Below are 55,578 nucleotides of genomic sequence, written 5' to 3' on the forward strand. Positions count from 1 at the left end.
ACTTTTGGAGGCAATTGTGGCTACGGTCGATGCCGCTCCGCGCCGCGCCGCGGTGCTGGGCGATCTGCTCCCCGGCGCGCTCGCCCGCGACACCGCGCTGGTCGCGGGCGCCGCGCTGATGGTCGGGCTCGCCGCACAGGTGAGCGTGCCGCTGCCGGGCACCCCCGTGCCGGTCAGCGGGCAGACCTTCGCGGTGCTGCTGGCCGGCGCCGCGCTCGGCTGGCACCGCTCGGCCCTGGCGATGGTGCTGTACCTGCTGGCCGGCATGGCCGGCGTGCCCTGGTTCGCCGAGGGCGCCTCGGGCACCGCGATGCCCACGCTGGGCTACGTGATCGGGTTCGTGGCGGCGGCCGCGCTGGTCGGGCGCCTGGCCGGGCGCGGCGGCGACCGCACCCCGCTGCGCACCGTGGCCACCATGACGCTGGGCACCACGGTGATCTACCTGGCCGGGGTGCCCTACCTGATGGCCTCGCTCGGCGTCGACCTCGGCCGCGCGCTGGAACTGGGCGTCACGCCCTTCCTGATCGGCGACGCGCTGAAGGTGGCGCTGGCGGCGGGCCTGCTCCCGGCCGCCTGGAAGCTGGCCGGCCGCACCCGCTGACCCCGCCCGGGCCCCGTCCGGGCCGGCGCCGCCGCGCCCGCCCGGACCCCGCCGGACCCCTGCTCCAGGGGCCGGCGGGGCCCCAGGGTGTGGCGCACACCTCACGCGCGCACCGCGTCCCGCCCGTTTGAACGGGTTCAACTCTGTCGTACAGTGGCGGGGTGAGTGTCGCCGTCACCGCCTCGGACAGCCTGGTCGTCCGCACCGTCCCGATCGCCGATCCCGGCGACCTCATCGCCCGGCTGCCCCACCCGGCCGCCCTGGCCTGGATCCGCCACGGCCAGGGCGTCGTCGGCTGGGGCGAGGCCGCCCGCATCACCCTGCCCGGCGGCCCCGGCCGCTTCGCCGACGCCGGCCACCGGCTGCGCGAGCTGTTCGGCGCCGCCCACGTCGAGGACCCGCTGCAGATCCCCGGCTCGGGCCCGGTCGCCTTCGGCAGCTTCGGCTTCGACCCCAAATCCCCCGACTCGGTACTGATCGTCCCGCGCCAGATCATCGGCCGCCGCGACGGCCAGGCCTGGCTCACCACCATCGGCACCGGCCCCCACCCCCACCCCCTGGCGCACCCGCCCGCCCCGCCGACCCAGCTGGCCTGGAGCGACGGCGCCCTGTCCGCACCGGCCTGGGAACAGCGCGTCGCCGCCGCCGTCGAACGCATCCGCGCCGGCCACCTGGGCAAGGTCGTCCTGGCCCGCGATCTGTACGCCCAGGCCGGCGAGCCCATCGACGCCCGCGTCCTGCTGCAGCGCCTGGCCGCCCGCTTCCCCGGCTGCTACACCTTCTCGGTCGCCGGCCTGGTCGGTGCCACCCCCGAACTGCTCATCCGCCGCTCCGGCGGCCGCATCGACTCCCTGGTCCTGGCCGGCACCACCGCCCGCGGCGCCGACACCGCCGACGACGCCGCCCGCGCCGCCCGCCTGATGGCCTCGGCCAAGGACCGCCAGGAACACGCCTACGCCGCCGAGATGGTCCGCGACGCCCTGGCCCCGCTGTGCGCCGAGCTCACCGTCCCCGCCGAACCCCGGCTGCTCGCCCTGTCCAACGTCATGCACCTGGCCTCGGCCGTGCACGGCCGCCTGGACGGCGACCGCTCGGTCCTGGACGTGCTGGCCGCCCTGCACCCCACCCCCGCCGTCTGCGGCACCCCCACCGCCACCGCCATGGACCTCATCCGCGAACTGGAGGGCATGGACCGCGGCCGCTACGCCGGCCCCGTCGGCTGGGTCGACGCCCGCGGCGACGGCGAATGGGGCATCGCGCTGCGCTGCGCCCAGATCAGCGGCACCCGCGCCCGCCTGTTCGCCGGCTGCGGCATCGTCGCCGACTCGGTCCCCGCCGACGAGCTCACCGAGGCCCAGAACAAGTTCCGCGCCATGCAGTACGCCCTGGAAGGCTGACCCCTCCCCCGGAACCGCTACCCTGAAGACGTGATCTTGGCGTTGCTGGGGGCGTTCGCCGCCGCGGTCTGCTTCGGGCTCGGCTCGGTACTGCAGGCCCTGGCCGCGCGCCGCGCCCCCGCCGGCGCCGCCGGCGACCCGCGGCTGCTGGTCCGCCTGGCCCGCCAGGTGCCCTTCCTGGCCGGGCTCGGCCTGGACGTGCTCGGCTTCGCCGCCGAACTGGCCGCCCTGCGCTCCCTGCCGCTGTTCGTCGTCCAGGCCGTCATCTCCGCGCAGCTGGCCGTCGCCGCCGTCGCCGCCGGCCCCCTGCTGGGCGTGCGCCTGGCCCGCCGCGAATGGACCGCGATCGCGGTGGTCTGCCTCGGCCTGTGCCTGCTCGGCCTGTCCGCCGGCCACGAAGGACCCGCCCACACCGGCACCGCCCTGCACTGGTGGCTGCTGGCCGCCGTCGCCGCCCTGGCCGTCGCCGGCCTCATCGCCGCCCGCACCCTGCCCGGCCCCGCCATGACCGTGACCCTCGGCCTGATCGCCGGCCTCGGCTTCGGCATCGTGGCGATCGCCGCCCGCGTCCTGACCAGCCTGGACATCCCCGCCCTGATACGCGACCCCGCCACCTACGCCCTGGCCGCCGGCGGCCTGGTCGCGTTCCTGTACTACGCCACCGCCCTGCAGCGCGGCACCGTCACCTCCACCGTCGCCGCCCTGGTCGTCGCCCAGACCGCCGCCCCCGCCGCCATCGGCATCTGGCTGCTGGGCGACCACAGCCGCCCCGGCTACGCCCCCGTCGCCATCACCGGATTCGTTCTCGCGCTCGCCGCCACGCTCACCCTGGCCCGCTTCGGCGAACCCGGCCACGACTGACCGGCCCGACCGGCCCGGCCGGCCCGGCCGGCCCGGCCGGCTAGGGCGCCGGCTGGCACCCCGGGCACCAGAACAGGTTGCGGCCCGCCAGCACCCGCGCCCGCACCTCGCTCCCGCACACCAGGCACGGCGCCCCCGCCCGCCGGTACACATACACCTCACCACCGTGATCGTCCTGGCGCGGCGGCCGCCCCATCGCCTCAGGGGTGTGCTCGGGCCGCACCGTGTCGATCCGCCCGTCACGCACCCCCGCCGCCATCAACACCACCAGATCCCCCCAGATCGCCTCCCACCGCTCCCGCCCCAGCCCGCGACCGGGCACATCAGGGTGGACGCCCTGACGGAACAGCACCTCGGCCCGGTAGATGTTGCCCGGACCCGCCACCACCGACTGGTCCATCAGCAACGCCGCCACCGGCATCCGGCTCGCCCCGACCCGCCGCCACGCCCGCTCGGGATCGGCATCGGCCCGCAGCGGATCAGGCCCCAGCCGCCCCTGCAGCGCCGCCACCCCGCCCGGCTCCAGCAGCTCGCACGCGTTCGGCCCCCGCAGATCCGCGTAATGCTCCTCGGAACGCAGCCTCAGCCGCACCGCCCCCACCGGCGCCGGAGCAGGCCCCGCCCCGAACCCGAACCTGCCGTAAATCCCCAGATGAACGTGCAGATGCTCCTCGCCCGCGAACCGCAGCAGCAGATGCTTGCCGTACGCCGACGCCTCCACCAGCCGCCGCCCGTCCAGACGCGCCGCACCCGCCGCGAACCGCCCCTGCGGACTCACCGCACCCAGCACAAGACCGCCGAACACCCGCTGGTGCTCGGCGGCCAGACGATGAACAACATGACCTTCAGGCATGACGCCCGCCAGCATAAAGCCGGCGCCGCCCCACCCGATCCCGCTCAGCCCCGCAGCGGAGCCCCGACCTCGTGCATATGGGCGAGGGCCTGCCGGTAGGACTCCACCATCCCGGTCTCCACATACGGCAGCCCCACCAGCGCACAGTGCTCACGCACCAGCGGCTGCACCTTCCGCAGATTGCACCGCGCCACGCTCGGGAACAGATGGTGCTCGATCTGGTAGTTCAGGCCGCCCAGCAGCCAGTCCACCACCGGCCCGCCGCGCACGTTGCGCGACGTCAGCACCTGGCGCCGCAGATGATCCCACCGGTCGCCCGGACCCGGCATCGCCATCCCCTTGTGGTTGTGCGCGAACGCGCTCCCCAGATGCAGGCCGAACAACCCCTGCTGCACCGCGACCAGCACCAGCGCCTGCGCCGGCGGCAGCAGCGCGAACGCCAGCGCCAGATACCCGACGGTGTGCACCGCCAGCAGCGTCCCCTCCAGCACCTGCACGCGCCGCGCCCGGCCCCGCAGGAACAGCACACTGTTCACCCGCAGGTTCAGGCCCTCCAGCAACAGCAGCGGGAAGAACAACCCCGCCTGATGCGCGATCACCCACCCGCCCAGGCCCCGGCGCCGCTCGGCCTGCCCGCGCGTCCACGCCAGCACGCCCTCCCCCACATCCGGATCCTTGTCCACGTGATTGGGGTTGGCGTGATGACGGCTGTGCTTGTCGTTCCACCACCCGTAGCCCATCCCCAGCAGCAGGTTCCCGAACAGCAACCCCAGCCACCGGTTCACCCGATGCGACTCCGCGATCTGCCGATGCCCCGCGTCATGCCCCAGAAAAGCCGTCCGCGCCGCCACCATCGCCAACGGCACCCCCAGCAACACCACCCACCACGACGGCGCCGCCCACGCCACCGCACCCCACAACCCCACCGTCGCCGCCAGATTGATCCCGATCGCCCGCGCGTAGTACCCCCGCCGCCGCTCCAGCAGCCCCGCCGCCCGCACCCGCCGCGCCAGCGGCCCGAAATCACTCGCCACACCGCGGCGCGGCACACTCTCCACGACAACCGTCACGACTCGACACCCTCCAGGCAGCCACCGGCACCAACAACTGCCCGCAACGCTAGGGACCGCCGCCCCGAACCCTCGCCCGGCACCAGAGCCATCTACCGCCTGGCTCCCAGGTCCCGCCACCACCCGCCCAAGATCCCCCCACAGAGTGATCCGGATCCCACCACCCTCGGTCAAAGAACCGCCACACCCCCCATATAGGGTCATAAGCCATGAGCGACAGCACCCGGTGGATCCAGCTCGACGGCGCCGTCAACATCCGCGACCTCGGCGGACTCCCCACCCACGACGGCACCACCACACGACGCGGACGCCTCCTGCGCTCGGACAACCTCCAGGACCTCACCGTCACCGACATCCGCCACCTGCTCGACGACTACCACCTCAAAAACGTCATCGACCTGCGCAGCGACGCCGAAGTCCACCTCGAAGGCCCCGGCCCCCTCACCCGCACCCCCTCCATCACCATCCACCACCTGTCCCTGTTCTCCGAAGGCGGCCGCCACACCGACGTCGCCGCCGACCAGCCCGACATCGACATCGACCGCGTCCTGCCCTGGCAGAACCGCCCCGACCACGGCCCCCTGCACGAACGCCCCATCGGCCACTACACCGGCTACCTGCGCGACCGCGCCGACTCCATCGTCTCCGCCCTGCGCGTCATGGCCCGCACCGACGGCTCCGCCCTCGTCCACTGCGCCGCCGGAAAAGACCGCACCGGCGTCGTCTGCGCCCTCGCCCTCGAGGTCGCCGGCGTCACCCGCGAAGCGATCGTCGCCGACTACGCCCAGACCGGCGAACGCCTGGACGCCGTCCTGGCCCGCCTGCGCGCCAGCACCACCTACGCCGCCGACCTGGACTCACGCCCCGCCGACAGTCACATCCCCCACGCCGCCATCATGGAGAAGTTCCTGGCCCGCGTGGACGAGGAGCACGGCGGCACCCTGGCCTGGCTCGCCGGCCACGGCTGGACCGACGAGGACTCCACCGCCCTGCGCGACCGCCTTCTCACCTGACCAGAGCCCTTCATCGACAAGGAAAAGCCCCTCACCCAGGTGAGGGGCCTTTTTCTTTTTTAGTTATGGGAGTTTTCTTTCAGCCGACTACCTTTACAAAGTAAGTTCAGCGGTGGCGGGCGATGCGCCGGCGGCGGAATCCCTCGTGCGACCGAGGTGAACCCGTCCGTGTCGCCCGATACTGAGGGGATGTCAGATCGATTTCGCGACTTAGGCCTCCCCGTGTGGGCGCGTGCGGGTGACGGCCTCCTCGTGGACGTGCTGGTCGCCGCGGCGGTCGCCGTCCCGGTGTTCGTGCCGTTCGCCACTGCCCCGCAGGTGACGCCGCTCGGCGTGGTGGTCAACCTCGGCACGGTCGTGCCGCTGGTGTGGCGGCGGCGGGCACCGTTCGCGGTGGCGGTGGTGGTGGCGTGCTTCGCCATGGGGGTGTCGCTGCATCACCGGCCCGGGCAGATGCTGCAGTACGGCGCGCTCGTGGCCATCTACACCCTGGCCGACCTGGGGCGGTACCGCTGGCAGCGGTGGGGGTTCATCGGCGTGCTGGTGGCCTCGATCCCGCCCGGCGCGCTGCTAGTGAAGGGCAACGACGCGGGCGAGTTCATGTTCACGCTGCTGCTGCCCATGACGGCGTTCCTGCTCGGCACGCTGGCGCGGACCGGGCGGGAGCGGTCGGAGGCGCTGGTGGAGCGTTCCACCCAGCTGGAACGCGAACGCAAGGCCCTCGAGCGCGAAGGCGCGGCCGAGGCGGCGCGGGCGGCGGCCGAGGAACGGGCCCGCATCGCCCGCGACATGCACGACGTGCTCGCGCACGCCGTCAGCATCATGGTCGTGCAGGCCGAGGCCGGCCCGGTGGTGGTCCGCTCCGACCCCGACCGGGCCGAGCAGGCCTTCGAGGCGATCGCCGGCGCGGGCCGGGACGCGATGGCCCAGCTGCGCCGCATGCTGGGCGTCCTGAAGGAGGAGCGGCAGGACAGCGATGGCCACCGGCACGGGGCGCGGGCGCCGCAGCCGACGATCGGCGCGCTGCCGGGCCTGGTCGAGGACGTCGGCCGCACCCGGGTCCGGGTGCGGCTCACGACCGAGGGCGAGCGCCGCGACCTGCCGTCCGACACCGACCTGGCGGCGTACCGCATCGTGCAGGAGGCGCTCACCAACACCGTCAAGCACGCCGGCGCGCGGACCGCGGAGGTCCGGCTGCACTGGCACGACCACGAACTGGAGATCACGGTGACCGACGACGGGCGGGGCCAGGGCGCGGCGGACGCGGGCTGGCGGCGGGGCGGCGACGGCCTCATCGGCATCGGCGAGCGCGCCGCCGCCTGCGGCGGCACGGCCGAGGCCGGTCCCCTGCCCGGCGGCGGGTTCCGCGTCCTGGCGCGGCTGCCCTACGCCGCGGCGGTGACCGCGTGATCCGGGTGGTGCTCGCCGACGACCAGGAGCTGGTCCGCAGCGGCTTCGCGATGATCCTGGACGCCCAGCCCGATATCGAGGTGGCCGCCGAGGCGGGCGACGGCGCCGCCGCGGTCGCCGCCGTGGCCGAGCACGATCCCGACGTGGTGCTGCTGGACATCCGCATGCCGGGCATGGACGGCATCGAGGCCGCCAAGGCCGTGTGCGCGACGACCCGGACCCGCGCGATCATGCTCACCACGTTCGACCAGGACGACTACGTCTACGACGCCCTCTACGCCGGCGCCAGCGGGTTCCTGCTCAAGGACGTGCGCCGCGACGACCTGGTGCACGCGGTCCGGGTGGTGGCGGCGGGCGAGTCGCTGCTGGCGCCCGCCGTCACCCGCCGCCTCATCTCCGACATCACCCGTGACCGGCCGCGCGCCGCCGCGGCCGTCTCCGATCGCCTGGCGGTGCTGACCGGGCGCGAGCGCGAGACCCTGCGGCTGCTCGGCCGCGGTCTGTCCAACGCCGAGATCGCCGCGGCCATGGTCGTCAGCGAGCACACCGTGAAGACCCATGTCAGCAACGTCCTGGCCAAGCTCGGCATCCGCGACCGCGTCCAGGCCGTGATCGCCGCCTACGAGACCCGGCTCATCGAACCCTCCTGACGAAGGGGCGCCTCCGTCGCGCGGGGGAGGAAGGCCCGCCCTCTCCCCCGCGCCACCGAGGCCCCAAGACCGCTCGCGGCGGCGATCCGCCCGGCCCTCCTCTCCCACCAGGATCGAGAACGCAGGAACGCAGCACTCGAACCCCGGGAGAACCGCTCATGGCCAGGATCGCCTTCCACCTCGCCCCCGCCCTCATGCTCGCCTACGGCATCGTGCGGCTGATCGACGGCCGCGACGGGCAGCACGGGCCGGGCCCCGCCTGGACCACGGGCCACCTGATCTTCCTCGGCTCGCTCCTGCTGTACGGCGGGGTGATCGCGGGTCTGTACGGCCGCCTGCGGGCCGCGGCGGGCGGCACCGCGCGCCGGGTCACGGCCGCCGCCGCGACCGCGGTCGCGGCCTTCGGGCTGGTGCTGTTCGTGCGCGTCGCGGTCATCGACATCGTCGTCGGCCTGCAGGCCGCGGACCCGGCGGACAAGAGCGCGCTCGCCGACAAGTACGCGGGCGTCCCCGCGGTGCTCCCCCAGGCGCTCTATGAGATCGGCCCGGTGTTCTTCATGCTCGGGCTGCTCGCGCTGCTGGTCCTGTCCGCGGTCGCCGCCCCGGGGCGCACGGCGGTGGCCGCCCTGAGCCCGGTCCTGGTCGCCCTCGGCTTCGTCGCCATCATGGCCGACCTGGACCTGCTGCCGGCGGGCGCGGCGCTGATCTGGATCGCGCTCGCCCTGATCACCCGCGGGCGGCGCCCGTCCGCCGCCGCGCCCGCCGGCGCCCCGGCCCAGCCGGGCACGCCGGTCACAGGGCGGCGCTGACGCGGGGGTCGGTGGAGGGGACGGGGGTCTCATGCCCGACCCAGGGGTCCCCGCCGAAGTGCCGCGCGAAGATCTTCTCGGCGGTGCGGGTGGCCAGGGCCTGGGTGGTGAGGGTCGGGTTGGGGCCGCCCAGGCTGTTGGCGAGGGCGGAGTTGTCGGCGATGTAGAGGTGGTCGATCCAGCGGCTGCGGGCGTCGGCGTCCAGGACCGAGTCGTCGGCGGACAGGCCCATGCGCATGGTGGAGTGCACGTGCAGCAGCAGCGGCGCCCAGTCGAACCGGTACACCCGCCGGGCGCCGGCGCGGCGCAGCAGCTCGGTGGCCTTGCGGGCGAGGAACTCGCGGTTGGCCTGGGTGCGGCGGGTGCGTTCGCGGGAGCGGAACACCACCTTGGGGACGGGGCCGTGGGAGTCGGGCGGCAGGACCGACTGCGTGACGCGGTTGTGGGCCTCGACGTCGTCGCCGGTGAGGATCAGCACGTTCAGCAGCCGGTCGATGCCGTGGGCGAGGACCTCTTTGAGCTCGGGGCCGATGACGCGGCCGGTGGGGCCGTCCCAGGGGCCGGTGAAGCCGCGGCCGTTGCGGTAGCGGCCGCGGATGCCGCTGTCCGACAGCGCCATGGAGTAGGCCTGCATGGCGGGGGGCAGGCCGATGTTCTCCAGGGCGCCGTGGCCGGGGAAGTCGCAGCGCGCGGCCGAGTTGGGGCCGCGCGAGTTGCCGGTGTCGTGGTCGAACAGGCCGGTGACGCCGTCCAGGAAGTGGTCGGTGTAGCCGCGGCCGACCCAGCCGTTGGGATTGGGCAGCCCGCTGTTGAGCCACAGGCGCGGGGTCTCGGTGGCGCCGCCGGCCAGGACGACGACGCGGGCGTCCTCGCGGTGCGTCTCGCCGGTCGCGCCGGTGCGCCAGGTGACGCCGGTGGCGGTGAGGCGGCCGTCGCGGTGCCCGGTGTGCACGCGGGTGACGTAGGCGTCGGCGAGCAGGGTGACGTCCCGGCCGTGCGGGGACCAGGCGGCGGCGGTCAGCGCCATCGGCACGTAGCTGTTGTCGGTGGAGCGCTTGGCGTACAGGTTGCGCGGCGCGCCGGGCGGTTCCATGCAGCCTTGCAGGCAGTAGCCGCAGAAGGTGCAGCCGGTGGCGCGGGGGTGCTGGAGCTCGGCGGGGTCGCCGGTGCGGCCGGCGGTGCCGCCTGGTTGCAGGATGGCGTTCTCCTGCGGGCGGTAGGACCAGCCGGTGGTGTCCTTGGCGGTCTGCACCGGGATGCCGAGCTTCTCGGCGCCCGACAGGAACACCGTCTCCTTGACGCCCATCGCGGCGGTCTGCACCGGCAGCGTCGCCTCGACCCACCGGTAGTAGGGGACCAGGTCGCGGTAGGCGAAGGGGAAGGCGTGCGCGGTGTCGTACATGGCCCGGTCGGCTCCGTCGTAGCCGTGGAAGACGCCGGGGTAGGCGCGCGGGGAGTTGCCGAAGTAGTGCAGGGTGGTGCCGCCGACGCCGGCGGCCTGCAGCAGGAAGGAGTTCTGGGGTTCCTCGCGCAGCCAGGCCGGTTCGCGGCGGTCGGGCGGGCCGAAGCGCAGGAACCCGGTGAGGGGGTTGTTGGCGTCGTTCTCCAGGTGGGTCCATTCGCGGCGGGGGTCGCCGTGGCGGGCGCCGCCCTCCAGCAGCAGGACGTCCAGGCCGCGGGCGGCCAGTTCCTTGGCCACCACGGGCCCGCCGCCGCCGGCGCCGACCACGATCACGTCCCGGGTCATCCGGTGACCTCCCTGCGTCCCTGGTAGTAGCCGCGGAATTCGGGGCGTCCCTCGGCGGCGGGGACGTATCCCGACAGGCGCCAGCCGACGGGCCGGCCGGTGAGCCGCCGGGTGGTGGGGTCGAACACCCCCCATTCGGACAGTCCGCCGAGGGCGGCCAGTTCCAGCAGCGCGCCGCCGAGGAAGCGCAGCAGCCCCGAGGCGGTGCGTTTGAGGGGTTCGGGCAGGTGGGCGTCCAGGGCTTCGACCAGGGCGGGGTCGGGGCCCTCCAGCAGCCGGAACACCGCGGCCTTGCCGGCGTAGGACAGGCGGCTGAAGGGGGTGGGCAGCGGTCCGGCGACGGTGCGCGGGTCGACGCGCAGGGCCTGGATGTTCAGCAGCAGCGCCACCAGCGGCGCGAGCGGCACCGCGTCCTTGGCCAGGGAGGCGGGGGCGCCGGGCGGGGCGGGCAGGGCGGTGAGGGCGGCGCGGCGGTAGGCGGTGACGACCGGGACGGGCAGGTAGCGGTTCAGGGCGTCGACCAGGAACCGCGGCAGCCCGGCCTCGACGCCGCCGGGGTCGGGGCGGGGCGTGCCCTGCGCGCGCGAGTGGGCGTCGGGGCCGGGCAGGACGAAGACCGCGAGGCCGGTCATGGTGTCCAGGGTCCAGGCGGTGAGCGGGTCGGGCGCCGCCCGCGCGGGCCGGGCCCCGGCGGCGGTGACGGTGGCGGCGGTGGCGAGGCCGGCGGCGCCGAGCAGGGCGCGGCGGTCGCGGCGCGGGGGGTCGGGCGGGGGCGGGGGTTCGGTCGGGGGCGGCGGGTTCAGCGGGAGCGGCGGGTTCAGCGGGAGCGGGTCTGGCATGACACCTCCAGCGCGGGGAGCCCACTCAACGTATTGGACGCATAGTCCAATTTCTTGTACCTGAGTGACAGTTCCCGCGCCGCCGGTACGCACGACCGCACAAGCCCCGGCCGGGCCGCCCCGGCCGGGGCGGTCAGCCGGCGAGCAGGTCGCGCACCGCGCGGTGCGCGGCCTGGCGCATCTCGGCGTGCAGGACGGCGTTGACCTCGCGGTCGGTGCGGACCTCGATCATCCGCAGCCCCTCCCCCGCGATCGCCTTGGGCACCTGCGCCGCCTCCTGCACCCGCCGGTAGGGCAGCCGGTGCGCCGCCGCGACCGCCTCCAGGTCCACCTGCTGCGGCGTGCCGAAGACCCGCTCGAACGGATCGCGCAGCGCCGCCTGCGGCAGCAGCGAGAAGATCCCGCCTCCCTGGTTGTTCACCACCACCAGCGCCAGGTCCGGGCGGTGCTCCTGCGGCCCCAGGATCAGCCCGTTCTGGTCGTGCAGGAACGCCAGGTCCCCCAGCAGCGCGTACGAGCGGCCGCTGTGCGCCAGCGCCGCGCCCATCGCCGTCGACACCAGCCCGTCGATGCCGCTGGCGCCCCGGTTGGCCATGATCCGGATGCCGCGGCGCGGCCGCATCACCTGGTCCAGATCGCGGATCGGCATGCTCGCCGCACAGAACAGCAGCGACCCGCCCGGCAGCGACGCCGCCAGGTCGCGGGCCAGCCGCGGCTCGGTCACCTCCGGACGCGCGTCCAGCACCCGGTCCACCGCCGCCGCCGCGGCCGCGTCCGCGGCGCGCCAGGACTTCAGCCACGCGTCGTCGCCCGACACCACCGGGATCTCCACGTCCTGCGCCACCTGCGTCGCCGACCGCACCGGGTCGGGCCAGTGCGCCAGGTCCGGCGACAGCACGATGTGCTCCTCGGCCAGCCGCAGCAGCGACAAAAGCGGCCGCGACAACCCCGGCTTGCCCAGCGTCACCACCACCTCCGGGCGGTGCCGCTCCACGAACTCCGGCACCCCCAGCAGGAAGTGGTGCGCCGACAGCGCGTGGTCGCCGTAGCGGGCGTTGCCGTTCGGCTCGGCCAGCACCGGCCAGCCCGCCATCGACGCCGCCGCCACGTACCGCTTGACGTTGACCGCGCCGTCCCCGACCACCAAGAGCCCGCGCCGCGTCGGCGGCACGTGCAGCACCGACCCCGGCGTCGCCGCCCGCACCCGCGTCCACGCCCCCGACGCGTCACCGCCGAGCGGCTCGCACCACGACTCGTCCCCGTCGGGGATCAGCGGCTCGCGGAACGCCGCGTTTAGGTGCACCGGCCCGGCCACCGGGAACTGCGCCAGCCCCCACGCCCGGCTGACCAGCGACCGCCAGTAGGCCACCATCCCCGGCCGGTCCTCCGGGACGCCGATCTCGGCGCTCCAGCGCGCCGCGGTCCCGTACAGCTTCACCTGGTCGATCGTCTGGTTGGCGCCGGTGCCGCGCAGCTCGGGCGGCCGGTCGGCGGTCAGCACCACCAGCGGCACCCGCGACTCGTGCGCCTCGATCACCGCCGGATGGAAGTTCGCCGCCGCCGTCCCCGAGGTGCACACCAGCGCCACCGGCCGCGCCGACCGCTTGGCCAGCCCGAGCGCCAGGAACGACGCCGACCGCTCGTCGATCCGCACGTGCAGCCGCACCCGGCCCGCCTGCTCGGCCGCGTGCAGCGCCAGCGCCAGCGGCGCCGACCGCGACCCCGGCGCCAGCACCACCTCGGTCATCCCGCAGCGCAGCAGCTCGTCCACCAGCACCGTGGCGAGCGCGGTCGCCGGATTCATCGCCCCACCCTGTCCAAAACCGCCGCGGCGCCGTCCATCCGGCGCCGCCAGCCCTCGTCGTCGATCTCGTACCGGGCCAGCGCCGCCTCGTCCACCGCCGGCCGGCGGACCGGCAGCACGCCGCCCTCGGCCCGCAGCGGCTCGGCGGCCACATCGCCCTCCAGCAGCGACAGCGTCGCCAACCCGCACGCGTACGGCAGCTCCGGCAGCGCCGCCGCCAGCGCCACCCCGGCGGCCAGCCCGACCGAGGTCTCCACCGCGCTCGACACCACCACCGGCAGCCCCGTCGCCTCGGCGACCTTCAGCGCCGCCCGCACCCCGCCGAGCGGCTGCACCTTCAGCACCGCGATGTCGGCGGCGCCGGCCGCCCGCACCCGCAGCGGGTCCTCCGCGCGCCGGATCGACTCGTCCGCCGCGACCGGCACGTCCACGCGCCGCCGCACCGCCGCCAGCTCCTCCAGCGTCGCGCACGGCTGCTCGACGTACTCCAGCCCGAACCGGTCCAGCTCCCGCACCATCCGCACCGCGTGCTCGACGTCCCAGCCGCCGTTGACGTCCACGCGCACCTTCCCCGCGGGGCCGATCGCCGCGCGCACCGCCTCCACCCGGGCCAGGTCGTCGACGTCGCCCTGCCCGCGCTCGGCGACCTTGACCTTCGCCGTCGCGCACCCCGACGCCCGCACCATCGCAAAAGCCTGCTCCGGGCCGACGGCCGGGACCGTCACGTTCACCGGGATCCGGTCGCGGACCGGCTCGGGCCACCCCTGGAACGCCGCCTCGCGCGCCGCCGCCAGCCAGCGCGCGGACTCGGCGGGCCCGTACTCGGCGAACGGCGAGAACTCGCCCCAGCCCGCCGGCCCCCGCACGAGCACGCCCTCCCGCCGCGTGACGCCGCGGAACCGCGTCCGCATCGGGATGGAGAACACCCGCACCCGCCGAACCCCCTGCTCTGCCCGATTTCCGACGTCGTTAGTAGTACCACGGGTAGGGCGACCAGTCCGGGTCGCGCTTCTCCAGGAACGCGTCCCGCCCCTCGGCCGCCTCGGCCGTCCCGTACGCCAGCCGCGTGGTCTCCCCCGCGAACACCTGCTGCCCCACCAGACCGTCGTCGATCATGTTGAAGGCGAACTTGAGCATCCGCTGCGCGGTCGGGCTCTTGCCGTTGATCTTGCGGGCCCATTCCAGCGCCGTGGCCTCCAGCTCGGCGTGCGGCACCACCGCGTTCACCATGCCCATCCGGTGCGCGTCCTCGGCCGAGTAGGTCTCGCCCAGGAAGAAGATCTCCCGCGCGAACTTCTGCCCCACCTGCCGCGCCAGGTACGCCGACCCGAACCCGCCGTCGAAACTGGCCACGTCCGCGTCGGTCTGCTTGAACCGCGCATGCTCACGGCTCGCCAGCGTCAGATCCGCCACCACATGCAGGCTGTGCCCGCCGCCGGCCGCCCATCCGGGCACCACGCAGATCACGACCTTGCCCATGAACCGGATCAGCCGCTGCACCTCCAGGATGTGCAGCCGCCCCGCCCGCGCCGGGTCGACGCCCTCGGACGTCTCGCTGTCGGAGTACTTGTACCCGTCCTTGCCCCGGATGCGCTGGTCACCGCCCGAGCAGAACGCCCACCCGCCGTCCCTCGGCGAAGGCCCGTTGCCCGTCAGCAGCACACACCCCACATCACTGGACATCCGCGCATGGTCCAGCGCCCGGTACAGCTCGTCCACGGTGTGCGGCCGGAACGCGTTGCGCACCTCCGGCCGGTCGAACGCGATCCGCACCGTGCCCTGGTCCACCGCACGGTGATAGGTGATGTCGGTGAAGCCGAACCCCTCGACTTCCTTCCAGGCCGACGCGTCGAACAGCTCCGAGACCATGTGTTCCTCTCCTAGACCGGCGGACGCCCCATTCAACCGCCTCCGCGATTCGAACATGTTCAGCGGGGTCGTCTACGCTGAACAGATCATGGAACGCCGCCTGCACGCCGTCGTGCTCCCACCCGGCCCGCGCCTGCTCACGGCCCTGGCCGCCGCCCTCGACGGCACCGGCCCGGCCATCTGCCCCCTGCCCGCCGACCTGCCGCCCGCCGCGCTGCGCACCCTCATCGACACCCTCGCCCCCCACGCCGTGCAGACCGAGGACGGCCTCACCCCCCACCACCCCCGCACCCCCGAGGCCGGCGTCCCCGCCGGACCCGGCACCGCCGTGCTCATCGCCACCTCCGGCTCCACCGGCACCCCCAAGTTCGTCGAACTGTCCGCCGAGGCCCTGCGCCGCTCCGCCGCCGCCACCGTGCGCCGCCTGGACGCCGGCCCCGGCGACCGCTGGCTGTGCTGCCTGCCCACCAGCCACATCGCCGGCCTGCAGGTCCTGGTCCGCTCCCTGCTCACCGGCACCGACCCGATCATCCACCCCCGCTTCGACACCGCCGCCGTCGCGGCCGCCGGCGCCGACCTGCTCGCCCTCGTCCCCACCCAGCTGCGCCGCCTCCTGGACGCCGGCGCCGACCTGGCACGCCACCGCGCCATCCTGCTCGGCGGCGCCGCGGCGCCCCCCGGCCTGCTGGAGACCGCCCGCGCCCGCGGCGCCCGCGTCCACACCACCTACGGCATGAGCGAGACCTGCGGCGGCTGCGTCTACGACGGCCGGCCCCTGGACGGCGTCCGCCTCGCCATCGCCCCCGACGGCCGCATCCGCATCGCCGGACCCGTCCTGTTCACCGGCTACCGCCTGCGCCCCGACCTCACCCGCCAGGCCCTCGCCGACGGCTGGTTCACCACCCAGGACCTCGGCTCCCTCGGCGACGACGGCCGCCTGCACGTCCGCGGCCGCGCCGACGACGTCATCAACACCGGCGGCGAGAAGGTCGTCGCCGCCGAGGTCGCCGCCACCCTCGCCCACCACCCCCGCGTCCGCGACGTCGTCGTCGTCGGCCGCCCCGACCCCGAATGGGGCGAACGCGTCACCGCCGTCGTCGTCCCCGACGGCGACGCCCCCGACCTGACCGACCTGCGCGCCTTCGTCCGCCGCACCATGCCCGCCCACGCCGCCCCCCGCGAACTGCGCCTGGTCCCGGCCATCCCCCTGCTGCCCTCCGGCAAGCCCGACCGCGAACTCCTGCGCCGCGGCTGACCCGTCCCGCCACCCCCTCCTGGCCTCGCCGCCCCGCCCGTGACACCCTGTGATCATGGCAGAGCAGGCAGCAGAGCAGGACGAACAGCACGAGAGCGCCCTCACCGTCGCACTGGCGTTCGCCGCCAACCTGGGCATCGCCATCGCCAAGATCGTCGCCGCGGTCGTCACCGGCTCGGCCTCCCTGGCCGCCGAGGCCGCGCACTCGGTCGCCGACACCTTCAACGAGGTCCTGCTGATGGTCGGGATGCGGCGCAGCGTCCGCCCCGCCGACCGCCGCCACCCCTTCGGCTACGGCAAGGAACGCTACATCTGGACCCTGCTCGTCGCCGTCGCCATCTTCGGCATGGGCGCCCTGTTCGCCTTCTACCAGGGCGTCCAGACGATCTTCGGCCACCACGGCGAGGAGGCCAGCCCCACCGTCGGCTACATCGTGCTCGCCGTCTCCTTCGTCCTGGAGGGCATCTCCTGGCAGCAGGCGCTGCGCCAGATCCGCGCCGCCGCCCGCGAGGAGGAGCTGCCCTTCATCACCTACATCCGCCGCACCGACGAGCCGACCTCGATCAGCGTCCTGCTGGAGGACAGCGCCGCCCTGCTCGGCCTGCTGCTGGCCTTCGCCGGCCTCGGCCTGCACCAGCTCACCGGCTCCCCCGTCTGGGACGGCGTCGGCTCGATCTGCATCGGGGTCCTGCTCACCGTGGTCGCGGTCGTGCTCGGCCGCATCAACCTCAACCTGCTGATCGGCACCCAGGCCGACCCCCGCATCGTCCGCGACGTGCGCACCCGGCTCGGCGCCGCCCCCGAGGTCGAGTGGCTCGTCGACATCGTCACCATGACCGTCGGCGCCGACCGGGTGCTGGTCTGCGCCCGGCTGGACTTCCGCGACGGCCTCACCTCCGGCGACGTCGAGCACGCCTGCGTGCGCCTGGCCGACGAGCTGCGCGAGGCGCACGAGGAGATCGACGAGGTCTTCCTGGAGCCGGTCCCCCGCGACGATCCCGGCCTGCGCGAGCGCGTCGTCGCCCGTTACGGGATGCAGCTGAAGCAGGACCCGCCGCCGGAGATCGGGCGCTCGTGAAAACCCACCGCCTTTACACAGTAAGGTTCAGCCGGTCGCCGGGGTCCGCCGCGCGGCCGGCATGTGAACCGCCTCACCGCCGCGGCCGCGCCGCCGCGCCTTCCCCGGGGCAGGCCGCGAACCCGCGGCAGCCCCTTGCGGGCCGCTGATCTGGGCTTTCACCGGCTCCCCCGGGCCGGCCCCGCCGCGTGCCCCGCGGCGCCTGTGAGACGCTGGAACCAGAAAATCCGGGAACAAGCGGGCGGGTGTGCGGCGTTCCCGTTTATGCGCGCGTGAATAGAGAACAGCATCATCTCCGCGTCGCACACACACCACGGAAGGGAGGGGGGCGTCCTCATGCCGCGAACCGCCGTTGAGACCCCGCTGACGGAGTCGACGAGCCCGGCCCTCGGCGATCTGCTGGAGCGGGGCCGCACCCAGGGCCGTCTCTCGCTCGACGAGGTGCGCACGGCCTTCGAGTCGGCCGGGATCAGCCCGTCCCAGGGGCGCTCCATCCTGCGCGAGCTGTCGGAGTCGGGCATCAGCCTGGCCACCGAGGACGAGCCCGCCAAGCGCAAGCCCGCCGCCAAGGCCGCGGGCCGGACCACGCGCGCCCGCGCGGCCGACAAGGCCGAGCCCGCCGCCGCCCCGGTCAAGAAGCGCGCCACCCGCAAGACCGCCGTCAAAGCCGCGCCCGACGCCGCCGAGTCCCCCGCCTCCCCCGCCCCCGCGGCGGGCGGCGACGACGAGCCCGGCGACGAGGCCTTCGAGCTGACCCAGGTCGAGACGGCCGAGGCCGAGATCGCCGACCTGGACGACACCTCCACCGCCATGGGCGACTCGGTGCACACCTACCTGAAGGCGATCGGGCGGCGCCAGCTGCTCACCGCCGAGCAGGAGGTCGACCTGGCCAAGCGCATCGAGGCCGGCCTGTACGCCGAGTACAAGCTGGAGAACGACAAGCTCGGCCCCCGCGAGCGCGCCGACCTGGAATGGGTCGCCGCCGACGGCCAGCGCGCCAAGTCGCACATGCTGGAGGCCAACCTGCGCCTGGTGGTCTCGGTCGCCAAGAAGTACTCCGACCGCGGCCTGTCGCTGCTGGACGTGGTCCAGGAGGGCAACCTCGGGCTGATCCGTGCGGTGGAGAAGTTCGACTACTCCAAGGGCTACAAGTTCTCCACCTACGCGATGTGGTGGATCCGCCAGGCCATCCAGCGCGGCTTCGCCGACTCGGCCCGCACCATCCGGCTGCCGGTGCACGTGCTGGAGATGCTGAGCAAGCTCAGCCGGGTGGAACGCGACATGCACCAGCGCCTCGGCCGCGAACCCACCCCCGAGGAGCTGGCGGTGGAGCTGGACAAGAGCCCCGAGCAGATCCGCGAGCTGCTGCGCACCAGCCGCCAGCCGATCAGCCTGGACTCCACCATCGGCGAGGACGGCGAGACCCGCATCGGCGACCTCATCGAGGACACCGACAGCCCCGAGGCCTCCGACCTGGTGGACCGCCAGCTGATGGCCGACCAGCTGCGCCGCACGCTGGACATCCTGTCCCCGCGCGAGGCCAAGATCATGGCGATGCGGTTCGGGCTCTACGACGGCACGCCGCGCACCCTGGACGAGATCGGCAAGGCCCTCGGGCTGACCCGGGAGCGGATCCGCCAGCTGGAGAAGGAGTCGCTGTCCAAGCTGCGGCACCCCAGCAACGCCCAGCCGCTGCTGGACTTCGCGGTCTGACGACCGCCGCACGCCGAGGGCCCCGGACGGACCGTCCGGGGCCCTCGGCGCACGTCCGGGGCTCAGTCGCCGCGGCGGAACTCCCAGATCGCCACGCCCATCAGGCCGAACGCCATCGCGGCCACGATGGCGATCTCCAGCCAGACCGGGACGGGCCAGCCGTTCCAGGTGACGCCGGGGTTGAAGGTGCGGGCGAGGGCGGGCGAGACGTCCAGGTGCGCGAACACCGCCTGGCGCAGCGGGTCCACCGCGTAGGTGAGCGGGTTGACCCGGGTGAGCACGCTCAGCCAGACCGGCAGCCCGTTCAGCGGGTACAGCGCGCCCGACAGGAACATCATCGGCATCATCGCCATCTGCATGATGGCGAAGAACGACTGCATCGTCGTGATCCGGGCGGCGATCATGACGCCGAAGCCGGTCAGCGCGAACGCGCCGAGGAACATCAGCCCGAGCATCTCCAGCAGCAGCAGCGGGTCGTAGGGGACGCCCGCCAGCCCCGCCAGCGCGAGGATGATCACGCCCTGCAGCGTCGCGACGACGGCGCCGCCGACGCACTTGCCGACCACGATCGCGGCCCGGCTGACCGGGGCGACCAGCATCTCGCGCAGGAACCCGAACTCGCGGTCCCACACGATCGACCCGGCCGAGAACATCGCGGTGAACATCACCGACATGGCGCACACGCCGGGGAAGATGAAGGTCTTGAGATTGACCGGGCCGTGCGCGCCGCCGGCCGCGGCCGTCAGGTTGGACAGGCCGGTGCCCATGACCAGCAGCCACAGCACCGGCTGGACCAGGCCCGACACCATGCGCATCCGCTCCCGGGAGAAGCGGATCAGCTCCCGGTGCATGACGATCCGCACGGCGCGCAGGTCGTGGCGGACGCTGCGCTCGGGCACGCGGACCCGGGCGACGCCGGTCTCGGCGCGGGTGGGTGCCGCCATCGTCATCGCCTCCCGCGCATCGCCATGCGCATCCAGTCGTTCGAGGACCCCTCGGCGTCGCGGATGGTGCTGCCGGTGTACTTCATGAACACGTCGTCGAGCGAGGGGCGCGACACGCTGACCGAGCGGATCGGCACGCCGAGCTCGCCGAACAGCCGGGGCACGAACGCCTCCCCCGCCGGCACGGCGAAGGTGACCGCGCCCTCGGCGACGGCGGCGTCCAGCCCGAAGTGCTCCTTCAGCGCGGCGATCGCGGCGTCGTCGTCGGCGGTGCGGATCTGCACCCGGTCCTTGCCGACGCCGGCCTTCAGCTCCTCGGGGGTGTCCAGCGCCACGATGCCGCCCGAGTCCATGATGGCGATCCGGTCGCAGAACTCCGCTTCGTCCATGTAGTGGGTCGTCATGAAGATGGTGATCTCCTCGGTGTGCCGCAGCCGCCGGATGTACTCCCAGATCGAGGACCGGGTCTGGGGGTCCAGGCCGACGGTCGGCTCGTCCAGGAACAGCACCCGCGGCGAGTGCAGCAGCCCGCGCGCGATCTCCAGCCGGCGCTTCATGCCGCCCGAGTAGGCCGACACCAGGTCGCCGCGCCGGTCCCACAGGCCGACCATCTCCAGCACCTGGCGCATCCGGCCCGCCGCCGCCGCGCGCGGCACCCCGTACAGCTCGGCGTGGAAGCGCAGGTTCTGCTCCCCCGTCAGATAGCCGTCCAGCGTGGGGTCCTGGAAGACCAGGCCGATGTTGCGGCGCACGTCGTCGCGCTCGGTGACCACGTCGTGCCCGGCGACGCGCGCGGTGCCGGCGGTCGGCCGCAGCAGCGTGCACAGCATGTTGATCGTGGTGGACTTGCCCGCGCCGTTGGGCCCGAGGAACCCGAAGATCTCACCGGGCGCGACGCTGAACCCGATCCCGCGCACCGCCTCCACGTCACCGAACCGCTTGACCAGCCCGTCGACGGCGACGGCCGGTTCCCCCTGCGGCATGAGGCCTCCTCGCCGGGCCGCGCCCGGCACGGCCACCCCTAGAACAAGCCTCTCATATACCACCAAGCACGGCAGGCCGCCGCCGGGGACGCGGCCTCAGGCCACCGGCACCACCGGCGCCATCCGCAGCCGCGCCTGGTCGTAGCGGCGCAGCACCAGCCGCGCCAGCGCGTCGTGCGCGCCGAGCGGCCGCGTCACATGATCGGCGCCCGCCCCCTCCAGCCGGTCCTGGAAGTGCCCGGGCGCCAGCAGGTACGACGCGACCACCACCCGCGCCGCCCCCGCCGCCCGCCGCTCCGCCACCACCTCGGCCAGCGGCGGACCGCCCGCCGCGACGAACCCGAACGGCACCGGCCGCCGCAGCCGCCGCGACAGCAGCCGCGCCGCCACCCGCACGTCGGCCAGGCCCGCCGGATCCGACGAGCCCGCCGCGCCGAGCACCACCGCGTCACCGCGGCCGAGCGCGGGGATCTCGGCCAGCCGGTCGGCCAGCGCCTCGGCCAGCAGCGCGTGCGGCCCGAGCGGCCGGCCCGCCGCCGCGTCCGGCCGCAGCCGCTCCACCCGCCCCGGAATGTCGATCAGCGCGTGGTAACCGCGCGCCAGCAGCAGCGGCACGCTCACCAGCGGCCCGTCCACCGCCCGCACCGCCTCCTCCAGCGACGGCTCGGCCAGCTCGGCGTAGGCCTCGGCCACCGTGACCCACGGACGCAGCGCCCGCACCCGCCGCAGCAGCTCGCGCGTGCTCGCCGCCGCCCGCGGGTCCCGGGAGCCGTGCGCGACCGCCACCAGCGCCGGCGCCTGCCCCGCCCCCCGCTCAGCCACCGGACTCCACCCTCACCGTCTCCACCAGCCGGGGGTCGCAGGCCAGCCGGTACCCCCGCTTCACCACCGTCTCCACGATCCCGGTACGGCCGAGACCCCGGCGCAGCCGCGCCACCGCCATCTCCACCGCGTGCTCGTCGGCCTGCGGCCGCGCCTCGCGCGACCACGCCGTCGTGCCGCCGGCCGCCATCAGCCGGCTCGGCAGCACCCCGCACAGCTCGGCCCGCGACACCACGTGCCCCGGCCGCCGCGCCAGCGCCCGCAAGATCGCCATCGGCGCCGGCGCGATCGGCCGCAGCTGCCCGTCCAGCACCACCGCGTGCCCGCGCAGCTCCAGCTCGGTGCCGCGCACCTCCAGCCGCCGCGACCGCCGCCGCGGCAGGTTCTCCGCCAGCGCCCGCACCAGCGCGCCGATCCGGGCCCGCTCGGGCTGCACCGTCGGCACCGACCGCTCGGTCAGCGCCTGCGCCGTCACCGGCCCGACGCACGCCGCCACCACATGCGTGCGCAGCGCCTCCAGCAGCAGCTCCTCCAGCCCGTCCTCGGCCGCGACCGCCAGCGTCGAGGCCACCGCCGGGGCACTGGTGAAGGTGACCGCGTCCAGCGTCCCGGCCACCGCCTGCCCCACCAGCCGCCGCAGCGGCGTGGAGTCCTCGGTGCGCGACCACCGGTACACCGGCACCTCCACCACCTCGGCGCCCGCGTCGCGCAGCGCCCCGGTGAACTCCGGCAGCTGCTCGCCGTACAGCTGCACCGCGATCCGCGTCCCGGCCAGGTCCTTGGACAGCAGGTGCTTCAGCACCTCCGCGCAGCTCTCGGCGGCCGGCGACCACGCCTCGGTCAGCCCGGCCGAACGGATCGCGCCGCGCGCCTTCGGACCGCGCGCCAGGATGTCCACCGACCCCAGGCGCGCGATCAGCTCGTCGCGCAGACCCCACCCGTCGGCCGCCTCCAGCCACGCCCGGAACCCGATCCCGGTGGTGACCACCGCGTGGTCCAGCGGCCGCGCCACGCACTCCTTGGTCGCCTGCAGCAGCTCCACGTCGTCGGCCAGCGGGATCAGCCGGATCGCCGGCGCGTGCACCACCCGCGCGCCGCGCCGCTCCAGCAGCGTGGCCAGCTCCTCGTGCCGGCGGGCGGCGGTCACCCCGACCGCGAACCCGGCGAGCGGCTCATCGCCGGTGCTCATCGGAGACAGCCACCTCCACCCGGTCGCCCGGCGCGCGGCGGACCGCGAACACCGGCAGCGCGACCCGCGGGTCGTCCAGGCACGCCCCGGTGCGCAGGTCGAACACCTGCTTGAACATCGGCGAGGCCACCGTCGGCGCCCCGCCCCGGGTGCCCAGGATCCCGCGTGAGATCACCTGCGCGCCGCTGAAGGGGTCCAGGTTCGCCAGTGCGTGCAGCCCGCCCTCGTGGGTGAGGAAGATCGCCACCTGCACGCCGTCCACCAGCGCGGCCACCCCGCGCTCGGGCATCAGGTCGGCCAGGGCGCACACGTCGTGCCAGCGGGCATCGGCGGCCCGTCCCGGCGCGGCGGCGCGGGTCGTCAGGTCAGGGGTGATGGTCATCGGACGGCAACCTCCAGGCGGGAGCCGGCCACCAGGACCGGCTTGATCTGGTCGCGTTCGGACGCGAACACGATGCTCGGGTCCGGGGTGTCGGGAGCGTTGACGAAGGACACGAACCGCCCGAGCTTGGCCGGGTCCTCCAGGGTGTCGCGCCACTCGTCGGAGTAGGCGCCCACGTGCCGGTCCATGGCGGCGTCCAGCTCGGCGCAGATGCCCAGGCTGTCCTCCACGATCACCTCGCGGAGGTAGTCCAGGCCGCCCTCCAGCGCCTCCAGCCAGCTCGCGGTGCGCTGCAGCCGGTCGGCGGTGCGGATGTAGAACATCAGGAACCGGTCGATGTAGCGGACGAGCGTCGCGTCGTCCAGGTCGGAGGCGAACAGGTCGGCGTGCCGGGGCCGCATCCCGCCGTTGCCGGCGATGTACAGGTTCCAGCCCTGCTCGGTCGCGATGACGCCGAAGTCCTTGCTCTGCGCCTCGGCGCACTCGCGCGCGCACCCCGACACCGCCGACTTCAGCTTGTGCGGCGCGCGCAGCCCCCGGTACCGCAGCTCCAGCAGGATCGCCATCGCCACCGAGTCCTGCACCCCGAACCGGCACCAGGTCGACCCCACGCACGACTTCACCGTGCGCAGCGACTTGCCGTAGGCGTGCCCGGACTCGAACCCGGCGTCCACCAGCCGCTTCCAGATCCGCGGCAGCTGCTCCACCCGGGCCCCGAACAGGTCGATGCGCTGCCCGCCGGTGATCTTGGTGTAGAGCCCGAAGTCCCGGGCCACCTCGCCGATCACGATCAGCTTGTCCGGCGTGATCTCCCCGCCGGGGATCCGCGGCACCACCGAGTAGGTGCCGTTCTTCTGCAGGTTCGCCAGGAAGTGGTCGTTGGTGTCCTGCAGCGCCGCCTGCTCGCCCTCCAGGATGTGCCCGTTGCCGAGGCTGGCCAGGATCGAGGCCACCACCGGCTTGCAGATGTCGCAGCCCCGTCCCTGGCCGTGCTCGGCGATCAGCTGCGTGAACGTGGTGATCCCGCGCACCCGCACGATGTCGAACAGCTCGGCGCGGCTGTGCTCGAAGTGCTCGCACAGGGCCTTGCTCACCTCGATGCCGGCCGCCGTCAGCTCGGCGTCCAGCAGCTTCTTCACCAGCGGGACGCAGCTGCCGCACGTGCTGCCCGCCCGGGTGCAGGACTTGACCTCGCCCATGTCGGTCAGGCCGTCGTCGCGGATCGCGCACCGGATCGTCTCGGCGCTGACGTTGTTGCACGAGCAGATCACCGTCGAGCCCGGCAGGTCGCCGCCCGCCGCCTCGGTCCCGCCGAACAGCACCTGCTCGGGGCTGCCCGGCAGCTCGGCGCCGATGTAGGCGCGCAGCGTCGGGTAGGCCGCGGCGTCGCCGACCAGCACCCCGCCGATCAGCGTCCGGGCGTCGTCGCTGACGATCAGCCGCTTGTACACCCCCGCCAGCGGGTCGGTGTAGGTGACGTCCAGCGCGCCCTGCTCGGGGCCGGCGAACGGGTCGCCGAAGCTGGCCACGTCCACGCCCATCAGCTTCAGCTTCGTCGACAGGTCCGCGCCCTCGAACCGGGCCGGGCTGTCGGTCCCGGCGGCCTGCGCCAGCAGCTGCCCCGCGACCACCTCGGCCATGCTGAAACACGGCGCGACCAGGCCGTACACCTGGCCGCCCACCAGCGCGCACTCCCCCACCGCGTAGATCGCGGGGTCGGCGGTGCGGCAGTGCTCGTCCACCACGATGCCGCCGCGCTCGCCGACCGGCAGGCCGCAGCCGCGGGCCAGCTCGTCGCGCGGCCGCACGCCGGCCGAGAAGACGACCACCCCGGCCTCGATCGCCGAGCCGTCCGACAGGGCGACCCGCGCGACCGCGCCGTCCTCCCCCGCCTCCAGGCCCGCCATCGGGGTGCCCGCGTGCACGTGCATGTCCAGCGCCTCGATGTGGCGGCGCAGCATCGCGCCGCCGCCCTCGTCGAGCTGGCGCGGCATCAGCCACGGCGCCACCTCCACGACGTGGGTCTCGACGCCGAGGCCCTGCAGCGCGCGGGCGGCCTCCAGGCCGAGCAGGCCGCCGCCGACGACCACGCCACCGGTCCCCGGCCTTGACGAAGTAAGGTCGGCGCAGTGCGCGCGGAGCGCGTCCAGGTCGTCGATGGTGCGGTAGACGAACACGCCCGGCAGGTCCTTGCCCGGCACCGGCGGCACGAACGGCGCCGACCCGGTCGCCAGCACCAGCGCGTCGTAGCCGACCTCCCGGCCCGACGCGGTGCGCACCACCCGCGCCTCCCGGTCGACCGCCACCGCGGCGTCGCCGGTCACCATCTCCACGCCGTCGTCGTGCGCCGGGTAGGCCAGGTCGGCGTCCTCGGTGAGGTAGGAGGTCAGCGCCACCCGGTCGTAGGCGGTGCGGTCCTCCTCGCCGATCACGGTGACCCGCCACGCGCCGGCGCCCTCGCCGTCGCGCAGCGCCTCCACCAGCCGGTGGCCGGTGGGGCCGTGCCCGACGACCACCACGCTCTTCGTTGCGTCCCCTCCAACGTTCATGGGGTGAATCCTGCGAAGAGGCGGTTTCGGCGTTGCGTCCCGTCTGTCACCGGCGTGTTAAAAGCAGCTCACCGCGACACCGTTTCGTGGTCGCCTCGCAACCGGACCGCCATGAATTTCGGGTGTTCTTTCCGGAAAGGCAATTCCCGCCACGCTCTTCTCGCGCCGCGGGTAGCGCTCCGCGCCTTCTTGACGATCACGTGTCAAGCGTTGTGGGGCGGCGTCAAGGGCCATTCGGCACCGCCGGATCGGTTGCCGAACGGATCGGCGGCGCCGCGGCGACCTCCGGCGGGAAAGCGGCCACGAACCGCGCCGGCACCGGGTGAGGGCCCGGCCGGCACGCCTAATCTCGGTACATGCCCGACCTTGCCTATTACGCTTCGCTGCCCCGTACGCGCGGTGCCGCGGCGGCCCTGCTCCTGGACGACCTCGGCCGCGTGCTGCTGGTCAAGCCCACCTACAAGCAGGGCTGGTTCCTGCCCGGCGGGGTCATCGAGGCGGGCGAGTCCCCCCTCACCGCGTGCGTGCGCGAGTGCCAGGAGGAGCTCGGCCTGACGCCCCGGCTCACCGGGCTGGTCTGCGTGGACTGGGCGCCGCCGCGCGACGGGGTGGACGCCGTCAACGTGTTCGTGTTCGGCGGCTCGATCACCGCCGCCGAGATCGCCGCGGTCCGGCTGCCGCCCGAGGAGCTGTCCGACCACGTCATGGCCGCCCCCGAGAAGGTCCCCGAGCTCGCGCCCGCGCACATCGCGCGGCGGATGGGGCCGAGCCTGCGCGGGCTCGCCGAAGGCCGCGCGCTCTACCTGGAGGACGGCCGGGAGACCCCGTTCGGCTGAACGGGGCCCCGCCGCACCGGACCGTCCTACACCGGCACGCTGTCGCGGGCCTCCCGGCCGCGCCGCGGATCGCCCGTGCGCGCGCAGTGCGCCGAGCAGTACCAGTGCCGGTCCACCTCGACGCCGTGGCCGACGATCCGGCACTCGCAGTGCTCGCAGATCGGCGCCATCCGGGTGATCGCGCACTCGAACGAGTCGAAGGTGTGCACCGCCCCCTGCGCGTGCACCTCGAACGAGAGCGCGTAGTCGTTGCCGCAGACCTCACAGGTCGCCATGGTCGTGTCTTCCCCTCCCCCGCCGCGTCGCGCTCACGATCTACCCGCGCCGGGCGCCGCTCACTCGGCGGCGCGGGTACCCGGGACGGGAAACGGCTCCGCGCGACCCTTGGGCAAGGGCCGCGCGGAGCCGCGGGCGCGCAGAGCGGGCAGGGATCAGACCCGGACCCCGGCGAGGTCCGGTGCGCCCGCCTCCTCCTGCGCACGGGACTTGCGCAGGTAGCACGCCCAGGTCAAAGCGACGCAGACCGCGTAGAACCCGGCCAGCACCAGCAGCGCCGGGCCGATGCTCTTGGTCTGCTCGATCGAGATCCGGAAGGTCTGCTGGATCAGCACGCCGCCCGCCGCACCGATCGCGGAGATGATGCCGATGGCCGCGGCGGCCTGGCGGCGGCCCCGGGCGACCGCCTCGTCCACCGCGCCCGCCCGGGTGGCGTCCACCCCGGCCAGCGCCCGGTTGCGGAAGATCGCCGGGATCATCTTGTAGGTGGAGCCGTTGCCGAGCCCGGTGGTGAGGAACACCAGCAGGAACGCGGTGAGGAACAGCGGCCAGCTCTTGGCCTGCACCGCGTAGGCGACGACGGCGACGCCGAGGCCCATCGCGAAGAAGTTCACCATCGTCACCCGGGCGCCGCCGAGCCGGTCGGCCAGCCAGCCGCCGAACGGGCGGGCCAGCGAGCCGACGCACGCGCCGAGCCAGATGACGTTCGCGCCCTTGACGTCGGGGAACTGGTTCTTGATCAGCACGCCGAAGCTGAACGAGTAGCCGATGAACGACCCGAACGTGCCGATGTACAGCACCGACATCACGATCGTCTGCCGGTCGCGGGCGCTCGCGGCCATCTCCCGCAGCGTGTACGAGGAGGTCGCCGTGGACAGGTTGTTCATGAACAGGTAGGCCAGCAGCGCCGCCAGCAGGATGAACGGCATCCACACCCAGCCGACCGCGACCAGGCCGAACGCCACGATCAGCGGCGGCATCGCCAGCTGCGTCACGCTCGTGCCGAGGTTGCCGCCGGCGGCGTTCAGCCCGAGCGGCAGGCCCTGCCGCGACGCCGGGTAGAAGTGGGTGATGTTGGCCATCGAGGAGGCGAAGTTCCCGCCGCCGAGCCCCGTCGTCGCCGCGATCAGCAGCAGCGCCCAGAACGGGATGCCCGGATTGTTGATCGCGTAGACGAACGATCCGCACGGGATCAGCAGCAGCAGCGCGCTCACGATCGTGAAGTTGCGCCCGCCGAACCGCGCCGGCGCGAAAGTGTAGGGCACCCGCAGCGCCGCGCCGACCAGGTTGGGGGTCGTGGTCAGCCACAGCGTCTCGCCGACCGTCAGCTTGATCCCGGCGGCCGGCAGGTTGAGCACCGCGATGCTCCACAGCAGCCAGACCGAGAAGCCGAGGTGCTCGGTGATGATGGAGAAGACCAGGTTGCGGGTCGCGACCCGGCGGCCCGTCGCCGCCCAGAACCCCTCGTCGTCGGGCCTCCAGTCGTCGATCCAGCGCCGCCCCCGGGCCGGTGCGGGCGGGGCGGTCTTCTCGGTCAGCGCGGTCATGCCCTACCTCCGATGTCGGTGACAGTCCAGAAGGTAGGAACGCTGAGTTACGACCGGCGGCGCAGGGTGTGCACGGCTTGCTACATCCTGCGCACATCGGAAACATCGGCGTGTGAAAGGGCGGGCCGCACGCGCGGAACGGCGTCAGCGCGCGGCGGGGCCCTCCGGCCGCCGCGGCGACCGCCCCGACGAGCGCAGCACCGCCTCCCAGGGCTCGCCCCGCACCAGCGGCAGGTGCGGCACGCCCCAGTGCCAGGCGGGCACCAGCACCTCCGCGTCGCGCGGCCGGTAGTCCTCGCCGATCGTGCGCGCCAGGTCCCAGGCGTGCAGGTGCCACTCCACGCAGGCGGCCCCCGCGTGGTCGCCGACGGTGTACTTGGTGCCCCGGTAGACCAGGTGGGTGCGGTCCCACTGGTCGGGGATCAGGTCGGCGTAGGCGCCCGCCGACACGGTGAAGGCGGTGATGCGCCCCGGGCCCGGCTCGGCGGGCAGCACGGCGAGCTCGGCCGCGTTCTGCCGGGCCTGCCGGCGGATCAGCACCGCGGCCGCGCCCTCCCAGGCGAACAGCTTGGCCAGCCGGCTGTCGGGCGCGTCCTGCAGGTACTCCAGGTAGTTCTCCGCCACGCACCGCAGATGCCCGGCCAGCTCGATCGCCTGCCACTCGCCGCACGGGGTCGGCGCGTCCCAGGCGGTGACCCGGTCGGCCAGCGCGCGGATCGCCCGCACCCCGTCCCGGTAGCACTCAAGGACACGGTCGCGCTCGGGCGGCGTGTGCTCCACCTGTTCGTTCTCCCCCGCGGTCAGAGCACCCTGCGACGCACCCGGCGACGTGATGCGGCCCCCTCGCCGGGACGCCCGCCGGCACCGCCGCGGCCGGCCGCGGGTGCGGGGCGTCCCGTCGTTCCCCCGAGGGGCAGAATCTCAGAGTTCGGCGGCCGGTGCCACCCGGGTGACACGGTGTCACCCGCCCGATGTCACCGGCCCCGGTGATGTGCGGCCCCGGTCAGGCGACCCAGGCCGGCGGCACCGTCGCGGGACGGTCGCGGAAGCCGAGGCGGTGCTGCTCGCGGACGGTGCGCAGCCGGTCGATCTCGGCGGTCCACGGCTGCACGGCGGGCTTGGCCAGGCCCTTGCGGCGGTGGATCTCGGCGGCGCGGCGGGCCTTGGCGTCCTGCTCGTCCGCGGCGTAGCCCTTCGGGCCGATCTCGGCGCGCTCGGCGGCCTGCGCCGCCGCCAGGGCCCCGGTCAGCGCCCGGTCGAACGCCGACCGCAGCGCGGCGATCTCCTCGTCCGGGCCGCCCGCGGCCTGCGCGGCGCGCAGCGTCTCCTCGGCGCGGCCGGCGGCGGCGAGCCGGTCGCGGTACTCCCCCGCCAGCCGGCGGTCGGCCTCGTACGACCCGGCGACGTCCTTGTTCACCCGGCGGCGCGGCAGCGGCATGTGCGACTCCTGAAACAACCGATCTTCGAAACCCGTCGGGGTCAGCGTACGCTCGGCGGCGGCGTGTTGTGACGGGGGACACCCCGTTCGCGGCCTTTACGCAGTAAGGTGAGGTCTCATGGTCCGGCAACCGAGCATCAACGCCCAGAACCGCCCGCCGCTGTCCATCGAGCGGATCATCGAGGCGGCCCTGCACATCGTCGACGGGCAGGGCCTCGGCCGGCTCACCATGCGCCGCCTCGGCGACGCGCTGGAGGTCGAGGCGATGGCGATCTACCACCACCTGCCGCGCGGCAAGGAGCAGCTGCTGGACGGCCTGGTCGCGCACGTGGCCGCCGCGCCCGCCGACGAGCGCGGCGCGGCGGGCTGGCGGGACGCGCTGCGCCGCTGGTCGGTGTCCTACCGCGAGCGGCTGCTCGCCCACGCCGGGGTGCTGCCGCTGCTGGTCACCGGCCGCAACCCCGCCGCCCTCGCGGCCACCACCGCCTCCCTGCGCGAGATCCTGCGCCGCGGCGGGATCCCCGAGGCGGGCGCGGCGGTCGCCGCGCACACCCTGCTCGGCTACGTGATCGGGCACACCGCGCTGGAGGTCCGCGGCCGCGCGCCCGCCGAGGCCGCCGAGGGGCCGGTCGACTGGGACGCCCGCTTCACCGCCGGCCTGAACCTGGTGCTGAACGCCGTCAACCCCGGCTAGCAGAGCGGCCCGTCGACGATCAGCACCTCCAGGACGCGCGGGCCGTGCACGCCCTCCACCCGCGCCATCTCGATGTCGCTGGTCGCCGACGGGCCGCTGATCCAGGTCAGCGGCCGGACCGGGTCCAGGCGGGCGACCGCCTCGGGCACCGTGCCGACGATCTGGTCGGCGTGCACCACGCACAGGTGGTGGTCGGGCACCAGGGTGAGGGCGCGGCGGCCCTGGCCGCGGCCGCCGTCCAGCACGATCGTGCCGGTCTGCGCGATCGCCACGGCGCAGCCGGTGACCACGCCGTCCATGCCGTCCAGCGCGCCGGCCGGGATCGGCGGGGCGTCGGCGACGGCCTGCACCCCCTCCAGCTCGGCGAGCCAGCCGTAGGGCAGGTCCGCCGGGACGGCGATGCGCGCGGCCCCGCGGCCCCACAGCGCGGCGGCGACGGCGGTGGCCACCTCGTCGGCGCCGACGTGCCGGACCGAGGCGCGGTACTCGGCGACCCGCTCGGAGAACAGGGCGACGACGTCGGCGCGGTCGGCGGGCTCGGCCAGACGGCGCCGGTAGCCGCGCGGGACCTCCACCGGGGTGCCGCGCGCCGGGCCGAGCGCGGCGCGCACCCGGCCGAGCACCTTCTCCCTGGAGTTCACCGGCCCCCCTCGCGCTCGCGCCACCAGGCCCGGAAGCTCTGCGCGGGCGGCGCCGGCAGGTCGCGGGCGTCGCTCCACTTGCCGAGCGGGCCGGGCAGCCGCCGGATCCGGCCGCCGCGCGACAGCAGCCGCGCCCAGCGGGTGCCGCGGCGCAGCGCGGCCTCGTAGCGGCGCGGATCGGCCATCGTCCAGGCGGCGGTGCGCATCAGCGCCAGCTCCGGCGTCGGCACCGGGCGGTGCCGGCGCGCCTCGACGACCTCGCCGCGCAGGTGCACCAGGATCTCCGGGATGTCGATCTTGACGGGGCACAGGTCGGTGCAGGCCCCGCACAGGGTGGAGGCGAACGGCAGCGACGCCGGCTGCGCGGCCTTCACGCCGCGCAGCTGCGGGGTGAGGATCGCGCCGATCGGCCCGGGGTAGACCGAGCCGTAGGCGTGGCCGCCGGTCCGCTCGTAGACCGGGCACACGTTCAGGCAGGCCGAGCAGCGGATGCAGCGCAGCGCGGCGCGGCCCACCTCGTCGGCCAGCGCCTTGGTGCGGCCGTTGTCGAGCAGCACCAGGTGGAACTCGCGGGGGCCGTCGCCGGGGGTGACGCCGGTCCAGGTGGAGGTGTAGGGGTTCATCCGCTCGCCGGTGGACGAGCGCGGCAGCAGCTGCAGGAAGACCTCCAGGTCCTCCCAGGTCGGCACGACCTTCTCGATCCCGGCGACGGTGATCAGGGTCTCGGGCAGCGTCAGGCACATCCGGCCGTTGCCCTCGGACTCCAGCACCACCATGGTGCCGGTCTCGGCGACCATGAAGTTGGCGCCCGAGACCGCCACCTCGGCCGCCAGGAACCGCTCGCGCAGGTAGGCGCGGGCGGCGGCGGCCAGGGCAGCGGGCTCGTCGGTGAGGTCGGCCGGGGCGCCGGGCATCGCGCGCAGGAACAGCTCGCGGATCTGCGCCCGGTTGCGGTGGATCGCCGGGACCAGGATGTGCGAGGGCCGGTCGTCGCCCAGCTGGACGATCAGCTCGGCCAGGTCGGTCTCGCGGGCGGTGATCCCGGCCGCGGCCAGGGCCTCGTTCAGCCCGATCTCCTGCGTCACCATCGACTTGACCTTGACGACCTCGCGCTGGCCCGTCGCCCGCACCAGCCGGGTGACGATCCGGTTGGCCTCGGCGGCGGTCGCCGCCCAGTGCACGGTGCCGCCGGCGTCGGTGACGGCGCGCTCCAGCTCCTCCAGGTAGCGGTCCAGGTTCAGCAGCGTCCGGTCCTTGATCGCGGCCCCGGCGGCGCGCAGCTCCTCCCAGTCGGGCAGCTCCCCCGCGGCGGCGGCGCGCCGCTCCCGGATCGTCGCGGTGGCGTTGTGCAGGTTGCGGCGCAGCTGGGTGTCGGCGAGCGCGGCGCGCGCCGCGTCGGCGAACTTCGGCGGCGGCGTCCCGGCGGGCGCGGTCACGGCGTCCCCTCCTTCGCCGCCTCGGTCGCGGCGAGGATCTCGGCCAGGTGCATGACCCGCACCCCCGAGCGCAGCCGCGACAGCGCCCCGCCGATGTGGGAGAGGCAGGAGTTGTCCACCGCGCACACCACGTCGGCGGCGGTGTCGCGGATGTGACGGACCTTGTCGGCGACCATCGCCACCGACACGTCGGAGTTCTTCACCGCGAACGTGCCGCCGAACCCGCAGCACTCCCCGGCGGCGGGCAGCGCGACCAGGTCCAGGCCCCGCACGGCGCGCAGCAGCCGCAGCGGCCGGTCGCCGACGCCGAGCATCCGCATCGAGTGGCAGGTCGGGTGGTAGGTGACGCGGTGCGGGAAGTAGGCGCCGACGTCGGTGACGCCGAGGACGTCGACCAGGAACTCGGTCAGCTCGTAGACCGCCAGCCCCTCGGCCGCGCGGGCGAGGCCCGGGTCCCCCGCGGCGCGGGCGATGCGCGGGTAGGCCTCGCGGACGGTGGTCGCGCACGACGCCGACGGCGTCACCACCGCGCCGGCGCCGCCGAACACGCCGGTGAAGGCGCGCGCGAGCTCGGCCGCCTCCTGCCGGTACCCGGTGTTCCAGTGCATCTGGCCGCAGCAGGTCTGCCCGGCCGGGAACACGACCTGGTGCCCGAGACGCTCCAGCAGCCGGACGACCGCGCGGCCGGTGCCGGGGAACATCGCGTCGTTGAAGCACGCGACGAACAACTCGACCCGCATCCGGCCTCACCCCCGCGGGACATCGTACGAGGCGGCGGCCGTTTCGGTGGGAGGATCGCGCCGCGCGTCCCCGCCCGCCGGTCATGGACGCGTGAACCGCACCGGCCGAAAGATTTGCCGATCGGACAGCGTGTCGTACTCGACCCGTTATCCCGCCAAGGGCACGCTATGTCCAGCACCACAGGGTGAGACGGATCACAGCGGACCGGTCCCCCGGTACCAAGGGACAACCGTCCCAACGGGCTATGGCCGGACCACCATGAACCGTTCCACACTGGGGTGCGTCATAAGAGACAACATCACCGCGTAGTCGAAGACCGGAGGCACGCCGATGTGCCCGCACCAGACACCCTGTCCCTCTCCTGACGGACCGAACCGCGACGCCGCGCGCACGGTCGCCTGCCACCCCGAACAGGGGTGGAGCCTGCTGTGCAACGGTGTGGTGCTGTTCGAGGACACCGGTGAGCTGCTGCCCGACGGGGCGATCATCGCACCGCACCGGCCGACCGACCTCGGGGTCGCCTCGGCCGCCTGAACCGGCCCTCCGCACGGGGGACTAGTTCCAAAGGGTGATCGTCTCGGGGGCCATGCCCATCGGTCCGGCGCCTCTGGACCCGCTCACGGGTCCAGAGGAACCGCACCCCTTTTCGTCCATCACGTCCGTTCCGCGAACACCTCGCCCGCGGGCCGCCCGGCGGCCCAGCGGCGCAGCCACGGCTCCACCGCCGTCCCCACGGCATCCGGATCCTTTGCCAGTTCATGGCGCTCCCCCGGCAGGACCCGCACCTCGGCCGCGTCGGCCGGGTCCGGCACCCCGAAGGGGTCCCGGTCCCCGTTGACGACCAGCACGGGCACCCCCGCCGAACGCAGCTCCTCCGCCCGCGACTTCTCCGGCCTGCCCGGCGGGTGCAGCGGGAACGCCAGCGCGACGACGCCGGCCGCCCCGGCCGCCCGCGCCGTCCGGCACGCCACCCGCGCCCCGTTGCTCCGCCCGCCCTGCACCAGCGGCAGATCGCCGAAGCGGTCCCGCAGCACCGCGACGATCTCCAGCCACGCCTCGTCCTGCCGCACCGCCGAGCCGGGCGCGCGGCGCCCCGCCTTGCGGAACGGCTGCAGCACCCGGGCGACGGCGCCGCCGAGCCCGAGCGCGGCCGCCCGGACGGCCAGCAGGTCGGCGGCGTCCACTCCCCCGTTGGAGCCGTGCGTGAGCACCAGCAGGAAGGACGGGCGGTCCGGCGCGTCCAGGACGACCTCGGCCGGCCCGTGCGAGGTGGCGATCTCCATGGCGGTCACGCTACCGCCCGCGTGCGGGGGCGCGGACCTGGGCAGACCCACCCCATGGAGATCATGAAAGAGGACGAGTGGCGCGACTTCGTGCGGCAGGGCACCCGGACCGGCAAGGCCGCCGTCGTCCGCGCCGACGGATCGCCGCACGTGACCCCGGTGTGGTTCGTGCTGGACGGCGACGAGCTGCTCTTCAACACCGGCGCCGACAGCCTCAAGGGCCGCGCCCTCGCCCGCGACCCGCGGGTGTCGGTCTGCGTCGAGGACGACACGCCGCCCTTCTCCTTCGTCACCCTCTCCGGCGAGGTGACGCTGGAGCGCGACCCGGCGGCGATGCTGCCCTGGTCGATCCGGATCGGCGCCCGCTACATGGGCGCCGGCCGGGGCGAGGAGTTCGGCCGCCGCAACGCGGTGCCCGGCGAGCTGCTGGTCCGGATGCGGATCACCCACGTGGTCGCGCAGCGCGCGGTCGCGGCCTGAGCCGCGGTCAGGCGGTCGGCGGCGCGGCCGGGGCGTCCATCGCCAGCCGCAGCCGCTCGGCGAAGCTCTCGTGCAGCAGCGGGCCCCAGGAGTAGTCGCTCGGGACCCGCACCGCCCGGCCGAGCAGGCGCTGGGTCTCGTCCCCGCCGGGGCCGTCGGCGTAGCGGACGGCCAGCAGCGCGTACATGTGGTCCAGCGCGCCGAACGCCTCGCCGGCGAGGGCGGGCAGCGACCCGTCCGCCACCGACTGCTCCAGGACCGGCTCCCACCACAGCCCGGCCGGGTCGCCCTCGTCGCCGAAGTCGCGCCGCAGCCGGGCCCGGACCTGCCCGGCCACGCCGGGGTCGGCCAGGCCGCGCCGCCACACCTCGCGGGCCTCGGCCTCGCGGCCGCGCAGCGGCAGCGTGCGCGCGAGCAGCTCGGTCGCCAGCGGCCCGACCTCGGGGTCGGCCGGGCCGGCCAGCGCCGCGCCGAACGCGCCGACCGCCTGGTCCAGGCAGGCGATGCCGAGGGCGACGGCGAGGCGGGCGTAGGCGTGCGGGGCGGTGTCGCGGTCGATCAGCCGCAACCCGGCGGTGAGGATCCGGTAGGCGCGGGCGGGGTCGCCGCGCTCCAGCAGCCGCTGGGCGAGGTCGTGCGCGGCGAGCGTGCCGTACTCGGGGTCGCCGGTCGCGACGGCCTGCTCCCAGTGCTCGCGGGCGGCGTCGAAGTCGCCGGCGTCGTCGTGCAGCCGGGCCAGCGCCAGATGCGCCGGCGGCAGGTAGGCGGGGTTGCCGAAGCCGACCACGGCCTGCCAGGCGGCCCCGGCCTCGTCGCGCTCGCCGGCCCGCTCATGGGTGAGGGCGAGGTGGTAGGCGGCGCGCGGCCCGTACTCGGGATCGCCGGTGGCGATGGCCTGGCGGTCGGCCTCGCGGGCGGCCGCCACGTCGCCGCCGTCGTCCAGCACGACGGCCAGGCCGAGCGCGGCCCGCGCCCGGTAGGGGGTGTCGCCGAGGGCGAGCACCTGCCGGAACAGGCCGGCGGCGCGGGCCGGCTCTCCGTCCTCGGCGAGCCGGCGGGCCCGCTCGCACAGCCGGGCCGGGTCGTCGCCGCGCACCGCGGGGGGCGCCGTCTCAGGCGTTTCGCTCATCGCTCTGCTGCCCTCTGGGGGTTCGGGGTCCGCCCCGAGCCTAGCGACCCGGCCCTCCCCCGTCCCGGCACGACACCCCGCGTTCCGCACCCAAGATCATGACCGCTTCCGGCCCGCTGCCTTTACGTTGTAGATCACGAGAGGCGGGCCGGAAACGGCCCTGCCGGGCGCCGCACGGCGCCCGGCAGGTCTTCAGGCTCGTCTGGCGACGCCGGAGGCGGGCCCCGCCCAGGTCCGGTCGCGAAGCGATGCGCACCCGCTCCGAGCACGGTCAAGGGACGAGCCGCCGGGCGAGTCCCTTGACCGTGCTCGAACGAACGCGGATCAGTCCTCGAACGCCTCCGGCGGCGGGCAGGAGCAGACCAGGTTGCGGTCACCGTAGGCCTGGTCGATGCGGCGCACCGGCGGCCAGTACTTGTTCTCCCGCAGCGAGGGCAGCGGGTAGGCCGCCTCCTCGCGGGTGTAGGCGTGCTTCCAGTCGTCGGCGAGCAGCGTCGCCGCGGTGTGCGGGGCGTTGCGCAGCGGGTTGTCCTCGGCGTCGTAGCCGCCGTCGGCGACCCGCTGGATCTCCCGGCGGATCTCGATCATGGCCTCGGCGAACCGGTCCAGCTCGGCCAGGTCCTCGCTCTCGGTCGGCTCGATCATCAGCGTGCCGGCCACCGGGAACGACAGCGTCGGCGCGTGGAAGCCGTAGTCGATGAGGCGCTTGGCCACGTCCTCGGCGGTGACCCCGGTCTCCTTGGTGATCTTGCGGAGGTCGGCGATGCACTCGTGCGCCACCAGGCCGTTGCGGCCGGTGTACAGGATCGGGTAGTGCGGGGCGAGCCGGGCCGCCAGGTAGTTGGCGCCGATGATGGCGCCCTCGGTGGCCGCGCGCAGGCCGTCCGGGCCCATCATCGCGATGTAGGCCCAGGAGATCGGCAGGATGCCCGCCGAGCCCCACGGCGCCGCCGAGATCGGCCCGACGCCCGTGCCGGCGGGTCCCGCCTCGCCGCGCAGCGGGTGGTTCGGCAGGAACGGCGCGAGGTGCTCGCGCACGCCGATCGGGCCGACGCCCGGGCCGCCGCCGCCGTGCGGGATGCAGAAGGTCTTGTGCAGGTTCAGGTGCGAGACGTCGGAGCCGAACTCGCCGGGCCGGGCGAGGCCGACCAGCGCGTTGAGGTTGGCGCCGTCGACGTAGACCTGGCCGCCCGCGTCGTGCACGGCCTTGCAGACCTCGGTAATGGACTCCTCGAACACCCCGTGGGTGGAGGGGTAGGTCACCATGATCGCCGAGAGCGCGTCCCCGTGCTTGCCGATCTTGGCGTGCAGGTCGTCAACGTCGATGTTGCCGCCGTCGTCGCACTTGACGACCACGACCTTCATCCCGGCCATCACCGCGCTCGCGGCGTTGGTGCCGTGCGCCGAGGAGGGGATCAGGCAGATGTTCCGGTGCTCCTCGCCGCGCGAGGCGTGGTAGCCGCGGATCGCCAGCAGCCCGGCCAGCTCGCCCTGCGACCCGGCGTTCGGCTGCACCGACACCGCCGCGTACCCGGTGATCTCGGCGAGCGCGTGCTCCAGCTCGCCGATGAGCTCCAGGTAGCCGGCGGCCTGGTCGACCGGCGCGAACGGGTGGATGTGCGCGAACTCGGGCCAGGTGATCGGCTCCATCTCGGTGGTCGCGTTCAGCTTCATCGTGCACGAGCCGAGCGGGATCATCGAGCGGTCGAGCGCGATGTCCTTGTCCTGCAGCCGGCGCAGGTACCGCAGCATGGCGGTCTCGGAGCGGTGCGCGTGGAAGACCGGGTGCGACAGGTAGGGGCTCTCGCGGCGCAGCGCGCCGGGGAACGCCTCGCCGACCTCGCCGAGGTCGCCGGTGTCCACGCCGAACGCCTCCAGCACGGCGGTGACGTGCTGGGGGGTGGTCGTCTCGTCGCAGGCGACCGCGACGTGGTCGGCGTCCACCGGCCGCAGGTTGATGTGCCGCTCGCGGGCGGCCTCCAGGACCTGCGCGGCGCGGCCGGGCACCCGCGCGAGCACGGTGTCGAAGAACGAGCCGTGCACGACCTCGACGCCGCCGCGGCGCAGCCCCGCGGCCAGCTCGGCGGCCCGCGCGTGGGTGCGCTGGGCGATCGCGGCCAGGCCCTCGGGGCCGTGGTAGACGGCGTACATGCTCGCCATGACGGCGAGCAGCACCTGCGCGGTGCAGATGTTGCTGGTGGCCTTCTCGCGGCGGATGTGCTGCTCGCGGGTCTGCAGCGCCAGCCGGTAGGCCGCGGCGCCGTCGGCGTCGACCGACACGCCGACCAGGCGGCCGGGCAGCTGCCGCTGGATGCCCTCGCGGACGGCCATGTAGCCGGCGTGCGGGCCGCCGAAGCCGTAGGGGACGCCGAACCGCTGCGCCGAGCCGATCACGATGTCGGCGCCGGACTCGCCGGGCGGGCGCAGGATCGTCAGCGCGAGCAGGTCGGCGGCGACGACGACCTGGGCGCCGCGCTCGTGCGCCTGCGCGGTCACCGGCGCGAGGTCGCGCACGGCGCCCGACGCGCCCGGGTACTGCAGCAGCACGCCGAAGAAGTCGCCCTCGGGAAGCCCGCCGGACAGGTCGGCGGTGACGACCTCGATGCCGAGCGGCACGGCGCGGGTGCGGACGACCTCGATGGTCTGCGGCAGCGCGTCGGCGTCGACCAGGAACGTGCCGGGCTCCTTGCGGCGGGACGCGCGGTGCGCCAGCGCCATCGCCTCGGCGGCGGCGGTGCCCTCGTCCAGCATGGAGGCGTTGGCGACCGGCAGGCCGGTGAGGTCGGCCACCACGGTCTGGAAGTTCAGCAGCGCCTCCAGCCGGCCCTGGGAGATCTCCGGCTGGTAGGGCGTGTAGGCGGTGTACCAGCCCGGGTTCTCCAGCACGTTGCGCAGGATCACCCCGGGCGTGTGGGTGCCGTGGTAGCCGAGGCCGATCATGGAGGTGAGCACGGTGTTGCGGCCCGCGATGTCGCGCAGCCGGGCCAGCGCGGCGGGCTCCGACAGCGCCGGCGGCAGGTCCAGCGGCCGGCCGGTGCGGATCGCGGCGGGCACCGCGTCGTCGATCAGCGCCTCGGTGCTGGAGTAGCCGATCGCCGCGAGCATCCGGTCGCGGTCGCCGGCGGACGGTCCGATGTGGCGGTCGGCGAAGGTGTCGCGCGGGTCTTGCGGCGACGCCACGGGGGCGAAGTACTGGGCCGTCATCTTGGAGGAGCCTCCTGGGCTGCTGCGGTCGCCTAGGGCGCCGGGGACCCGTGGCGGGTCTCCGGCCGTCTCCCCCTCTGTCATCGGCACCTGAGAGCTTCACCCGCCGGGAGCGGGGTTTCCCCTTCGGTGAGCCGCCGCGCCCTCCGGTGGAGGGGACGGCGCCTGCTTTCCAGAGGTGCCTCGCCCGAGCGGTCCTTTTGCCTGAGAGGTTCCGGGGAGGTTGCCCCTTCGGCGTCCCACGCTGGGTGCGTGGGATCTCTCCCGCACAGGGTCGACGGCTGTCCTACCGGGAACTGTATCCAATGGACGGCGCAAACGATCGCGGCGGCCCCCGGCGGGCGCCGAACGCGCGGCCCCGGCCCGCCCCCTGCCGGGCGGGCGCGGGCCGGTGAGTACGATATCCACAGCTCACGGACACGGGGACGGGCCGCGGGCGCGGGGCGGAAGGACATGGGCGCGGGGTGCAAGGCGTGCGGGCACGGTTCCCCGGGCGCCCTCGACGGGGCGCGGCCGGGTCTGCGACGCTGATCTCGATGAGCGGTCCGGACGGCGGTGCGCAGTGACGCAGGCGGGCGACACCACGGTGCGTCCCGGGCGGCCCGGCGCGGCCGCCGCGGGCGGCGTGCCCGTGGACGAGCCGCCCCGCCCCGACCGGATCCGCCGCCCCTCCGACGCGTTCCGCTTCGCCGCGGCGATCATCGGCCTGGCCGCGGTGCTGCTGCTCGTGTCGATCGCCCAGCAGACCACGCACGGCCTGCAGACCGACATCACCGAGGGCACCGCGCACGCCCCGCGGCTGCTGCTCTACCTGGCCACGCTGGCCTCCAGCTTCGGCGTGCTGGCGGTGCCGGTCGCCTTCGCCGCCGAGCGCCTGTTCCACAAGGACGGCATGCGGGTCGCGATCGCGCTGCTGGCCGCGGTGATCGCGTTCGTGGTGACGCTGGTGCTGGACGACTGGGTGGTGCCGGCCGCGCCCGGCGGGGTGCTGGACTCCCTCATCTGGGGCGGCACCCGCACCGCGCCCGCGCACGTCGACATCGCGCCGGTGATCGCGTTCGTCACCGCCGTCGGGATGGCCGGCCGGCCGCGCTGGCAGATCGCGACCTGGTCGATGATCGGGCTGACCGCGCTGACCGGCCTCACCGCCTCCTACGCCTCGGTCTCGGCGCTCGCCGCCACCTACTTCCTCGGCCGCGCCATCGGGCACGGCGTGCGGTACGCCGTCGGCACCCCCAACCCGCGCCCGCCCGGCACCGCCGTCATGGCCGCCCTGGAGCGGCTCGGGCTGCGCCCGGTGCGCGCCCGGATGCTGCCCGGCGGCGCCGAGGCCGACCGCCACTACGGCGTCGCGGTCGCGCACGCCCCCGGCGCCGCGCCGGTGGACGCGACCGGCGCCGCCCTGCCGCCCGGCGAGTGGCAGCTGGACGTCAGCGTGCTGGACCGCGACGCCCAGAGCGCCGGGCTGCTCTACCGGATGTGGCGCCTGGCCCGGTTCCGCGAGGCCACGCCGGGGCGGGCGCTGCGCTCGCTGCGCCGCTCGCTGGAGCAGGAGTCGCTGACCGCCTACGCGGTGGCCGCCGCCGGCGCCCGCACGCCCCGGCTGACCGCCGTCTCCGACGTCGGCACCGAGGCGGCGCTGCTGGCGTTCGAGTACGTGCCGGGCCGCCGGCTGGGCGAGCTGCCGCCCAACGAGATCACCGACGAGCTGCTCACCGACGTGTGGCGCCAGCTGCAGTGCCTGCAGCACGCCCGGCTCGCCCACCACCGGCTGGAGGGCGAGGCGGTCCTGGTCACCGACACCGGCCGGGCCTGCCTGGTGGACCTGGGGGGCGGCGAGATCGCCGCCGGCGACCTGGCGCTGCGGCTGGACGTGGCGCAGCTGCTCACCACCCTCGCGCTGCGGATCGGACCCGAGCGGGCCGTCGCCACCGCCGCCGCCGTGCTCGGCGAGCAGACCCTGGCGGGCGTGGTGCCGCTGCTGCAGCGGGTGGCGCTGTCGCGCAACACCCGCGCCGCGCTCCGCCACGACAAGGACCTGCTGACCCGCATCCGCGAGCAGATCGTCCGGCTGGAGCCCGAGATCGAGGCGGCGCCGGTCCGGCTGGAGCGGTTCCGGCCGCGCACGATCGTCAGCATCATCGCGCTCAGCTTCGCCGCCTACATCGTCATCCCGCAGATCGGCAGCATCGACCTGGTGCGCCTGGCCTCCACCGCGCAGTGGTGGTGGGTGCTGACCGCCCTCGCCGCCTCCGGCGTCACCTACCTGGCGGCCGCGCTGATGCTGATGGGGTTCGTGCCCGAGCGGCTGCCGCTCGGGCGGACCGTGCTGGTGCAGATCGCCGCGTCGTTCGTGAAGCTGGTCGCGCCCGCCGCGGTCGGCGGCGTGGCGATCAACACCCGCTACCTGCAGCGCTCGGGCGTGCGGCCGGGGCCGGCGGTGGCCAGCGTCGGCGCCTCCCAGCTGATGGGCATGGTCACCCACATCCTGCTGCTGATCGTGTTCGGCTTCGTCACCGGGTCCACCCGCACCGCGACCAAGGACCTGGCGCCGTCCCGCACCATCGTGATCGTGCTGCTGGCGCTCGCGGTGCTCGCCTCGGCCGCGCTCGCCGTCCGCCGGGTCCGGCGGGTCGTCACCACCCGGCTGAGGAGCATGTTCTCCGGCGTCGTGCCGCGGCTGGTGGACGTGCTGCAGTCGCCGCGCAAGCTGTGCACCGGGCTGGGCGGCACGCTGCTGCTCACCGTCGCCTTCGTGGTCTGCCTGGACGCCTCGGTGCGCGCCTTCGGCGGCTCGCTGCCCTGGACGACGGTCGTGGTGGTCTTCCTCACCGCCAACGCGCTCGGCTCGGCCGCGCCGACCCCCGGCGGCCTCGGCGCCGTCGAGGGCGCACTGACGCTGGCCCTGACGATCTCGGGGCTGACCGCGGAGACCGCGACCTCGGCGGTGCTGCTGTTCCGGCTGCTGACGCTGTGGCTGCCGGTGCTGCCCGGCTGGGCCGCGTTCACCTATCTGCAGCGCAAGGAGGCCATCTGAGGGCCGGGATGGGTCTGCCGTGGGATGGATACTGCCGGGGAGGGCGCGTCGCGCGCGGGCGGTGGTCTCAGGCAGGGGGTGGAGGGGTGGAGCGGCGGGGAGGCCGGTCAGCCGGTCTTGCGGGCGCGGCGGCGGCCGGCGAGCTCGTCGTGGGGGTGTGATCCGTCGCAGTCCTCGTCGGCCGCGCGTTCGGCGGGCAGCTCCGCCAGGCTGCCCTCCACCTCCTGCCAGACGCGGCCGAGCGCTATGCCGAAGACCCCCTGGCCGCCCTGCAGCAGGTCCACCACCTCGTCGGCGGAGGTGCACTCGTAGACGCTCACCCCGTCGCTCATCAAGGTGATCTGGGCCAGGTCCTGGACGCCGCGGTCGTGCAGGTGCGTCACCGCGGTGCGGATCTGCTGCAGCGAGACGCCGGTGTCCAGCAGCCGCTTGACGACCTTCAGCACCAGGATGTCGCGGAAGCCGTAGAGGCGCTGGCTGCCCGAGCCGTGGGCGGCGCGCACGCTCGGGGCGACCAGGCCGGTGCGGGCCCAGTAGTCCAGCTGCCGGTAGGTGATGCCCGCCGCCGTGCACGCGGTCGGCCCGCGGTAGCCGACGTCCTCGGGCGGCGCCGACACCCGGGCGTCGAAGAGCAGCCCCTGCTCACCGGCGCGGCGGGACGCCACGCGCCGTTCGGGGGTCGCCTTGCCCTCGCCGCTGCTCACCGCCACGCGGACCTCCGGCTTCTATCAGCCCGCCGCGCTCCGTCAAGGGGGTTCGACGGATTACGCCACGGGTGTTCCACCAGCACGGTAGGTGCCGGTCAGGGTGTGGTCAACGTTCGTCGTCGGCGCGTCGCATGCCCGGATGAACCGGCTTCACGTGGGCAAACTGCGCACCTTCGCTCTCAGGGACTCCTACCCCGGTCGTCACCCGCCGGAAACGGCCCGGCCGTCGCCAATGCAAGAACACTCATATCGGGGCATAAACGTGCATACCCGGACGCCAGGGGGCGGCATCGTGCCTGGCCGGCGCGGCGCGCCGGGACGGCGCGGCCCACCGGGGGCGGGGGCCGTCACGAACCCGCGCGGCCGAAGTCCTCCGGGGTGATGTTGTCCAGGAACTCCCGGAACTTCTCGACCTCGTCCTCCTGTTCGTCGGGAATCGCGACGCCCGCCTCCTCCAGCACGTCCTCCCCCGCGAAGATGGTCGCGCCGGTGCGCAGCGCGAGCGCGATCGAGTCCGAGGGCCGGGCGCTCACCTCGACGCCGTTGGAGAACACCAGGTCGGCGAAGAAGATGCCCTCGCGCAGCGCGGTGATGTTGACCGCGCGCAACTGCACGCCGAGCGCGTCCAGCACATCGCGGAACAGGTCGTGGGTGAGGGGGCGCGCGGGCAGCACGCCCTGCTGGGCGAAGGCGATCGCGGTCGCTTCGACCGCCCCGATCCAGATGGGGAGATAACGGTCCCCGCCCGACTCCTTCAACAGGACGATCGGCTGATTGGAGGGCATCTCGACCCGGACGCCGACGACCTCCATCTGCTTCACAGCGGCTCCCTGCTGGTCCTCGACTTATCGATTCACCGTGCTGCTCGATCACCGTGCGCGCGGGGCCGGTCCCCACCCGTCCCTGTAGCCAACGTACACCCAGGGGCGGACGGCGGTGCGGGGCGGCGGGCGAGCAAATGCCCGCGCGCCCTCACGGGCCGCCCCGCGGGCCCGCCATCGCAGGCCCGCCGCCACGGGCCCGCCGCCAACGGGCCGCCCGGCGGATCAGCGGTCCAGGCTTTCGCGCAGGCCCGCCTCGACCAGCGCGGCGTGCAGCCCGACCGCCAGCTCGGCGATCCGGCGGGCGGTCTCGGCGGCCTCCTCGTGCGCGCCGGGGCTGCGGCGGCGCAGGGCGGGCGCCACGACCTGCTCGATGAGGCCGACCTGCCGGTCCGCGGCGGCCTTGACCGCGCGCAGGTTGCGGGGCTGCAGCCCGTGCTCGCCGAGCGCGGCGACGGTGCGCGCGATGGTGAGGGCGTCGCCGTCGTAGTACTGGCCGGCCCGCCGGACCAGGCCGTAGCCCTCCAGCTCGGCCAGCAGGTCCTCGTCGATGCCGGCGCCGTCCAGCAGCTGGCGGCGGGTGAGGCGCACCGCGGGCTCGGGCGCGGCCGAGTCGGCGGCGACCAGGGTGCGCGGGCCGCGCGGCGGGGCGGCCGCGCCGAGCGGCGGCACCGGCTCGCCGCGGTCCGCCGCCTGCAGGTGCTGCCTGATCACCCGCAGCGGCAGGTAGTGGTCGCGCTGGGCGGCCAGGATGAAGCGCAGCCGCGCCACCTCGGCCTCACCGAACTTGCGGTACCCCGACGGGCTGCGCTGCGGCTCGATCAGGCCGGCGGTCTCCAGGAACCTGATCTTGGAGACGGTGATGTCCGGGAACTCCGCCCGGAGCAGCGCCAGGACGTCCCCGATCGTCATCAGGGCGCCGGCCGGCTGCGCGTTCATGCCCCTCCCCTCGTCGCCGCGTGCGTCCGGTCCGGGCCCGCCCCGGCGGGGGGCGGGCCGCCGGGTCAGCCGTGCTGCGGGTTGGTCAGGAACACCAGCCGGAACTTGCCGATCTGCACCTCGTCGCCGCCCGACAGGCCGGCCTGGTCGATGCGCTGGCGGTTGACGTAGGTGCCGTTCAGGCTGCCCACGTCGCGGACCGAGAAGGTGCCGCCCTGGCGGGCGAACTCGGCGTGCCGGCGGGACACCGTCACGTCGTCCAGGAAGATGTCGCTCTCGGGGTGGCGGCCCGCCGAGGTGCGGTCCTTGTCCAGCAGGAAGCGGCTCCCGGCGTTCGGCCCGCGCTTGACCACCAGCAGGGCGGTGCCGGGCGGCAGCGCCTCCACCGCGACCTGGTCGGCGCCCGGCTGGTCGGCCTCGCCGCCCTGGCCGTCGGCCTCCAGGGCCTCGAAGCCGCCGATCGAGATCGTGGACGTGGACTCGCCCGGGGACTCCCGGGGAGGCAAAGGCTGCTGGCCACTGCGGCCCAGCGGAGTCCCGCAGTTGGAACAGAAGCGGGCATCATCCGGGTTGGCGTGACCGCACTGCGTGCAGTAGACGCTCGGCATAGATCGGCTCGGCCTCCTACCATCGGTGTGCCACCGGCCGCTCGCCCTCGCGGGGAGCCGCCTGCGTCACGCGCATCGTTCTACCAACCCACGCCGGGGGACCCGCCCCCGAAGGCGGTCCGGCCACCGCCTGCAACAGGACGGTCGCCGCAACTTACGCGGGTAGTGCCCGGGGGGTCAACCGGAACGGTCGGCCGGCTGCCCCCAAGCTACCTCCGTCAATGATCGCAGGTCTACGCCGCCGCGCGGACCGGGCCCCGGCGATCGGCCCCCGGCCTGGGCGGACGCCGCTCAGGGCGGCCGTACCGCGCGCACCACGATCTTGGCCCGCTCGGCGACGGTGACGGCGGCGCCGATGTTCTGCAGGGTCTTGACCACGCCGCCGGGGATGCCGAGGGCGGTCGTCAGGGTGTGCGGGTCGCCGATGGCCAGGAACCGGTAGGGCGGGGCGAGCTGGCGGCCGTCGGCCTGGACGCCGCCGGGCGTGTCGAGGAAGTAGGTGCCGGCCCCGGCGCGCACGTCGCCGACCTGGACCACCTCGGCGCCCGCGTCCCGCAGCTCCTGCAGGGCGTCCAGCAGGTTGGCGGCGCGCACCGCGGTGCCGGGGTCGTCGATGACCACCTCGACGCCGGGGCCCTCGGCGGGCAGGGTGCCGGCGAGCAGCCCGTAGGTGCCGGCCCGGCGGCGCGCCTCCTGCAGCGCCCGCTCGCCCTGGACGTCGCGGCGCAGCCCGGCCCGGGTCTCCTCCAGCTCGCGCAGGTCGCCGCGCAGCCGCTCCGAGCGCTGGCCGAGGTCGGACAGGATGCCGACGAGCTCGTCCTGGCGGGCGGTGGCGAAGGTGGTGTCGCGCTTGGTGGTCCGGATCTGGGCGACGGCGGCGAAGCCGAGCACCATGCACAGCAGGGCGCCGGCGAACTGCCCGCGGGTGGTGCGGGGGCGCAGCAGGTCCAGCAGGCCGCGCATGCCCGCGGGCGGCCCGGCCGGCCGGTCCGGCTCCGGCGCCTCCGGCGCCTCTGGCGGCTCTGGCGGCTCCGGCGGCTCGGTGGCCCCGCTCACGCGCCGAACAGCTTCCGCCGGATGGCCGCGGCGTTGGAGAAGATCCGGATGCCGAGCACCACGACCACGCCGGTGGACAGCTGGGAGCCGACGCCGAGCTGGTCGCCGAGGAAGACGATCAGCGCGGCGATGACGGTGTTGCTGACGAAGGAGACGACGAAGACCTTCTCCTCGAAGACGCCCTCCAGCCGGGCCCGCACGCCGCCCGACATCGCGTCCAGCGCCGCCACGATGGCGATCGGCAGGTAGGGCTGCAGCCAGAGCGGCACCTGGGGGTCGAACAGCAGCCCGAGCGCCACCCCGATCACCAGCCCGATGAGCGCGATCACCCGGGGGTCTCCTCTCCCTCGCGCCCTGCCTCCCGAGCAGGCCGCGCGTACCGCAGCCGCAGCGTCCCGGCCGCGGGCAGCGCGGCGTGCGCGGCGCGGCGCAGCCCGTAGCGGATCCGCAGCCGGTCGCGCAGGCCGGCCAGCCGCCGGTCGGCGGCCGAGCCGCGGTAGGCGGCGCGGATCCGGCCGGGGTCGCCGAGCGCGGTCACCTCGTAGGGCCCGTTCAGCGGCCGGTAATCGACCAGGATCGCCTCGCCCGCGGCGCGGATGGCGGTGGTCGGGGTGAGCCGCTGGCCGTTGACCCCGATGGCGGTGGCGCCCGCGGCCCACAGGCCGTTGACCAGGATCTGCAGGTCCTGATCATAGACCCGGCCCGCGCCCGGCCGGGCGTCCCCGTCCGCCGGGGCGTCGGCGAGCGCCACGACGAGGGCGGGCCCGGCGGCGGGCACGGCGGCCGCGCCCCGGGCGGCGGCGGCGAGGTCCTGGCGGGTGCGGCGGCCCTCGGCGCTGCGGGCGAGGGCGTCGGCGCGCAGCCGCTCGGTCTCGGCGCGCAGGGCGTCCACCCGGCGCTGCAGGGCGTCGCTCTCGGCGGTGCGGGCGTGGATCTGGCCGATCAGGCGGGAGCGGCGCTCGGCGGCGGCGGGCTCGCCGCGGCGCGCCTCGGCGCCGGCGGTGGCGAGCAGCACGCCGAGCAGCAGCACGACCAGCAGGACGCCGCCGCCGCTCAGCGGGCCGCGGCGCGGCGCGTCCCGCCCGGCGGCGGCCCGGCGCGCGGCGGCCTCGGCGTAGCCGGGGTCCAGCCGGCCCGAGAACAGGTCGGCGAGCAGGGACATGGACGCGTCGGGCCGCCGCCATCCCGGCGGCCGCCCGTCCTCGCCCTGTCGCTCGCGCACCGGCCCATCATGGCAAGATCCGGCGGAGCACGGCGGGTCAGGCGGTGAAGGCGGCCCGGGACCGGTCCAGGCCGATGCGCACCGCGAGCGCGGCGAGGACGGTGCCCATCAGGTACCGCTGCGCGCGCTGCCAGCCGGGCCGCCGGGCCAGGAACCCCGCGATGGACCCCGCGCTCAGCACGACCAGGCCGTTGACGGTGACCGCGACGGCGACCTGGGTGAGGCCGAGCAGCAGGATCTGCGGGGCGACGGGGCCGGCCGCGGGGTCGGCCAGCTGCGGCAGCAGCGACACGTACAGGACGGCGATCTTGGGGTTGAGCAGGCTGGTGACCAGGCCCATGGTGTAGAGGCGGCGCGGCCGGTCGGCGGGCAGCTCCTTCGGCGCGAAGGCCGTGGCGCCGCCGGGGCGCACCGCCTGGACGGCCAGCCAGAGCAGGTAGAGCGCGCCGCCGACCTTGATGGCGGTGTAGCCGGCGGGCACGGCGGCGAAGACCGCGCTCAGCCCGGCGGTGGTGACGCTCACATAGACGGCGAAGCCGGTCGCGACGCCGCCGAGGGAGATCAGCCCGGCCCGGCGGCCCTGGGTGATCGTCCGGGAGGCCAGGTAGATCATGTTGGGCCCGGGCGTCATGACCATGCCGAGGGCGATCGCGGCGGCGGCCGCGATAGCGGCGGACGAGACCATCGTGTCCCCTTTTGTCGAGTTATTGCGCAGGCTATCGCTCGCACCTTTCTCAGTGCAATAATGAGATTGAACTCGGAGCAATGACGAGAAGAGGCACCGATGGAGACGTTCGGCCAGGTGGCGGACGCGGTCGCGGCCGATATCGCGGCCGGCCGGCTGCGGCCCGGCGACCGGCTGCCGCCGCAGCGCGCGTTCGCCCGCGAGCGCGGCATCGCCGCCTCCACCGCGGCCCGGGTCTACCGGGAGCTGGCCCGGCGCGGCCTGGTGACCGGCGAGGTGGGGCGGGGCACGTTCGTCCGCGCGGCGCGGGCGGCGCCCGATCCCGCGCTCGCCGAGCCCGCGGCGGCGCGCATCGACCTGGAGCTGAACTACCCCGTGGTGCCCGGACAGGCCGCGCTGCTCGCGCCCGGCCTGGAGCGGCTGCTGCGGCCCGACGCGCTGGAGGCCGCGCTGCGGCCGGTGGGCGCGGCCGGGACGCCCGCCGCGCGCGAGGCGGTGCGGGCGCTGCTGGCCCGCCCCGGCTGGGACCCCGGCCCGGCGCTGTTCGCCGGGAACGGGCGGCAGGCGATCGCGGCGGCGGTGTCGGCGCTGGTGCCGGCCGGGCGGCGGCTCGGCGTCGAGGAGCTGACCTACCCGGTGGTCAAGGGCATCGCGGCGCGGCTCGGCGTGACGCTCGTGCCGGTCGCCGCCGACGAGCACGGGATGCGGCCGGACGCGCTGCGGGAGGCGCACCGGCGGACGCCGCTGCACGCGGTGTACCTCCAGCCGACCCTGCACAACCCCTACAGCGTCACCATGCCGGCCGCGCGGCGCGCGGAGTTCGCGGACGAGCTGGCCCGGCTCGGCCTCACCGCGATCGAGGACGCCGTCTGGGCGTTCCTGGACGAGGACGCGCCCCCTCCCCTGGCCGCCGCGGCGCCCGAGCGCACGATCCTGGTGGACGGGTTCGCCAAGCGCCTCGCGCCGGGCCTGTCGGCGGGCGTCGCCGTCGTCCCCCCGGCGCTGCGCGGGCGCGTCACGGCCGCGCTGCGCTCGGCGGGCGCGCCGCCCGCCGGGTACGCGCTGGAGGCGGTCACCGGATGGGTCGGCGACGGCACGGTGGCCGCCATCGGCCGCGCCAAGCGCCGCGACGCCGCCGCGCGCGGGCGGATCGTCGCCGCGCGGCTGGCGGGCTTCGCGCTGCGGACCGCGCCGTGCTCCTACTTCTGCTGGTGGGAGCTGCCCGCGCCGTGGCGGGCCGAGACGTTCGTCGCGGCGGCGGCCCGGCGCGGCATCGCCGTCACCCCGGCCGCCGCGTTCGCGGCGGGCGCGGGCGCGGCGCCGAACGCGGTCCGGTTCGGCACCGCCTCACCCGGCCTCGACGAGCTGGACCGCGCGCTCGGCGTGCTCGGCGACCTCGCCCGGGCGATGCCGGACGAGGTGCTCGGCGACTGAGCCGCCGGTCAGGTGCCGGCGCGCTCGACCACCGCCGCCCACTCCTCCAGCAGGGCCTGCGCGGAGTCGGCGTCGGGGCCCTCGGCCCACAGGTGGGTGACCGGCTCGGAGGGGTCGGGCAGCACCAGCACCCAGCGGCCCGGCTCGGGCACCACCCGCACACCGTCGGTGGTGTCGATGGTGAGGCTCCCGGCGGCCTCCACCACGTGCCGCATCACGCTGCCCTTGGCCGCCCACGGCGTCGGCACCGAGCGGCGCAGCAGGTGCGCCTCGGGGATGCGCCGGTCGATCTGCGACAGGGTGAGGCGGGTGCGGGCGACCAGGCCGACCAGGCGGACGAACGCGGCGATGCCGTCCACGGTGGTGGTGAACTCCGGCATCAGGAAGCCGCCCCGGCCGTCCCCGGCGAAGATCACCTCGGGCCGGGCGGCGGCCTTGGTCAGCACGTCCTGGGAGGTGGAGGTCCACTCGACCTGGACGCCGTGGAAGCGGCACACCTGCTCGGCGACGCGGGTGGTGGTGACCGGCAGCGCGACCCGGCCGCCGCGCCGCTCGGCCGCGACCAGGTCCAGCATGACCAGCAGCGCCCGGTCGTCGCTGATCAGCTCGCCGTTCTCGTCGACCAGCGAGATCCGCTCGCCCACGGGATCGAAGCGCACCCCGAACGCCGCCCGCGAGGACGACACCAGCTCGCCGAGGCGCTGCAGGTCGCGCATCCGCTCGGCGAGCGTCTCGGTCGGGTTGGCCTCGTCCAGCCCGTTGTTGCGGGTGAGCACCTCCACCCCGACCTTGCCGAGCAGCGAGGGCAGCACCAGCGAGGCGGTGCCGCCGGCGCAGTCCACCACCAGCTTCAGCCGCGCCTCGCGCACCCCCGACATGTCGACGCGGCGCAGCAGGTCGCGGGTGTAGGTCTCCATGATCCGGGCCGGGTAGCTCAGCTCGGCGATCTCGCCGGGGAACGCGCGCCGGTACTCCTGGCGGCCGAACACCCGGTCCAGCTTGCGCTGCGCGCCCTGCGACAGGTCGGCGCCCTCGTCGTCCAGGAAGACGATGTCCACGCCCTGGGAGTCGCCGAGGGTGGTGCGGATGTAGATGCCGCCCGCGGCGTCCTGGCGGCCGGTCTCGAACCGGGCGACCGGCAGCGGGCACGCCTCCAGGTCCTGCACGTTGATGGCGCTGGCGGTGAGCGCGCTGATCACCGCGCGCTTGAGGGTGCGCGCGGCGCGCGAGGCGTCCCGGCCGGTCACCACCGTGCTGCCCTTCTTCAGCGTGGTGGCGTAGGCGCTGGCCAGGCGGACCGCGAGCTCGGGGGTGATCTCCACGTTGATCAGGCCGGACACCCCGCGCGGGCCGAACAGGTTGCGCTGGCCGCGCGACTCCCAGATGACGCTGGTGTTGACGACGGCGCCGGCCTCGATGGTCTTGAAGGGGTAGACCTTGACCTGGCTGGAGACGTAGGCCTCGGCCTCGATGACGCACTCGTCGCCGATGATCGCGCCCTCCTCGACCCGGGCGCCCGCCATCACGTCGGTGTTCTTGCCGACCACGCAGCCGCGCAGGTTGGTGGAGGGGGCGATGAACACGTTGTCGTGCACGACGGCGCGGTGCAGGAACGCGCCCTCCTTGACCACGACGTTGCTGCCGAGCACGGTGAACTCGCGCAGCTCCACCCCGGCCTCGACCTTGGCGTAGTCGCCGATGTAGAGCGGGCCCTTCAGCACCGCCTCGGCGTCGACCTCGGCGCCCTCGGCGACCCAGACGCCGGGCGAGACCTCGAACCCGTCCATCTCGACGTCGACCAGGCCCGACAGCATGTCGGCCTGGGCCTTGAGGTAGCTCTCGTGGGTGCCGACGTCCTCCCAGTAGCAGTCGGCGACGTAGCCGTACAGCGGGGCGCCCTCGGCGAGCAGCTTGGGGAACACGTCGCTGGACCAGTCGACGGACTCGCCCGCCGCGACGTGGTCCAGGACCTCGGGCTCCATGACGTAGATGCCGGTGTTGACGGTGTCGGAGAACACCTGGCCCCAGGTCGGCTTCTCCAGGAAGCGCTGGATGCGGCCGTTCTCGTCGACGATGATGATGCCGAACTCCAGCGGGTTGGGCACCCGCTTCAGCCCGATGGTGACCAGGGCGCCGTTCTCGCGGTGGAAGCGCACCATGTCGGTGAGGTCGATGTCGGTGAGCGCGTCGCCGGAGATCACCAGGAAGCGGTCGTCGCGCAGCGCCTCCTCGGCGTTCTTGACGCTGCCGGCGGTGCCGAGCGGGATCTCCTCGGTGGCGTAGCTCAGCGTCATGCCGAGCTCCTCGCCGTCACCGAAGTAGTTGCGGATGAGCGCGGCCAGGAACTGCACCGTGACGACGGTCTCGTCGAAACCGTGCCGGCGCAGCAGGCGCAGCACATGCTCCATGATCGGCCTGTTGACCACCGGCAGCAGGGGCTTCGGCTGATTGGCGGTCATCGGACGCAGCCGCGTCCCCTCGCCTCCGGCCATCACAACGGCTTTCATCGGGGATTCTCCGCTCCCTTCCGATCGCCGGGCGCGGTGCCCGGTCCGGGTTCCAGGTCCTGTCCCCCCGGCGCCGCCCGCTCGGCCAGCACCAGCCGCCGCGTCTGCTCCCAGTAGAGCAGCGCCGCCCACCAGTACAGCGCGGTGCCCCAGATCGCCCACGACCAGCCGACGACCTTGGCGGTGGCGGCGACCGCGCCCGGATGGTCGCCGAGCAGCAGCAGCGGGAACGCGTACAGCAGGCACATCGTGGCGGCCTTGCCCACGAAGTGCACCGGCAGCGTGCCCTGGTAGCCGAGGCGCCGCATGATCGGCGCGATCGGCACGATCGCGAACTCGCGGGCGACCAGCAGCACCACCAGCCACACCGGGATGATGTCGCGGACCATCAGCCCGACGAGGGTGGCCAGGATGTAGAGCCGGTCGGCGGCCGGGTCCAGCACCATGCCGAGCCGGCTGGTCTGGTTCAGGGCGCGCGCGAGCTTGCCGTCCAGCCAGTCCGACAGGCCGGCCAGCACCAGCAGGCCGAGCGCCCACCAGTCCGCCTCGGCCAGCACCAGCCAGAGGAACAGCGGCACCCCGAGCAGCCGGGCGAAGCTCAGCGCGTTCGGCACCGTCCAGACGCGGCCGGACGCGGCCCCGCCCGGGCCGTTCCCGCCGTCCGCCGCCCTGTCGACCTCAGCACTCACCGACGTGTCCCGCCTCCCTGTCCCCCAATGATCCTGACCCTACCGTCAAGGATCTGAAAGGCCCCGATAGCGTCCGGTCCATGAGGTGGACCCTGCACGGCGAACGGGCGGTTTACGAAAGCCCCTGGATGAACGTACGGCTCGCCGACGTCGAACTGCCCGACGGGCGCCGGTTCGAGCACCACCTCCTGCGGGTCCGTCCCGCCGCGGGCGTGGCCGCCCTGGACGGGCACGGCAACGTGCTGCTGATTTGGCGGCACCGCTTCATCACCGGCCGGTGGGGCTGGGAGATCCCCGGCGGCCGGGTGGAGGAGGGCGAGGACCCCGCCACGGCCGCCGTGCGCGAGCTGCTGGAGGAGACCGGGTTCCAGGCGGGGCCGGTCCGTCACCTGGTGGAACTGCGCCCGTCACCGGGTCTTCACGATGGTCTTCATCACATCTACCTCGCCGACGGCGCGGAGCGGGTCGGCGAGCCGACCGACGTGGAGGCCGAGCGGATCGAGTGGGTGCCGCTGGAGCGCGTCCCCGGGCTGGCCGTGCGCGGCGAGATCGGGTCGGCGACCACCCTGGCGGCGTTGCTGCTCATCGGCGCGACCGGCGGCTGAACCGGCGCGGGCGGGCTTCTACGATGGCGGGACCAGTTCCGGCCAATGGAGGCGCGCGTGTCCGATCCGGTTCCCAAGGCGGAGCTGCACCTGCACATCGAGGGCACCCTGGAGCCCGAGCTCGCCCTGGACCTCGCCGGACGCAACGGCGTCGCGCTGCCCTACCGGAGCGCGGACGAGCTGCGCGCCGCCTACGACTTCCAGGACCTGCAGTCCTTCCTGGACCTGTACTACGGGCTGATGGCGGTGCTGCGCACCGAGCGCGACTTCGCCGAGCTGGCCGACGCCTACCTCGCCCGCGCCGCCGCGCAGGGCGTCCGGCACGCCGAGATCTTCTTCGACCCCCAGGCGCACACCGCGCGCGGCGTCCCCCTGGCCACCGTCATGGCGGGCCTCGGCGAGGCCCTCGCCGCCGCGCCCGCCCGGCACGGCGTGACCACCCGGCTGATCATGTGCTTCCTGCGGGACGAGCCGGCCGCCTCGGCGCTGGAGGCCTTCGAGGCCGCCCGGCCCTGGTTCGGCACGCTGATCACCGGCGTCGGCCTGGACTCGGCCGAGGTCGGCCACCCGCCGGCCGGTTTCCGCGAGGTGTACGACCGCGCCCGCGCGGCGGGCCTGCGGCTGGTCGCGCACGCCGGCGAGGAGGGGCCGCCCGAGTACGTGTGGCAGGCCCTCGACGTCCTCGGCGTGGAGCGTGTCGACCACGGCATCCGCAGCATGGAGGACCCGCGCCTGGTCGAGCGGCTGGTGCGCGACCAGGTGCCGCTGACGGTGTGCCCGCTGTCCAACGTCCGGCTGCGCTGCGTGGACCGCCTCGCCGACCACCCGCTGCCCCGGATGATGGCGGCGGGCCTGCTGGTGACGGTCAACTCCGACGACCCGTCCTACTTCGGCGGCTACGCGGGCGACAACTTCGACGCGCTGCGCGACGGGCTCGGCCTCACCGGCGAGGAGCTGCGGCTGCTGGCCGCCAACTCCTTCCGCGCCGCCTTCCTGTCCGACGCCGAGCGGGCCGCCTACCTGGAGGAGGTCGCCGCGCACCGCTTCGCCTGACGCGCGCGCCTTTACCCCATGCCCCGGGGTTGCGGCAACGGGGGCGGGGCGGGTTAGCGTCGGGGACGACAGATCGCGGGGGCCCGGCGAACCGGGCTGAGATAGCGGCTGGGACGGCCGCTGACCGCTGGAACCTGACCGGGTAATGCCGGCGTAGGGAGAGATCGAGTCGTCATGAGCGACAACACCGTGGTCACGCCTGCCCGCAAGACCTACCTCCGGGGCTCGCGCCCCGACCTGAGGGTGCCGATGCGGGAGGTGCCGCTCACCAACGGCGGTTCGGTGGTGCTGTACGACACCTCCGGGCCGTACACCGACCCCGCCTACGAGGCCGACGTGCGGCGCGGGCTGCCGCCGCTGCGCGCGGCCTGGATCGCCGAGCGCGGCGACACCGCCGAGTACGACGGCCGCGCGGCGCGGCCCGAGGACGACGGGCGGCGGGCCGGCGACCCGCTGCGCGAGGCGGCGTCCTTCCCCGCCCGGCGGCCCCGCCGGGCCACCGGCGGGGCGGTCACCCAGCGCGCCTACGCGCAGCGCGGGGAGATCACGCCGGAGATGGAGTACGCGGCGCTGCGCGAGGGGGTCGACCCCGATTTCGTGCGCGCCGAGCTGGCCGCCGGGCGGGCGGTGCTGCCGGCCAACGTCAACCACCCCGAGATCGAGCCGATGGTC

At 74.6% G+C, this 55,578-nt stretch carries 51 protein-coding genes, 1 pseudogene and 3 riboswitches (1 of these 55 only partly in view); of the genes and pseudogenes, 19 read left to right on the forward strand and 33 right to left on the reverse strand.

The window, feature by feature from the left end; genetic code table 11:
• The first annotated feature begins 16 nt into the window (after positions 1 to 16).
• From ACRB68_RS35380 to ACRB68_RS35390, 3 genes are all read left to right on the forward strand, one after another.
• On the forward strand, positions 17 to 601 hold the full coding sequence (locus ACRB68_RS35380) for a biotin transporter BioY (protein WP_328595182.1): 585 nt from the start codon (positions 17 to 19) through the stop codon (positions 599 to 601).
• Between the two features lie 161 nt (positions 602 to 762).
• A complete protein-coding gene (locus tag ACRB68_RS35385) occupies positions 763 to 1,998 on the forward strand; it encodes an isochorismate synthase (RefSeq protein ID WP_328595183.1) in 1,236 nt (411 codons plus the stop codon).
• A gap of 30 nt (positions 1,999 to 2,028) precedes the next feature.
• On the forward strand, positions 2,029 to 2,859 hold the full coding sequence (locus ACRB68_RS35390; RefSeq protein WP_207709938.1) for a DMT family transporter: 831 nt from the start codon (positions 2,029 to 2,031) through the stop codon (positions 2,857 to 2,859).
• 40 nt (positions 2,860 to 2,899) lie between these two features.
• On the opposite strand, the gene ACRB68_RS35395 is transcribed toward ACRB68_RS35390, so the two are convergent.
• Positions 2,900 to 3,712, reverse strand: coding sequence for an Fpg/Nei family DNA glycosylase (locus ACRB68_RS35395; RefSeq protein WP_153540887.1), 813 nt, complete (start codon positions 3,710 to 3,712; stop codon positions 2,900 to 2,902).
• Positions 3,713 to 3,756: 44 nt separating this feature from the next.
• The gene (locus tag ACRB68_RS35400) at positions 3,757 to 4,782 is read right to left on the reverse strand and encodes a fatty acid desaturase family protein (RefSeq protein WP_328595184.1); all 1,026 of its coding nucleotides are present in this window, start codon (positions 4,780 to 4,782) and stop codon (positions 3,757 to 3,759) included.
• A gap of 209 nt (positions 4,783 to 4,991) precedes the next feature.
• Here ACRB68_RS35400 and ACRB68_RS35405 point away from each other — a divergent pair, with 209 nt between their 5' ends.
• From ACRB68_RS35405 to ACRB68_RS35420, 4 genes are all read left to right on the forward strand, one after another.
• The gene (locus ACRB68_RS35405) at positions 4,992 to 5,795 is read left to right on the forward strand and encodes a tyrosine-protein phosphatase (protein WP_153540326.1); all 804 of its coding nucleotides are present in this window, start codon (positions 4,992 to 4,994) and stop codon (positions 5,793 to 5,795) included.
• Between the two features lie 252 nt (positions 5,796 to 6,047).
• A complete protein-coding gene (locus ACRB68_RS41755) occupies positions 6,048 to 7,205 on the forward strand; it encodes a sensor histidine kinase (RefSeq protein ID WP_328595185.1) in 1,158 nt (385 codons plus the stop codon).
• On the forward strand, positions 7,202 to 7,855 hold the full coding sequence (locus tag ACRB68_RS35415) for a response regulator transcription factor (protein ID WP_328595186.1): 654 nt from the start codon (positions 7,202 to 7,204) through the stop codon (positions 7,853 to 7,855). The genes ACRB68_RS41755 and ACRB68_RS35415 overlap by 4 nt, the downstream gene beginning before the upstream one ends.
• Positions 7,856 to 8,013: 158 nt before the next feature.
• Positions 8,014 to 8,664, forward strand: coding sequence for a hypothetical protein (locus ACRB68_RS35420; protein WP_153540330.1), 651 nt, complete (start codon positions 8,014 to 8,016; stop codon positions 8,662 to 8,664).
• On the opposite strand, the gene ACRB68_RS35425 is transcribed toward ACRB68_RS35420, so the two are convergent.
• The 5 genes and pseudogenes from ACRB68_RS35425 to ACRB68_RS35445 all read right to left on the reverse strand — a co-directional run bounded on the left by ACRB68_RS35425 (position 8,648) and on the right by ACRB68_RS35445 (position 14,923).
• Complete coding sequence (locus ACRB68_RS35425; protein WP_153540332.1) at positions 8,648 to 10,411, reverse strand: GMC family oxidoreductase N-terminal domain-containing protein; 1,764 nt, start codon at positions 10,409 to 10,411, stop codon at positions 8,648 to 8,650. The two genes, ACRB68_RS35420 and ACRB68_RS35425, sit on opposite strands and share 17 nt — an antisense overlap.
• Positions 10,408 to 11,250 (reverse strand): hypothetical protein, encoded by an 843-nt coding sequence (locus ACRB68_RS35430; RefSeq protein ID WP_153540334.1) that lies wholly within the window; start codon positions 11,248 to 11,250, stop codon positions 10,408 to 10,410. Before ACRB68_RS35430 ends, ACRB68_RS35425 begins: the two co-directional genes overlap by 4 nt.
• Positions 11,251 to 11,383: 133 nt before the next feature.
• The gene (menD, locus tag ACRB68_RS35435; RefSeq protein WP_153540336.1) at positions 11,384 to 13,054 is read right to left on the reverse strand and encodes a 2-succinyl-5-enolpyruvyl-6-hydroxy-3-cyclohexene-1-carboxylic-acid synthase; all 1,671 of its coding nucleotides are present in this window, start codon (positions 13,052 to 13,054) and stop codon (positions 11,384 to 11,386) included.
• A pseudogene (locus tag ACRB68_RS35440) lies at positions 13,051 to 13,992 on the reverse strand (o-succinylbenzoate synthase); the annotation flags it as partial. The gene menD and the pseudogene ACRB68_RS35440, both read right to left, overlap by 4 nt.
• A 31-nt stretch (positions 13,993 to 14,023) precedes the next feature.
• Positions 14,024 to 14,923, reverse strand: coding sequence for a 1,4-dihydroxy-2-naphthoyl-CoA synthase (locus tag ACRB68_RS35445; protein WP_153540340.1), 900 nt, complete (start codon positions 14,921 to 14,923; stop codon positions 14,024 to 14,026).
• Positions 14,924 to 15,011: 88 nt separating this feature from the next.
• On the opposite strand from ACRB68_RS35445, the gene ACRB68_RS35450 reads away from it, so the two are divergent.
• The 3 genes from ACRB68_RS35450 to ACRB68_RS35460 all read left to right on the forward strand — a co-directional run bounded on the left by ACRB68_RS35450 (position 15,012) and on the right by ACRB68_RS35460 (position 18,969).
• Positions 15,012 to 16,178 (forward strand): AMP-binding protein, encoded by a 1,167-nt coding sequence (locus ACRB68_RS35450; RefSeq protein ID WP_153540891.1) that lies wholly within the window; start codon positions 15,012 to 15,014, stop codon positions 16,176 to 16,178.
• Positions 16,179 to 16,233: 55 nt separating this feature from the next.
• On the forward strand, positions 16,234 to 17,256 hold the full coding sequence (locus ACRB68_RS35455) for a cation diffusion facilitator family transporter (protein WP_153540343.1): 1,023 nt from the start codon (positions 16,234 to 16,236) through the stop codon (positions 17,254 to 17,256).
• 336 nt (positions 17,257 to 17,592) lie between these two features.
• The gene (locus ACRB68_RS35460; protein WP_153540345.1) at positions 17,593 to 18,969 is read left to right on the forward strand and encodes an RNA polymerase sigma factor; all 1,377 of its coding nucleotides are present in this window, start codon (positions 17,593 to 17,595) and stop codon (positions 18,967 to 18,969) included.
• Positions 18,970 to 19,031: 62 nt separating this feature from the next.
• Here the strand turns inward: ACRB68_RS35460 and ACRB68_RS35465 are convergent, their stop codons facing one another.
• From ACRB68_RS35465 to nirB, 6 genes are all read right to left on the reverse strand, one after another.
• Positions 19,032 to 19,913 carry an ABC transporter permease gene (locus tag ACRB68_RS35465; RefSeq protein ID WP_153540347.1) on the reverse strand — a complete coding sequence of 294 codons (882 nt, stop codon included), beginning with the start codon at positions 19,911 to 19,913 and terminating at the stop codon, positions 19,032 to 19,034.
• Between the two features lie 2 nt (positions 19,914 to 19,915).
• Positions 19,916 to 20,896: an ATP-binding cassette domain-containing protein gene (locus ACRB68_RS35470; RefSeq protein WP_153540348.1), complete on the reverse strand. Its 981-nt coding sequence runs from the start codon at positions 20,894 to 20,896 to the stop codon at positions 19,916 to 19,918.
• Between the two features lie 96 nt (positions 20,897 to 20,992).
• The gene (locus ACRB68_RS35475) at positions 20,993 to 21,718 is read right to left on the reverse strand and encodes a sirohydrochlorin chelatase (RefSeq protein ID WP_328595187.1); all 726 of its coding nucleotides are present in this window, start codon (positions 21,716 to 21,718) and stop codon (positions 20,993 to 20,995) included.
• Positions 21,711 to 22,907, reverse strand: coding sequence for a uroporphyrinogen-III synthase (locus tag ACRB68_RS35480; RefSeq protein WP_153540350.1), 1,197 nt, complete (start codon positions 22,905 to 22,907; stop codon positions 21,711 to 21,713). Before ACRB68_RS35480 ends, ACRB68_RS35475 begins: the two co-directional genes overlap by 8 nt.
• Positions 22,891 to 23,289 carry a nitrite reductase small subunit NirD gene (gene nirD / locus ACRB68_RS35485; protein ID WP_153540352.1) on the reverse strand — a complete coding sequence of 133 codons (399 nt, stop codon included), beginning with the start codon at positions 23,287 to 23,289 and terminating at the stop codon, positions 22,891 to 22,893. Before nirD ends, ACRB68_RS35480 begins: the two co-directional genes overlap by 17 nt.
• A complete protein-coding gene (gene nirB / locus ACRB68_RS35490; protein WP_153540354.1) occupies positions 23,286 to 25,838 on the reverse strand; it encodes a nitrite reductase large subunit NirB in 2,553 nt (850 codons plus the stop codon). Before nirB ends, nirD begins: the two co-directional genes overlap by 4 nt.
• A 356-nt stretch (positions 25,839 to 26,194) precedes the next feature.
• On the opposite strand from nirB, the gene ACRB68_RS35495 reads away from it, so the two are divergent.
• Positions 26,195 to 26,674: an NUDIX domain-containing protein gene (locus ACRB68_RS35495; RefSeq protein ID WP_153540356.1), complete on the forward strand. Its 480-nt coding sequence runs from the start codon at positions 26,195 to 26,197 to the stop codon at positions 26,672 to 26,674.
• A gap of 26 nt (positions 26,675 to 26,700) precedes the next feature.
• Here the strand turns inward: ACRB68_RS35495 and ACRB68_RS35500 are convergent, their stop codons facing one another.
• From ACRB68_RS35500 to ACRB68_RS35515, 4 genes are all read right to left on the reverse strand, one after another.
• Positions 26,701 to 26,949: a hypothetical protein gene (locus ACRB68_RS35500; RefSeq protein ID WP_153540359.1), complete on the reverse strand. Its 249-nt coding sequence runs from the start codon at positions 26,947 to 26,949 to the stop codon at positions 26,701 to 26,703.
• 156 nt (positions 26,950 to 27,105) lie between these two features.
• A complete protein-coding gene (locus ACRB68_RS35505; RefSeq protein ID WP_153540361.1) occupies positions 27,106 to 28,497 on the reverse strand; it encodes an MFS transporter in 1,392 nt (463 codons plus the stop codon).
• Between the two features lie 144 nt (positions 28,498 to 28,641).
• Complete coding sequence (locus ACRB68_RS35510; protein ID WP_328595188.1) at positions 28,642 to 29,277, reverse strand: maleylpyruvate isomerase N-terminal domain-containing protein; 636 nt, start codon at positions 29,275 to 29,277, stop codon at positions 28,642 to 28,644.
• Between the two features lie 223 nt (positions 29,278 to 29,500).
• Positions 29,501 to 29,935, reverse strand: a complete 435-nt coding sequence (locus tag ACRB68_RS35515) for a plectin (protein WP_153540365.1) — start codon at positions 29,933 to 29,935, stop codon at positions 29,501 to 29,503.
• A gap of 118 nt (positions 29,936 to 30,053) precedes the next feature.
• Between ACRB68_RS35515 and ACRB68_RS35520 the strand changes: the two genes are divergently transcribed.
• Positions 30,054 to 30,629: a TetR/AcrR family transcriptional regulator gene (locus tag ACRB68_RS35520; protein WP_153540367.1), complete on the forward strand. Its 576-nt coding sequence runs from the start codon at positions 30,054 to 30,056 to the stop codon at positions 30,627 to 30,629.
• On the opposite strand, the gene ACRB68_RS35525 is transcribed toward ACRB68_RS35520, so the two are convergent.
• The 3 genes from ACRB68_RS35525 to ACRB68_RS35535 are packed head-to-tail and all read right to left on the reverse strand — an operon-like array spanning position 30,626 to position 33,446.
• Positions 30,626 to 31,270 (reverse strand): LutC/YkgG family protein, encoded by a 645-nt coding sequence (locus ACRB68_RS35525; protein ID WP_328595189.1) that lies wholly within the window; start codon positions 31,268 to 31,270, stop codon positions 30,626 to 30,628. The two genes, ACRB68_RS35520 and ACRB68_RS35525, sit on opposite strands and share 4 nt — an antisense overlap.
• The gene (locus ACRB68_RS35530) at positions 31,267 to 32,706 is read right to left on the reverse strand and encodes a LutB/LldF family L-lactate oxidation iron-sulfur protein (RefSeq protein WP_328595190.1); all 1,440 of its coding nucleotides are present in this window, start codon (positions 32,704 to 32,706) and stop codon (positions 31,267 to 31,269) included. The genes ACRB68_RS35525 and ACRB68_RS35530 overlap by 4 nt, the downstream gene beginning before the upstream one ends.
• Complete coding sequence (locus ACRB68_RS35535; protein WP_153540369.1) at positions 32,703 to 33,446, reverse strand: (Fe-S)-binding protein; 744 nt, start codon at positions 33,444 to 33,446, stop codon at positions 32,703 to 32,705. Before ACRB68_RS35535 ends, ACRB68_RS35530 begins: the two co-directional genes overlap by 4 nt.
• Positions 33,447 to 33,777: 331 nt before the next feature.
• On the opposite strand from ACRB68_RS35535, the gene ACRB68_RS35540 reads away from it, so the two are divergent.
• Positions 33,778 to 33,981 (forward strand): DUF5999 family protein, encoded by a 204-nt coding sequence (locus ACRB68_RS35540; protein ID WP_153540371.1) that lies wholly within the window; start codon positions 33,778 to 33,780, stop codon positions 33,979 to 33,981.
• A 119-nt stretch (positions 33,982 to 34,100) separates the two neighbouring features.
• Here ACRB68_RS35540 and ACRB68_RS35545 read toward each other — a convergent pair whose 3' ends face one another.
• Positions 34,101 to 34,730, reverse strand: a complete 630-nt coding sequence (locus ACRB68_RS35545; RefSeq protein ID WP_153540373.1) for an alpha/beta hydrolase family protein — start codon at positions 34,728 to 34,730, stop codon at positions 34,101 to 34,103.
• Positions 34,731 to 34,793: 63 nt separating this feature from the next.
• Between ACRB68_RS35545 and ACRB68_RS35550 the strand changes: the two genes are divergently transcribed.
• Positions 34,794 to 35,210: a PPOX class F420-dependent oxidoreductase gene (locus ACRB68_RS35550; RefSeq protein ID WP_407924329.1), complete on the forward strand. Its 417-nt coding sequence runs from the start codon at positions 34,794 to 34,796 to the stop codon at positions 35,208 to 35,210.
• A gap of 7 nt (positions 35,211 to 35,217) precedes the next feature.
• On the opposite strand, the gene ACRB68_RS35555 is transcribed toward ACRB68_RS35550, so the two are convergent.
• Together ACRB68_RS35555 and gcvP are read right to left on the reverse strand one after the other, a co-directional pair.
• Entirely contained in the window at positions 35,218 to 36,339 is a 1,122-nt protein-coding gene (locus ACRB68_RS35555) for a tetratricopeptide repeat protein (protein ID WP_153540377.1), read from the reverse strand.
• 324 nt (positions 36,340 to 36,663) lie between these two features.
• Positions 36,664 to 39,543 (reverse strand): aminomethyl-transferring glycine dehydrogenase, encoded by a 2,880-nt coding sequence (gcvP, locus tag ACRB68_RS35560; RefSeq protein WP_153540379.1) that lies wholly within the window; start codon positions 39,541 to 39,543, stop codon positions 36,664 to 36,666.
• A gap of 67 nt (positions 39,544 to 39,610) precedes the next feature.
• Positions 39,611 to 39,725, reverse strand: a riboswitch (glycine riboswitch).
• A riboswitch (glycine riboswitch) is annotated at positions 39,726 to 39,820 on the reverse strand.
• Between the two features lie 285 nt (positions 39,821 to 40,105).
• Here gcvP and ACRB68_RS35565 point away from each other — a divergent pair.
• A complete protein-coding gene (locus ACRB68_RS35565; protein ID WP_328595191.1) occupies positions 40,106 to 42,580 on the forward strand; it encodes a lysylphosphatidylglycerol synthase transmembrane domain-containing protein in 2,475 nt (824 codons plus the stop codon).
• 107 nt (positions 42,581 to 42,687) lie between these two features.
• On the opposite strand, the gene ACRB68_RS35570 is transcribed toward ACRB68_RS35565, so the two are convergent.
• From ACRB68_RS35570 to ACRB68_RS35605, 8 genes are all read right to left on the reverse strand, one after another.
• Positions 42,688 to 43,290, reverse strand: coding sequence for a MerR family transcriptional regulator (locus tag ACRB68_RS35570; protein ID WP_328595192.1), 603 nt, complete (start codon positions 43,288 to 43,290; stop codon positions 42,688 to 42,690).
• Between the two features lie 344 nt (positions 43,291 to 43,634).
• The gene (locus tag ACRB68_RS35575) at positions 43,635 to 44,108 is read right to left on the reverse strand and encodes a bifunctional nuclease family protein (protein ID WP_328595193.1); all 474 of its coding nucleotides are present in this window, start codon (positions 44,106 to 44,108) and stop codon (positions 43,635 to 43,637) included.
• A gap of 225 nt (positions 44,109 to 44,333) precedes the next feature.
• Positions 44,334 to 45,047 carry a transcriptional regulator FtsR gene (gene ftsR / locus ACRB68_RS35580; RefSeq protein ID WP_153540383.1) on the reverse strand — a complete coding sequence of 238 codons (714 nt, stop codon included), beginning with the start codon at positions 45,045 to 45,047 and terminating at the stop codon, positions 44,334 to 44,336.
• Positions 45,048 to 45,112: 65 nt separating this feature from the next.
• Positions 45,113 to 45,655: an FHA domain-containing protein gene (locus ACRB68_RS35585; RefSeq protein ID WP_153540384.1), complete on the reverse strand. Its 543-nt coding sequence runs from the start codon at positions 45,653 to 45,655 to the stop codon at positions 45,113 to 45,115.
• Between the two features lie 291 nt (positions 45,656 to 45,946).
• Entirely contained in the window at positions 45,947 to 46,711 is a 765-nt protein-coding gene (locus tag ACRB68_RS35590) for a DUF881 domain-containing protein (protein ID WP_153540386.1), read from the reverse strand.
• Positions 46,708 to 47,040: a small basic family protein gene (locus tag ACRB68_RS35595; protein WP_328595195.1), complete on the reverse strand. Its 333-nt coding sequence runs from the start codon at positions 47,038 to 47,040 to the stop codon at positions 46,708 to 46,710. Before ACRB68_RS35595 ends, ACRB68_RS35590 begins: the two co-directional genes overlap by 4 nt.
• The gene (locus ACRB68_RS35600) at positions 47,037 to 47,933 is read right to left on the reverse strand and encodes a DUF881 domain-containing protein (protein WP_153540388.1); all 897 of its coding nucleotides are present in this window, start codon (positions 47,931 to 47,933) and stop codon (positions 47,037 to 47,039) included. Before ACRB68_RS35600 ends, ACRB68_RS35595 begins: the two co-directional genes overlap by 4 nt.
• Positions 47,934 to 47,970: 37 nt before the next feature.
• A complete protein-coding gene (locus ACRB68_RS35605) occupies positions 47,971 to 48,618 on the reverse strand; it encodes a LysE family translocator (RefSeq protein WP_153540390.1) in 648 nt (215 codons plus the stop codon).
• Between the two features lie 99 nt (positions 48,619 to 48,717).
• On the opposite strand from ACRB68_RS35605, the gene ACRB68_RS35610 reads away from it, so the two are divergent.
• Entirely contained in the window at positions 48,718 to 50,052 is a 1,335-nt protein-coding gene (locus ACRB68_RS35610; protein WP_153540392.1) for an aminotransferase-like domain-containing protein, read from the forward strand.
• A gap of 8 nt (positions 50,053 to 50,060) precedes the next feature.
• Here ACRB68_RS35610 and ACRB68_RS35615 read toward each other — a convergent pair whose 3' ends face one another.
• Positions 50,061 to 52,559 (reverse strand): mannose-1-phosphate guanyltransferase, encoded by a 2,499-nt coding sequence (locus ACRB68_RS35615; RefSeq protein WP_153540394.1) that lies wholly within the window; start codon positions 52,557 to 52,559, stop codon positions 50,061 to 50,063.
• Positions 52,556 to 53,248 (reverse strand): CDP-alcohol phosphatidyltransferase family protein, encoded by a 693-nt coding sequence (locus ACRB68_RS35620; protein ID WP_328595196.1) that lies wholly within the window; start codon positions 53,246 to 53,248, stop codon positions 52,556 to 52,558. The genes ACRB68_RS35615 and ACRB68_RS35620 overlap by 4 nt, the downstream gene beginning before the upstream one ends.
• Before the next feature lie 80 nt (positions 53,249 to 53,328).
• On the opposite strand from ACRB68_RS35620, the gene ACRB68_RS35625 reads away from it, so the two are divergent.
• The 3 genes from ACRB68_RS35625 to thiC all read left to right on the forward strand — a co-directional run.
• Positions 53,329 to 53,853, forward strand: a complete 525-nt coding sequence (locus ACRB68_RS35625; RefSeq protein ID WP_153540396.1) for an NUDIX hydrolase — start codon at positions 53,329 to 53,331, stop codon at positions 53,851 to 53,853.
• 45 nt (positions 53,854 to 53,898) lie between these two features.
• On the forward strand, positions 53,899 to 54,906 hold the full coding sequence (locus ACRB68_RS35630) for an adenosine deaminase (RefSeq protein ID WP_153540398.1): 1,008 nt from the start codon (positions 53,899 to 53,901) through the stop codon (positions 54,904 to 54,906).
• Between the two features lie 65 nt (positions 54,907 to 54,971).
• Positions 54,972 to 55,085: riboswitch (TPP riboswitch) on the forward strand.
• Positions 55,081 to 55,578, forward strand: partial view of a phosphomethylpyrimidine synthase ThiC gene (gene thiC / locus ACRB68_RS35635; protein WP_153540400.1) — the 5' portion only. It continues 1,239 nt past the right edge of the window; 498 of the gene's 1,737 nt are visible here — the first part of the coding sequence; it begins with the start codon at positions 55,081 to 55,083; the stop codon falls past the right edge of the window. It overlaps the preceding riboswitch by 5 nt.

The organism is Actinomadura macrotermitis (assembly GCF_009604375.1).
Taxonomy (GTDB): domain Bacteria; phylum Actinomycetota; class Actinomycetes; order Streptosporangiales; family Streptosporangiaceae; genus Spirillospora; species Spirillospora macrotermitis.

What these genes read in the sequence shown, in the direction of transcription:
- menD (WP_153540336.1), bottom strand. Translation starts at nt 13,054, where the DNA reads ATGAATCCGGCGACCGCGCTCGCCACGGTGCTGGTGGACGAGCTGCTG.
- ACRB68_RS35465 (WP_153540347.1), bottom strand. Translation starts at nt 19,913, where the DNA reads ATGGCGGCACCCACCCGCGCCGAGACCGGCGTCGCCCGGGTCCGCGTG.
- ACRB68_RS35495 (WP_153540356.1), top strand. Translation starts at nt 26,195, where the DNA reads ATGCCCGACCTTGCCTATTACGCTTCGCTGCCCCGTACGCGCGGTGCC.
- ACRB68_RS35615 (WP_153540394.1), bottom strand. Translation starts at nt 52,559, where the DNA reads ATGAAAGCCGTTGTGATGGCCGGAGGCGAGGGGACGCGGCTGCGTCCG.
- nirB (WP_153540354.1), bottom strand. Translation starts at nt 25,838, where the DNA reads ATGAACGTTGGAGGGGACGCAACGAAGAGCGTGGTGGTCGTCGGGCAC.
- gcvP (WP_153540379.1), bottom strand. Translation starts at nt 39,543, where the DNA reads ATGACGGCCCAGTACTTCGCCCCCGTGGCGTCGCCGCAAGACCCGCGC.
- ACRB68_RS35610 (WP_153540392.1), top strand. Translation starts at nt 48,718, where the DNA reads ATGGAGACGTTCGGCCAGGTGGCGGACGCGGTCGCGGCCGATATCGCG.
- ACRB68_RS35470 (WP_153540348.1), bottom strand. Translation starts at nt 20,896, where the DNA reads ATGCCGCAGGGGGAACCGGCCGTCGCCGTCGACGGGCTGGTCAAGCGG.
- ACRB68_RS35605 (WP_153540390.1), bottom strand. Translation starts at nt 48,618, where the DNA reads ATGGTCTCGTCCGCCGCTATCGCGGCCGCCGCCGCGATCGCCCTCGGC.
- ACRB68_RS35550 (WP_407924329.1), top strand. Translation starts at nt 34,794, where the DNA reads ATGAAAGAGGACGAGTGGCGCGACTTCGTGCGGCAGGGCACCCGGACC.
- nirD (WP_153540352.1), bottom strand. Translation starts at nt 23,289, where the DNA reads ATGACCATCACCCCTGACCTGACGACCCGCGCCGCCGCGCCGGGACGG.
- ACRB68_RS35515 (WP_153540365.1), bottom strand. Translation starts at nt 29,935, where the DNA reads ATGCCGCTGCCGCGCCGCCGGGTGAACAAGGACGTCGCCGGGTCGTAC.
- ftsR (WP_153540383.1), bottom strand. Translation starts at nt 45,047, where the DNA reads ATGAACGCGCAGCCGGCCGGCGCCCTGATGACGATCGGGGACGTCCTG.
- ACRB68_RS35520 (WP_153540367.1), top strand. Translation starts at nt 30,054, where the DNA reads ATGGTCCGGCAACCGAGCATCAACGCCCAGAACCGCCCGCCGCTGTCC.
- ACRB68_RS35430 (WP_153540334.1), bottom strand. Translation starts at nt 11,250, where the DNA reads ATGCCAGACCCGCTCCCGCTGAACCCGCCGCTCCCGCTGAACCCGCCG.
- ACRB68_RS35460 (WP_153540345.1), top strand. Translation starts at nt 17,593, where the DNA reads ATGCCGCGAACCGCCGTTGAGACCCCGCTGACGGAGTCGACGAGCCCG.
- ACRB68_RS35450 (WP_153540891.1), top strand. Translation starts at nt 15,012, where the DNA reads ATGGAACGCCGCCTGCACGCCGTCGTGCTCCCACCCGGCCCGCGCCTG.
- ACRB68_RS35480 (WP_153540350.1), bottom strand. Translation starts at nt 22,907, where the DNA reads ATGAGCACCGGCGATGAGCCGCTCGCCGGGTTCGCGGTCGGGGTGACC.
- ACRB68_RS35500 (WP_153540359.1), bottom strand. Translation starts at nt 26,949, where the DNA reads ATGGCGACCTGTGAGGTCTGCGGCAACGACTACGCGCTCTCGTTCGAG.
- ACRB68_RS35505 (WP_153540361.1), bottom strand. Translation starts at nt 28,497, where the DNA reads ATGACCGCGCTGACCGAGAAGACCGCCCCGCCCGCACCGGCCCGGGGG.
- ACRB68_RS35535 (WP_153540369.1), bottom strand. Translation starts at nt 33,446, where the DNA reads ATGCGGGTCGAGTTGTTCGTCGCGTGCTTCAACGACGCGATGTTCCCC.
- ACRB68_RS35630 (WP_153540398.1), top strand. Translation starts at nt 53,899, where the DNA reads ATGGAGGCGCGCGTGTCCGATCCGGTTCCCAAGGCGGAGCTGCACCTG.
- ACRB68_RS35420 (WP_153540330.1), top strand. Translation starts at nt 8,014, where the DNA reads ATGGCCAGGATCGCCTTCCACCTCGCCCCCGCCCTCATGCTCGCCTAC.
- ACRB68_RS35425 (WP_153540332.1), bottom strand. Translation starts at nt 10,411, where the DNA reads ATGACCCGGGACGTGATCGTGGTCGGCGCCGGCGGCGGCGGGCCCGTG.
- ACRB68_RS35395 (WP_153540887.1), bottom strand. Translation starts at nt 3,712, where the DNA reads ATGCCTGAAGGTCATGTTGTTCATCGTCTGGCCGCCGAGCACCAGCGG.
- ACRB68_RS35555 (WP_153540377.1), bottom strand. Translation starts at nt 36,339, where the DNA reads ATGAGCGAAACGCCTGAGACGGCGCCCCCCGCGGTGCGCGGCGACGAC.
- ACRB68_RS35540 (WP_153540371.1), top strand. Translation starts at nt 33,778, where the DNA reads ATGTGCCCGCACCAGACACCCTGTCCCTCTCCTGACGGACCGAACCGC.
- ACRB68_RS35445 (WP_153540340.1), bottom strand. Translation starts at nt 14,923, where the DNA reads ATGGTCTCGGAGCTGTTCGACGCGTCGGCCTGGAAGGAAGTCGAGGGG.
- ACRB68_RS35585 (WP_153540384.1), bottom strand. Translation starts at nt 45,655, where the DNA reads ATGCCGAGCGTCTACTGCACGCAGTGCGGTCACGCCAACCCGGATGAT.
- ACRB68_RS35455 (WP_153540343.1), top strand. Translation starts at nt 16,234, where the DNA reads ATGGCAGAGCAGGCAGCAGAGCAGGACGAACAGCACGAGAGCGCCCTC.
- ACRB68_RS35405 (WP_153540326.1), top strand. Translation starts at nt 4,992, where the DNA reads ATGAGCGACAGCACCCGGTGGATCCAGCTCGACGGCGCCGTCAACATC.
- ACRB68_RS35625 (WP_153540396.1), top strand. Translation starts at nt 53,329, where the DNA reads ATGAGGTGGACCCTGCACGGCGAACGGGCGGTTTACGAAAGCCCCTGG.
- ACRB68_RS35545 (WP_153540373.1), bottom strand. Translation starts at nt 34,730, where the DNA reads ATGGAGATCGCCACCTCGCACGGGCCGGCCGAGGTCGTCCTGGACGCG.